The organism is Sphingomonas sp. jy18 (genome assembly GCF_056931895.1).
Window position 1 is genome coordinate 1 of record NZ_JBXPBT010000001.1, and the last position, 56,007, is coordinate 56,007.

The following is a 56,007-nucleotide window of genomic DNA, read 5'->3' on the forward strand; positions in this document are numbered from 1 at the left end:
CCAGGACAAGAACAGCCACGGCGAGACGGCAGGGTCCGCTGTGACGGGCCTGTGCGCCTGACCGGGCCGCTAAACCCGGTAGGCGCGTCGGGGCGTATAACCGATATGGTTCGTCTTGTCAAGATGGGCGTGCCGATTGAGGCTTGGTGCTGTGTCGCTTTATCTCACACAAAGGCACGAAGGCACGAAGCGGGGCTGTGCCGCGGAGCGGAGTTTCCGGTCGGCGGTGCGGCAGGGGCTGCGGTCGTTGGAAAGGCTGGCTTTGCCACGCTGCCGGATCTTTGTGCCTTTGTGCCTTTGTGCCTTTGTGTGAGATTTTCCGGTTCTCGCGGAGACGCGGAGACGCGGAGGGGGGAGCAAGAGTATTTCACGCAGAGGCGCAGAGGGCGCAGAGATTTGGGCTGGGCCGCGAAGCGGCTTGTTTTTGCCTTGTCGGATTGGACTGCGGGGTTGCGGGATTGGGGCGGCTTCGCCGCATGGCTTCTCTGCGATCTCTGCGGTTTTCTTCCTCTGCGCCTCTGCGTGAACCCTTTTGTGCCCCCACGCCTCCGCGTCTCCGCCTGAACCTCTCCCCTCAGCGCCTCTGCGTGAGATACTCCTGCTCATTCAATCAGGTGCGCGATCGCGGTTGGGAGGCTGTGTCAGGTTGTCGCCTGATCAAACACCGCCTCTGCCTCCCGCTTCAGCCACGCCATCGCCGCTGCCCAGGGGCCGTGGCCGTGGCTGATGCGGGCGACGCCGAGTTGGGCGAGGCGGCGATGGGTGGGGACGCCTTCGCCGATCAGGATGTTGACCGGCAGCGGCGAGGCTTCGCAGAGTTTGGCGATCAGCGCTTCGTCGCGGACGAAGGGGAAGAAGATGCCGCGCGCGCCGGCGTCAGCATAGGCGCGGGCGCGCTCAAGCGCGGCGTCGGCCAGCGCGGCGTCGTGCGTGTCAGGCGCGTTGACGATGAACAGGTCGCAGCGGGCGTTGACGAACAGCCCTGAGTCCGCAGCGGCGCGCAGGCGCTGCACCTGTTCGGCCACATCGACCATCTGGCGGGTGCCGGCGCGCTTGTCCTCCATGTTGATGCCGACGATGCCGGTCTGCGCGGCCGTCGCGACCGAGGCGGCAACCTCGGCCGGGGTGGCGCCATAGCCTGCCTCGAAGTCGAGCGTGACAGGCAGATCGACCGCGCCGACGATGCGCCGGGCATTGTCGAGCGCGAGCGCCATCGGCACGGTTTCCCCGTCCTTCAGGCCATTGGCTTCCGCCACGCCATAGCTGCCGGTGGCAATCGCCCTCGCGCCGGCGGCCGCCACCGCCCTGGCGCTGCCGGCATCCCAGATGTTGTAGAGCAGCAGCGGCTTGCCGGGCACGTGCAGGCTGGCGAAATGATCGACGGCGGTGGTCATAAATTGGCTTCCCTTTCCAGCAGCTTTGCCTTGCGCTCCAGCCCATAGGCATAGCCGCCGAGCGTGCCGTCGGTCCTTACCACACGATGGCAGGGGATGAGCACGGCGACATTGTTGGCGCCATTGGCCGAGCCGGCGGCGCGGACCGCGGCGGGCTTGCCGACGGCGGCGGCGATCTGTGCGTAGCTGCGGGTTTCGCCGGGCGGGATCTTCATCAGCTCCGCCCACACCGCCTGCTGGAAGGCGGTGCCGGCGACGTCGAGCGGGAGAGTGGCCATGCGGCCCGGCTGTTCGACCGCCTGCACCGCGCCCTCCACCAGCCCGGCCATCGCCGCGTCTGCGGGGAGCAGGGTGGCGTTGGGAAAGCGGCGGGCGAGGTCGGCCGCGTCTTCATCGAAGGACAGGCGGCAGATGCCTTTTTCCGTCGCCGCGACCAGCATCGCGCCCAGCGAGGTTTGGGTGACCGCCCAGCGGATGGTGACGCCCGCGCCGCCATTGCGCCAGGCGCTGGGGGTCATCCCCATGCGCCGCCCTGCTTCGGCATAGAAGCGGCTGGGGCCGGAATAGCCGGCGTCGTAGATGGCGTCGGTCACCCTGCCCTGCCCGCTCAGCGCCTCCCCGGCGCGTCTGGCCTTGAGCGCGCGGGCGTAACCGGCGGGGGTGGCGCCGGTGGCGCGCTTGAACAGGCGGTGGAAATGGTGCGGCGCGTAGCCGACAGCGGCGGCGAGCGCGTCGAGCGCGGGCGGTTGCTCAGCGGCGAGCAATGCCACGGCCTTGGCGACCGCGATCTCGTCCCGCGCGACATCGTCGGGCAGGCAGCGCTTGCAGGCGCGCAGGCCGGTGGCGGCGGCGGCCGGACCATCGGCAAAGAAGCGGACGTTGCTGCGGGCGGGATGGCGTGCGGCGCACGACGGGCGGCAATAGATGCCGGTCGTCAGCACGCCGGAGACGAAGCGACCGTCGAAGGCACGGTCCCGCCGCAACACGGCGGCCCAGGCGGTGTCGGCATCAACCGGCAGGGGGCCGGCCAGCGTCTGGGCGGGGGCGGCAACGGGGTGGCTCATCGCGTTCATGCCCGGTCTACCCGCGCGGCGAAACAGCCATGCGCGGCGTTGTGCGCATGGATATAGGCGATGGCGGCGTCCGCGAACAGAGCGCGGATGGCCGCATCCGCGTTGCCGGGCGCGGCGAGCGATGCGCCCTTGAGCCGCCCGTCGGCATCGAACCCGCGCAACGCGATCGGGCGATTGGCCAGCACTGGCGGCACCGCATCGACATAGGTTGCGGGGGCGACACCGGCGCGGACATAGATGGCGTAGGCACTGCGATAGGGCGTGGCGACATCGTGGCTGACATGGTGGAGCAGGATCAGCTCTTCGCCGGCTTCCGCATCGTCGAGGCTGATGCGGCAGGGAAAGCCGGGCTTGGTGGTGGCGGTGACGCGCTCTGCCCGCTGCGCGGCGAGCGCGGCATCGTCCATGGCGAACAGCGGGGCGAAGGGTTCGGGCGAGAGGCCGGTGATGCGGTAGGTCATGGCTGGGGTCCTTGCTTGGGTGTGCCAGACCGCAATAGGCGCAGGAGGCACCCCCTTGCGTCCCGCCGATTGCTTTCAAAGCTGGCGGAGCCACCACCTTGCCGGTAGGCAGACGCCAGAACCCGCAACAGGAGCCGCCGAGCCCGTGACCGCGCCGATTCGCCTTGCCGCCCTGACGCTGATTGCCGCGCTGTCGATCGGTGCGGCGCGTCCGGCGGTGCCGGTCGAGGCGGAACCCGAGACTATCGCTGCATCGCCCTCCACCGACGATGTCACCGCGACCGAGCGCAGCGTGGTGCGGGTGGTGACAGTGGCGACGGTGCTGGGGCAAGTGGTCGGCTTCGGCCATGGCAGCGGCTTTGCCATCGCCCCCAACCGCATCGTCACCAACGCGCATGTCGTGGCCGATGCAGAGGAATTTCCGGACAATGTCGTGATCGGCATCGTGCCCAGCGAAGGATCGCGCAGCTATGCCGGGCGGCTGCTGCGCATCGACCGGCGGCGCGACCTGGCGCTGATCGAGATTGTCGACGGGCGGGTGCCCGCCGCGAGCGTTTACACAGGGCCGGTGGCGCAGCGGGAGAATGTGTTCGCGCTGGGCTACCCCGGTAATGTCGATGTCGCGACGGCGCGCAGCATGGACGAATTCATCCGGCCGCGCACGCCGCTCGCCTCGGACGGCATCATCTCCGCGCGCGATTCCATCGGCGGGGTCGATGCGCTGGTGCATGACGCCGACATCGCGCGCGGCAACAGCGGCGGGCCGCTGGTCGACGGGTGCGGGCGGGTGATCGGCGTCAACGCCTTCATCAGCCGCGCCGACGAGGGCGATTCACCCTTCTCCTTCGCGGTATCGGTGCGCGAACTCGCCCAGTTCCTGCAGGATGCGGGGCAGCGCTTTACCGGCGTCGCCAACGAGTGCCTGACGCTGGCCGAGGCCGCCGCCCGCGACGGGGCGATGGATGTCGAGGCACGGCGCGCCGCCGCCATCACCGCCGAGCGCGATGCGGCGCGGCGCGAGGCGCGGGCGCAGGAGCTGGAACGGCTGCGCGACAATGCCCAGAGCCGGCGCGAGACCTATATCGCGCTTGCCATCGTGCTGTTCGGCGCGGCGGTGCTCGCGGGTGCGGCGTCCTTCATGTACGCGGGCCAAACGAAGCCGCGCGAGCAGCGCGCCGCGATACTGGCGGGCGGGCTGCTGGCGCTGGCCGCGCTGATCGTGTTCCTGCTGCGCCCCAGCCCCGCCGACGTGCGCCTGCCGCCGCTGGAGGACGAGCGACCCCTACCCGCCGCCGAGCCGGTGGCGCTGACCGGCAATCTGCTGTGCACCGTCGACCGCAACCGGGGGCGGATCACCGTTTCCGCAGGCGACGATGTGGCGCTGAGCATCGATGGCGACGGCTGCGTCAACGGGCGCACCCAATATGTGCGCGGGCCGGACGGGCTGTGGTCCCGCACGCTGGTGCCCGAACAGGATGCGACGATCAGCCGCGTGACCTATGACGAGGCGAGCGGCACCTATGTGGTGCGCCGCTACCTGATGTCGCTGGCGGGGATGGAGGCTGCGCGCCGCCAGCGCGGCCCGGCCGAGGCGCGCGGCTGTACCGCCGACCCCGAGCGGCTGGCCGAGCTGCTGGCCCGCGAGGGCGCCATCGCCGCGATCCTGCCGCCGCGACCGAACGAGGAGCTGATCAGCCAGTGCCGGGCGGTGCCGGCCGCGGCACCTGCCGCAGCGCCGTGATGCTGACGCTGCAGCAGATCAACGACGAGGTGCAGCGGCTGCGGACATTGCTGCATGGCGAGCCGGTGGAATGGATGGACTTCGGCGTCGATCATGATTTCGGTTGCTGCCATGTGCGCATCGATGACCGCTATCACTGGATCGGTATGGAGCGAGGGCAGGAAACGGCGCATCAGGTGACCGACGATGCCGACGAACTGCTCTACTGGATCGTCTCCGCCAACGCCGCCGGCTCGGCGAGCCAATGGGAAATGGAGCATCGCCACCCGACCGACGATTTCCGCCGCCGCTATTTCGCCCGCACGGTGGCGCTGCTCGCGCGGGTCAAGCCGGAATGGGCGCAGCGGCAACAGGCGGAATGGGATGCCGTGCTGAGGCGACATCCGTTTGTCGATGGCGGGACGAGCGCAACGTGAGGCGGGGAGGCTTTGAGCGGGTCAGGGTCGAACGGTAGGCCGCTATTGGCGATCGCTGGACGGGAGGCGGGACGGCAGGAATTGGGTGGAAAGCAGGCGTCACGACATCTAATGCAAGGCCGCTTTGATAGTGGAGATGCGCTGGTGAAAATGGGCAATCATCGGTTGAAGTGCTGCCTGCTGATAATGTTCTTGGCGGCATTGCCGTCATGTGTATCAGTCGGTGACAGCGGAGCGACGGCTGGAATAGCATTTTTCACCGACACGGCGCACAATCAGATCGTAATTCGACGAGATGAAATATCAGTCTCTGGACGTGTTTATGCCCTGACAGACTGCTCGCGTGATGGAGTTTTCTGTTTGAGCGGTATTTTTCGAATCGAGATGTCCAATGACTGTCGCGCACTTTATCCACAAGACGCAACTATGCGTGAACCAATATTGGTGGCAAGTAACTACCATCAGAGAGTCTATTGGCTATACTATGCAGATTCACCACAATTCATTGTCGAATACAAAGTACCGGAAGGGGTAACCGCCCTATTTTTTGCAGAAAGTCCATCAACTTTCCGAGACTTTGCTGCCGACGGGAATGGCAACATTGGCCGGTTAACTCAGTATCGTTTTGCTGCGCAAAACCCTAGCTTCGGCTGCTCATAGAACGTGACAACCCGCTGTCCGCAATTGGGTCGTTAGCAGACCGGCAGCTTTTGCGTTCGCCCCGACTTCCGCCAACAGCCGAAATATACTCGACTTCTGCCCTGCTCAACCGTCGCCCCGTGCTCGACACGGGGCTTGGCTCATCCACGCGCGTCCTTGCACAAGGGGCAGCCGAGCCCCGGATCAAGTCCGGGGCGACGGGTGGGCGAGACGTCGACCATTGGGTTGTTGGCGGACAGGCTGCATCCGGCTCTTGCCCCGTTCCCCGCCAATGGGTGGAATAGGGTGGATTGCTGGCATTTTGCCATCGTCGCGCGAGCGGACTCGCGACAGAGGGCAATGGCCGCCAATCGCGGTCGAACCTGATATTGTGCAATATAGGGCGGCGCGGGAGCGGCAGCGATGACCGCTCGCCATCAATTGGGACAAGCGCCACGGATGCGCGCAAATTCCGCATCGCTCATCGTATCATATCGCCGCATTGCCGCTCCCGCGTGAAAGGCGATGCCAATATCGACGTCGGGCGCGTTGGCCCGGAATATCTCGTTTCGTATGCCCGGCGCTGAGCAGAAATCCTCCTGCGCCAGCGGAACATTGATCGGAGCAATGTTGCGCGATGCCCCTGCTTGCGAAGCATAGCCAGCAAGAAACGCAATTTCATCGCGCACAGGGATACTGTAATTCTCGTTTGCGATATTGCGGGGCAGACCTGAGTTGGCGGCTACAATTGCCCTCACTGCTTCCTGCGCAACGCGAACAAGTGCCTCATAGGTTGGTTGATAAGTGCTTGGTCTGCCAGTGATCATCGAAATCGTTTCAGCATTGTATCGGTCATTCGCCGCAGTGATGGCCGTTGATGCCACCGCGAAGTTAAATGCTTCCGGTGCAGTGGTGCGCACCGTTGTTTGCCCGCTTGCGGATATGACAGGCAAATCTACTGCAACATTCGAGTTAACTGTAGCAGCGCCGCTGGACCTGTCATTTTCACCAGCGATACCACCATTTAGCAGCGCTAAGGCATATAATCCTGGCTGACCGCGTCGTGCTGCATCAAATGCCAGAGCTTGCATGAATTTTGCTTCCGCATCAGCTCCATACTCACGCACGAAGGACTGCGGAATCAAGGATTCATAACCATTAAGTTTTGACGCCATTGTTCCCAACAGTCCGCGAAGGTCTACTATATTTAAACTCTTTATGTCTGTTTCGCGGAAGCTGTTGTAATTCGGATGACTCTGCAAAATCCCTGCCCGAAAATCACTGTCTGCGACTGAAGGCGCTGGTGCTGCTGGTGTTTGCGCCAACAACGCGTTGCCATGCTTGACCGGCACCATAGCCAGCACCCCAGCAACCGCCGATATCAACAAAACATGACGCAAGCGTCCCAATGGCAGACCCTTCGCAACGGCGTCTCAACTCACTCAGCCGGTCTGCAGGAGCTAAACTCCCGCCTCTGGCCTGTCCAGACCGGCGAGGCCTTACATCGGCTTATTCCTCTACCGATCAGGTCGGAACAAGCTGAGCGGCCCCCGTCAAGCAAGGAAAGGCGGATAAGCCGAACGACCGCCTCGGAGTCGTTAGCAGACCGGCAGCTTTTTGCGTTCGTCCCGACTTCCACCAACAGCCGAAATATACTCGACTTCTGCCCTGCTCAACCGTCGCCCCGTGCTCGACACGGGGCTTGGCTTTTCCACGCGCGTCCTTGCACAAGGGGTAGCCGAGCCCCGGATCAAGTCCGGGGCGACGGGTGGGGGAGACGCCAGCCATTGGGTCGTTGGCGGACCGGTTGCATCCGGCTCTTGTTCCGATCGCCGCCAATGGTTGGAATGGGGCGGATTGCTGGCATTTTGCCATCGTCGCGCGAGCGGACTCGCGACAGAGGGCAATGGCCGCCAATCGCGGTCGAACCCGATACTGTGCAATACAGGGCGGCGCGGGAGCGGCAGCGATGACCGCGCGCCATCAATTGGGGCAAGCGCCACGGATGCGCGCAAACTCCGCATCGCTCATCGTATCATATCGCCGCATTGCCGCTCCCGCGTGAAAGGCGGTGCCAATATCGACATCGGGCGCGTTGGCCCGATACACATCGTTTCGTATGCCCGGCGCTGAGCAGAAATCCTCCTGCGCCAGCGGAACATTGATCGGAGCAATATTGCGCGAGGCGCCCGCTTGCGAGGCATAACCAGCAAGGAAGGCAACCTCATCGCGCACGCGCAGGCTGTAATTCTCATTGGCAACACTGCGCGGCAAGCCGGGGTTGGCCGCCACAATTGCTCTGACTGCTTCAGGCGGAACGCGAACACCCGCCTCAATGTTGGGTTGATAGGTGCTTGGTCTGCCAGTGATCATCGAAATCGTTTCAGCATTGTAGCGGTCATTCGCCGCAGCGATGGCCGTTGAGGCAACCGCAAAGTTGAAGGCTTCCGGGGCGGTAGTGCGCACCGTTGTTTGGCCGGTTGCTGATGTGAGTGGTAAGTTAACAGCAACATTTGAATTAACGGCGTCCCTTGACAATTCGTCTAGTCCACCATTTAGTAAAGCACGTGCGTAGATTGCAGGTTCACCTCGGCGTGCTGCATCAAACGCCAAAGCTTGCATGAATTTTGCTGTCGCGTCCCCCCCAAACTCGCGCACGAAAGACTGTGGAATCAAGGATTCGTAGCCATTAAGCTTCGCGGCAATAGTTCCAAGCAAGCCGCGCAACTCCACATCACTCAAACTAGCAATATCCGTTTCACGAAAGCTGTTATAATTGGGGTGGTTCTGAAAAACTACCGCACGAAATGCGCTGTCTGCTACTGATGGTGCTGGTGCTGCTGGTGTGCGCTCACCTTGCGCCAACAACGCATTGCCATGCTTGACCGGCACCATAGCCAGCACCCCAGCAACCGCCGATATCAACAAAACATGACGCAAGCGTCCCAATGGCAGACCCTTCGCAACGGCGTCTCAACTCACTCAGCCGGTCTGCAGGAGCTAAACTCCCGCCTCTGGCCTGTCCAGACCGGCGAGGCCTTACATCGGCTTATTCCTCTACCGATCAGGTCGGAACAAGCTGAGCGGCCCCCGTCAAGCAAGGAAAGGCGGATAAGCCGAACGACCGCCTCGGGGTCGTTAGCACACCGGCAGCTTTCTGCGTTCGCCTCGACTTCCGCCAACAGCCGACATGTACTCGACGTCTGCCCTGCTCACCCGTCGCCCCGTGCTCGACACGGGGCTTGGCTCATCCTCGCGGGCCCTTGCACAAGGGGCAGCCGAGCCCCGGATCGGGTCCGGGGCGACGGGTGCGCGGAGACGTCGGGCGTGGCGGGGTGTCGGGGCCGTGGGGTGCCGCTAGCTGCGGGTCCGTGGGTGCAGATCAGCCTCCTGTGCCGGGCCCATCGCGTGCATGTCTGTCCATCCAGTCGAGCACCTTCGCCTGGACATCCGATCGCCACACTATCTCGTGGCCGCCGTCGGGGATGGCGAGGAAGACAGCATCGGGCCGTGCCTCGGCCAGACGTCTGCCGAAGCGGATGGGGATGGTTTCATCGGTGACGCCGTGCACGATCAGGATCGGCGCGGCGACGCGGCCGATCTTGGCGCGATTGTCGTAGCGATCGGACAGCAGCCAGTCGGCGGGCACCCATGGCAGGCGCTCTTGAACCAGCGGCACCAGCCCCGCGTGCGGCGCGACAAGCACCAGCGCGCGCGGGCGCTGTTCGATCGCCATCTGCACGGCGACGCCCGATCCGATGGAATAGCCGACGATGATGCTGTCCCGTGCAGCGATGCCATTGGCCGCCATCCAGCCGAGGGCGGCGCGACCGGCGGCGTAGAAGGCCTGCTCCGAGGGCGCGCCGGGGGCGCCGGCATAGCCGGGATATTCCGGCAGGACGGCGCCATAGCCCGCCGCCACCCAGGGCGCGACCGCCTGCGCGCTGCCTTCCACACTGTCGCCATTGCCGTGGAAAAACAGCAGGGTGGGCATATCGCCGCGGGCTGCGAGGACCGCGAGGCGGATCGGCAGACCATCGGCGGTGCGCGTTTCGACGAGGCTATAGTCGGGGCCGATGCCGCCCCAGTCGTGGGTCCCGCGCCAGGAGCCGGGGTAGATCAGCCGTTGCTGCTGGCTGTAGAGCGCCGCCAGCAGCGCCGCATAAAGGCCGGCGGCGATCAGCGCGTAGAGCAGCAGTCGGCGACGCCAGCCGGTCACCTCAACCCCCGCACGCCTTGAACAGCGCCAGTGTCCGTTCCCGCGCCAGCTCGCTCGATTCCTCGTGATAATCCTTGCGCCGGTCGCTGTTGAAGCCGTGGTTGGCGTCATAGACATAGATTTGCGCCAGCGGGTGCGCTTTGGCGATCAAGGCTTCGACGCCCTCCATCGGGATGCCGGCATCGAAGCGGCCGAAATGGGCGATGGTCGGGCATTTGGGGGCGAGGTCGATGAAGGTGGTCGGCACCAGACTGCCATAATAGGCCGAGGATGCGGCGAGATCGTCGCTGCGGCCGGCCATCGCCCACGCCACCGAGCCGCCGTAGCAATAGCCGGTGATGAACACCGGGCCCTTGCCCTTGAGCGCGTCGATGCAGGTCTGCGCGTCGGACAAGCTTCGCTCGAACGGATGGAGCTGGCGGGCGAGTTCGACCGCGCGGTTGAAATCGGGGCCGGTATACTCCGCCTCGAAGCCGGGATGTTCGCGATCGAACAGCGCGGGGGCGAGCACTTCATAGCCATCGGCGGCATATTCATCGCACAGCTCGCGGATGTGGTCGGTGACGCCGAAAATCTCCTGGATCAGCACCAGCCCGCCGCGCCGATCGCCCGCAGGCTGCGCGTGATAGACGGCGACATCGGCGCCGTCGGCCATGGTCATGCGGATCATTTCACCCATCGTCATCTCCCTGCCCCCAACAGTCTCTCGCTGCCGCAGCACTGCCCTGCTCCTGACTATAGTGCAAAGCAAAGGGCAAGCCCTTGGCAGGCTCTGCGCAATCGGGTTCGGGATTGCCGTGCGCTACCTTGCATTGCAGCATTCGCGATGCTAGGCGCGCCCCCGAGATCGCCCCCGACGGCGTTTTTCCGTGAATCGGAACGCGACTCACCTGCTTCCACCGGAAGCGGGGACAAGTCCCACACAGGACACAGGCAAGGGAAGATTAGGCGCGTGGAGCATTCCGGCGGCATGCAGGCAAGTTTGGCAGGGCGCTATGCGCGTGCGCTGTTCGATCTGGCGCAGGAGCAGGGCAGCCTGGCTGCGGTCGAATCGTCGATGGCCGCGCTGGGCCAGGCGCTGACCAGCTCCGACGAGCTGAAGGCGCTGGTTGCGAGCCCGGTGGTCAGCCGCGCCGATGCCGGCCGCGCGATTGCCGCGGTGGCAGCCTCAATGAAGCTCGACCCGCTGACCGGCAATTTCCTGGGCGTGCTCGCCAAGAACCGCCGCCTTGCCAAGCTGGGCGACGTGGTGCGCGCCTTTGCAGGCATGACCGCATCGCACCGTGGCGAGGCGACCGCCGACGTCACCTCCGCGCACCCGCTGTCGTCCGATCAGGTTTCCGCGCTCAAGGCCAAGCTGAAGAGCCGCCTGGGCCGCGACGTCTCCGTCAATCTCACCGTGGATCCCGCCATTCTTGGCGGCCTCATCGTCAAGGTCGGCTCCCGGCTTGTCGATTCGTCGATCCGCACCCGTCTGAACACCCTCGCAAACGCGATGAAAGGCTGAACATGGAAATCCGCGCCGCAGAAATCTCCAAGGTCATCAAGGACCAGATCGCCAGCTTTGGCGACGATGCGACGGTGTCCGAAATCGGCCAGGTGTTGTCCGTCGGTGACGGTATCGCCCGCGTCCACGGCCTCGACAATGTCCAGGCCGGTGAAATGGTCGAGTTCGCCAATGGCGTGAAGGGCATGGCGCTCAACCTCGAAGCCGACAATGTCGGTATCGTTATCTTCGGCTCCGACGCCGAAATCCGCGAAGGCGACACCGTGCGCCGCACCGAGACCATCGTCGACGTGCCGGTCGGCAAGGGCCTGCTCGGCCGCGTGGTCGACGCGCTCGGCAACCCGATCGACGGCAAGGGCCCGATCGTCGCCGAAAAGCGCAGCCGCGTCGAAGTGAAGGCGCCGGGCATCATCCCGCGCAAGTCGGTGCACGAGCCGGTGCAGACCGGCCTCAAGGCACTGGACGCGCTGGTGCCCGTCGGCCGCGGCCAGCGCGAGCTGATCATCGGCGACCGCCAGACCGGCAAGACCGCCGTCGCCATCGACACCTTCATCAACCAGAAGACGGTGAATGCGGGCGACGATGAGTCGAAGAAGCTCTATTGCATCTATGTCGCCGTCGGCCAGAAGCGCTCGACCGTTGCCCAGATCGTCCGCGCGCTCGAAGAAAATGGCGCGATGGAATATTCGATCGTGGTCGCCGCGACCGCATCCGAGCCGGCGCCGCTGCAGTATCTGGCGCCCTACACCGGCGTCGCCATGGGCGAATATTTCCGTGACAACGGCATGCACGCCGTCATCGTCTATGACGATCTGTCCAAGCAGGCCGTCGCCTATCGCCAGATGTCGCTGCTGCTGCGCCGTCCGCCGGGCCGCGAAGCCTATCCGGGCGACGTCTTCTATCTGCACAGCCGCCTGCTGGAGCGTGCGGCGAAGATGAACGACGACCATGGCGCCGGATCGCTGACCGCGCTGCCGATCATCGAAACCCAGGCGGGCGACGTGTCGGCCTACATCCCGACCAACGTGATTTCGATCACCGACGGCCAGATCTTCCTCGAAACCAACCTGTTCTATCAGGGCATCCGCCCCGCCATCAACGTCGGCCTGTCGGTGAGCCGCGTCGGCTCCGCCGCGCAGACCAAGGCGATGAAGAAGGTGTCGGGCTCGATCAAGCTCGAGCTCGCCCAGTATCGCGAGATGGAAGCCTTTGCGCAGTTCGGTTCGGACCTCGATGCATCGACCCAGAAGCTGCTCAACCGCGGTGCGCGCCTGACCCAGCTGCTGAAGCAGCCGCAGTTCAAGCCGATGCCGTTCGAAGAGCAGACCGCGTCGATCTATGCCGGCACCAACGGCTTCCTCGACGCCGTCGCGGTGACCGACGTGTCGCGCTACGAAGAAGCCATGCTGGGCTATCTGCGCAGCGAGCATGCCGACATCCTGGCCGACATCCGCGACAGCCGCGATTTCAGCGATGCGACCAAGGCCAAGCTGAAGGATGCGCTGACGGTGTTCGCGGGGCAGTTCGCGTAAATCCTGACATCGCGCCCTCCGCGCAAAGGCGGGGGCCCGGCCCCGAAGATGGCGGTCGGGGCGAGGTCAGGAGTTGGGTTCCCGCCTTCGCGGGAATGACGAAGGGTAAAACGGAGCCGAAATGGCAACGCTGAAGGAACTCAAGGGCCGCATCTCCTCGGTCAAATCGACCCAGAAGATCACCAAGGCCAAGAAGATGGTCGCATCGGCCAAGCTGCGCCGTGCGCAGGCGGCGGCCGAAGCGGGCCGCCCCTATGCACAGCGGCTGGAAGCGGTGGTGGCCAGCCTGGCATCGAAGGTCGGCCAGTCGGACAGCGCGCCCAAGCTGTTGTCGGGCACCGGCAAGGATCAGGTGCATCTGCTGCTGGTGCTCAATTCCGACCGCGGTCTGGCTGGCGCGTTCAACTCGAACATCGTCAAGGCCGCGCGCGACAAGGCGCAGGAGCTGATCGGCCAGGGCAAGACGGTCAAGTTCATGCTGGTCGGCCGCAAGGGCCGCCCGGTGATCAACCGCCTGTTCCCCAAGATGGTGGTCGCCCAGTATGACACCACCGGTTTCCGCGACCTCAGCTTTGCCAATGCGCAGGAGATCAGCGAACAGCTGATGGCGATGTACCAGGCGGGCGAATTCGACGTCGCGCACCTGTTCTTCTCCAAGTTCCGCTCGGCGCTGTTGCAGGAAGCCACCGGCCAGCAGATCATCCCGGTCGCGCCGTCGGCCACGGCGGCCGCTGCCGGCGATGCGGCAGTCGAATATGAGCCCGACGAGGAAGCGATCCTCGCCGACCTGCTGCCGCGCAATGTGACGGTGCAGATCTTCAAGGGCCTGCTGGAAAATGCCGCCTCCGAACAGGGTGCGTCGATGACCGCGATGGACAATGCCACGCGCAACGCCGGCGACCTGATCAACAAGCTGACCATCCAGTATAATCGCAGCCGCCAGGCCGCGATTACCAAGGAACTGATCGAAATCATTTCGGGCGCGGAAGCGCTCTAACCCTGAACACGAAGCGCAAGGACAAACAGATGGCCACCGCAGCCCCCGAAACCAAGAAGCCCCGCGCCAAGAAGGCTGATGCCGTTCCGGCGAGCACTGGCACCAACAATGTCGGCCGCATCAGCCAGGTGATCGGCGCCGTCGTCGACGTCGCCTTCGACCAGCAGGTGCCCGCCATTCTTTCGGCGCTGGAAACCGACAATAACGGCAACCGCCTCGTGCTCGAAGTCGCCCAGCATCTGGGTGAGAATGTCGTGCGCACCATCGCCATGGACTCGACCGACGGCCTGACCCGCGGCCAGGAAGTGACCGACACCGGCAGCCAGATCCGCGTGCCCGTCGGCCCGCAGACGCTGGGGCGCATCCTCAACGTCGTCGGCGAGCCGATCGACGACCAGGGCCCGGTCAACGCCACCGCCACCGCGCCGATCCACGCCGATGCGCCGCTGTTCGTCGACCAGTCGACCGAAACCGAAATTCTCGTCACCGGCATCAAGGTGATCGACCTGCTCGCGCCTTACGCCAAGGGCGGCAAGATCGGCCTGTTCGGCGGCGCGGGCGTCGGCAAGACCGTGCTCATCCAGGAACTGATCAACAACATCGCCAAGGGCCATGGCGGCACCTCGGTGTTCGCCGGCGTGGGTGAGCGCACCCGCGAGGGCAACGACCTCTATCACGAATTCCTCGACGCCGGCGTTATCGCCAAGGACGCCGACGGCAACCCGACGCCCGAGGGCAGCAAGGTGGCGCTGGTGTTCGGCCAGATGAACGAGCCGCCGGGCGCGCGTGCCCGCGTCGCCCTTTCGGGCCTGACCATCGCGGAATATTTCCGCGACGTTGAAGGCCAGGACGTGCTGTTCTTCGTCGACAACATCTTCCGCTTCACGCAGGCCGGTTCGGAAGTGTCGGCGCTGCTCGGCCGCATTCCGTCGGCGGTGGGCTATCAGCCGACCCTGTCGACCGACATGGGCGCGCTGCAGGAGCGCATCACCTCGACCAACAAGGGCTCGATCACCTCGGTGCAGGCGATTTACGTGCCTGCGGACGACTTGACCGACCCGGCGCCGGCCACCTCCTTCGCCCACTTGGACGCGACGACCGTGCTTAACCGCGCGATTTCCGAACTCGGCATCTATCCGGCGGTGGACCCGCTCGATTCGACCAGCCGCGTGCTGACCGCCGCCGTCGTCGGCCAGGAGCATTACGAGACCGCCCGCCGCGTTCAGGAAACGCTGCAGAAGTACAAGTCGCTGCAGGACATCATCGCCATTCTCGGCATGGACGAGCTCAGCGAAGAAGATAAGCTGACCGTCGCCCGCGCGCGCAAGATCCAGCGCTTCCTCAGCCAGCCGTTCCACGTCGCCGAGGTGTTCACCAACATCCCGGGCAAGTTGGTCGCCGTCGAAGACACGGTGAAGAGCTTCAAGGCGGTGGTCGATGGTGAATATGACCATCTGCCGGAAGCTGCCTTCTACATGGTCGGCGGCATCGACGAGGCGGTCGAGAAGGCCAAGAAGCTGGCTGCCGAGGCGTAAGGAATGGATGCCCAGTACGAACGCGAAGCGTCTAACCGCTCAAAGGCGCTAATCGGTCTCTTCTTACTGGTATCACTTAGCGTTGCGATATTCTCGGAAATGTCGTTCGGCATATGGTGGCTTATCATCATTCCGGTTGGCGTTTTCGCGGTTTCGATTGTCGGAGGGCTATGGCTGGCTTTGTATGCGCTCGCCTTTAAGCGTTCGGGGCTGCAAAGTTTGAACAGTGTGCCGGTTATGGTTGGGCAACTAGCTATAGGGACCGCCGGTACATATTACGCGCTCAAAGCAATTCATGGCTGGATAAACTGATGCTCCACTTCGAACTCGTCACCCCGACCGCTCTCGTCCGTTCCGAGGATGTGTACATGGTCTCCGTGCCCGGCACCGAGGGCGATTTCGGCGTGCTCGAAGGGCATGCGCCGTTCATGTCGACGGTCAAGGCGGGCGAGCTGGCCATCTATCGCAGCGCGGGGGCGGAACCCGAGCGGCTGCAGATCGAGGGCGGCTTTGCCGAGGTCAACGACAAGGGCCTGACCATCCTCGCCGAAAAGGTCGGGTAAAAACGGCACATCCAAGTCGAGCCACTGCCATGGTCAAGCCCGCGAAAGCGGGCGGCGAGGGGCGGCTGGCATCGCGCTGCGACCCTCCTGGATTGCCGCCTTCGCGTTAATGACGAGGGTGACCGGCTGGATTGCGCATCCGGGCCCACCAAACCGGCTGTTAACCATGGTGCGTTAGCGCCGCAGCGTGACTGCTGCTCCTGCACCCCGCGCCACCATCCCCGGCATTGCGCCGCTGTTGCTGATCCATGCCTGGCTGGCGGTCGATCAGCTGCTGTTGTGGCGCTTTCTGGGTTTCGGTGGCTGGCCGGCCCTGCTGATCGGTGCGGCGGTGCTGGGTGCGATCGGCTGGATGCTGCTGCGCTGCGGCGCTGCCCTGCCCCGCATCCCGCTGGGCCGGGTGGCGATGCTGTTCGCGCTGGCGCTGCTGCTGTGCGCGCTCGGCGGTCAGGGCAAGCTGTTCTACGCCAATATCGACTGGCAGGTGCGCGATGCGGTGCTGCGCGATCTGGCGGTCAATCCCTGGCCCTTTGCCTATGCCGCGCCGTCCGGCGCGCTGGAGGTGCTGCGCGCGCCCGTCGGCATGTTCCTGATCCCGGCGCAACTGTGGAAGCTGGGCGGTCCGTGGGCCGGGCAGCTGGGCCTGCTGGTGCAGAATGCCGCGCTGCTGACCGCAGTGCTGAGCCTGGGTTCGCTGCTGTTCGCAACAGGCCGGGCGCGGGGCATCGCGCTGGCGGTGGTGACGCTGTTCAGCGGGCTCGACATCGTCGGCCAGGCGCTGTTCCATGCGCCAATCGAGGACCATCTCGAGTTCACCTTCGACTGGCTGCAATATTCTTCCCACATCACCCAGATTTTCTGGGTGCCGCAGCACGCGCTTGCCGGGTGGAGCGCGGCGGCGATGCTGCTGCTGTGGCGCAGCGGGCGGCTGGAGCTGCGCGCGATGCTGGCGATATTGCCGCTGACCGCGCTTTGGTCCCCCCTCGCCCTGCTCGGCGCGATGCCGTTTCTGGCGCTGGCCGGGATCGAGACGCTGATCGCGCGGCGGCTGACCCTGGGCGACATCGGCTGGCCGGCGCTGGCATCGCTGACCGCCCTGCCCGGCCTTGCCTATATGGCGTCGGCGGGGGACGGGGTCGGCGTGCGTCTGCGGCTGGTTCCGCTCGATGGCTGGGGGATCATCGTCGGCATCGAGCTGCTGGTGTGGTCGGTCCCGCTGCTGCTCGCCGCGCATCGCTCCGGTTACGGGCGGGCGCTGCTGCTGCTGGCGAGCGCCATCCTGCCGCTGCTGCCGTTCGTGCAGGTCGGCACCTCGCTCGATTTCCTGATGCGCGCGTCGATCGTGCCGCTGGCTCTGACCGCAGCCTATGCCGCCGAGGCGCTGGCGAACCGCGAGAACGGAGCGGCGTTGCGACTGTGGCTGGGTGCCGTGCTGGCCGTGGGCAGCGTCACCGGCGCAGCGGAAATCCGCCGGGCGCTGGTCGAACCGGCGAGCCCGATGGTCGAATGCAGCCTCTATGGCGCCTGGCGGCCCAATTTCTGGCGGACGCCGATGACCAGCTATGTAGCACCGGTCGAGCGACTGCCGGCGTGGCTGCGCGGGGCGGAGCCGGTGCCGGTCCCGGTCGATGACCCGGCGCTGTGCTGGCATGGCCGGTGGATGCGGCCGACGGGGGTCTAGAGGTTGTCCTGTTTTGTTTGAACCGTAGTGCTGAGCTTGTCGAAGCACGCCTCGCCGATAAACGCCCTTCGACAAGCTCAGGGCTATGGTTCCGATTCAACCCGACCAGGACAGGCTCTAGCGGATCTGCCGCGCCGGGAGCGGGGTGGTGGCGGCGCCCTTGGGCGCGGTGAACCACAGCAGCAGGCCGGCGGCGACGATGCAGGCGGTGCCGGCCATGCCGACCGCGTCGGGCCAGTCCCCGAAGGCAAGGATGCCGATGGCGAGCGCGACGATGATCTGCACATAGCTGGCCGGCGCGATGGTCGCGGCAGAGGCGCGGGTGGTGGCGAGATAGACGAGGAAATGCGCGCTGCTGGCCGACACGGCAACGAGGGCGCAGCGCGCGACCACGCTCCAGTCCGGCACTGGCACTGCCAGCGCGGGGGCGCCGCTGAGCGCCCCGGCCACGGCCGCTGCGATGCAGACCGGCGCCGACCAGGCTGCGGCCCAGAATTGCGCGGCGAGCGGCGAGACATGGGTGGCGCTGGCACGGTTGAGCATCACGAAGCTGGCCATGGCGAAGGCCGCTGCCAGCGGCATCAGCGCGGCCCAGCCCAGCAAGGCGACGTTGGGCCGCAGCACCGCGATGACACCGATGCTGGCGAGCAGGATCGCCAGCCAGCTCCAGCCCCGCACTTTTTCCCCCAGGAACAGTGCGGAGAGCATGGCGATGATCGCGGGCGAGGCAAAGCTGATCGCGGTCGCTTCCGCCAGCGGCATGATGTGGATCGACAGGAAGAACAACAGCGATGCGACCGCCAGCGCGATCCCCCGCGCGGCCTGCAGCCGCATCGACGGCACCGCGAAACCGCCGCGCCCCTGCCGCCACAGGACGAGGGCGCCAAGGCCCAGTGCGCCGAGCGAGAAGCGCAGCGCACCGACCGCGGTGCCCGGCCAGTCGCCGGCCATGGTCTTGATCACCGCATCGCCGCACGACAGCACGACAAAGCCGCACACCGCCAGCAGCAGTCCGCTGCGCTGCGAGGGTTGGACGGTCATCGGCAAGGGTCCTGCGCCAGAGGCATGGGGGTGTCGGAAGGACGCCGCATCCGGCTCCACCGCCCTGCCCCATGCGCGGCCATTAAAATCTTGTCAAAACTTTCACCTTATTCCTCCACCCATCACCAAGGGCGTTTGCCATGTCTGGCGGATGCTGCGGATCATTCGGATAGGAGACGAGCCAGCAATGAGCGCATTCGGACGCAAGCCCGGAACGCAGGCAGCACGTCCAGCGTTCGGCGTCGCCAAGCCCATGCAGGGCTATTCGCCCCCTGCTCCGCGCGAAGAGCAGGGCGGCAGCCAGTTCCCGCCGATCGACCCGGCGGCGCTGCCGCAGGTGCCGGCCACCGCCGCACCAAGCGGCAATGAGAGCGACGATGCCATCCAGCGCCTGAATTCGCGCATGACCGCCGAGCATGTCGACGACCGGCCGCAGGGGTTCGAGCAATCCGTCCACAAGATCAAGGAACAGGTGCTGCCGCGCCTGCTGGAACGCGTCGACCCCGAGGCCGCCGCGACGCTGTCCAAGGACGAGCTGACCGAAGAATTCCGGCCAATCATCCTCGAGGTGCTCGCCGAGCTCAAGATCACGCTCAACCGGCGCGAGCAGTTCGCGCTGGAAAAGGTGCTGGTCGACGAGCTGCTCGGCTTTGGCCCGCTTGAGGAGCTGCTCAACGATTCCGACGTGTCGGACATCATGATCAACGGCCCCGACCAGACCTATATCGAAAAGAAGGGCAAGCTGACGCTGTCCGGCGTGGTGTTCCGCGACGAGGAGCATCTGTTCCAGATTGCCCAGCGCATCGTCAACCAGGTCGGCCGCCGTGTCGACCAGACCACGCCGCTGGCCGACGCCCGTCTGAAGGACGGCAGCCGCGTCAACGTGATCGTGCCGCCGCTGTCCTTGCGCGGCACCGCCATCTCCATCCGTAAATTCTCGGCCAAGCCGATCACGCTCGACATGCTGCGCGACTGGAACGCGATGTCGAACAAGATGTGCACCGCGCTGAAGATCGCGGGCGCGTGCCGGTTCAACATCGTCATCTCCGGCGGTACCGGTTCCGGTAAAACCACGATGCTCAATGCCCTGTCGAAGATGATCGACCCGACCGAGCGCGTGCTGACCATCGAGGACGCGGCCGAACTCAGGCTGCAGCAGCCGCACTGGCTGCCGCTCGAAACCCGCCCGCCGAACCTGGAAGGGCAAGGCGCGATCACCATCGGCGATCTCGTCAAGAACGCGCTGCGCATGCGCCCGGACCGCATCATCCTGGGCGAAATTCGTGGCGCGGAATGTTTCGACCTGCTCGCCGCGATGAACACCGGTCACGATGGATCGATGTGTACGCTCCACGCCAACAGTCCGCGCGAATGCCTGGGCCGTATGGAAAACATGATCCTGATGGGCGACATCAAGATCCCCAAGGAAGCGATCTCGCGCCAGATTGCCGACTCGGTCGATCTTATCGTCCAGATCAAGCGTCTGCGCGACGGCTCCCGCCGCGTCACCTCGATCACCGAGGTGATCGGGATGGAAGGCGATGTCATCGTCACCCAGGAATTGTTCAAGTTCGAATATCTGGACGAGGACAAGGACGGCAAGATCATCGGCGAATATCGCGCGCTGGGGCTGCGCCCCTACACGCTGGAAAAGGCGCGCCAGTTCGGCTTCGATCAGGCGATGCTGGAGGCGTGCCTCTAAGTCCGCGCGTGGCTGCGCCGGTATTGCATCGGCGCGATGCCGACTGCCCTTGCAAAGGCCGCAGAAAATTGCGCGTGGCGCACGAACCCGCACAGCCGGGCGATCTCGGCGATTGGCAGTTGTGTCTCGGCCAGCAGTGTCCGGGCACGGGCGATGCGCCGATCGCAGACATAGCGGTAAGGCGTCGCCCCGACTTCGCGCCGGAACATGCGGATGAAATGATAGGGTGAAAGATCGACCAGCCGCGCCAGCTCATCGAGCGTGACCGGCTGATCGAGATGCGCCTCGATATAGTCGAGGGTGCGCCGAAGCCGTGCCGGGGCGAGCCAGATGCGATCGGGCAGCTCCGTTTCCTGCGCGCGGGCGAGGCGGGCAAGCTCGACCGCAATCGCGCGCGACAGACCTTCGATCATCAGCGACGCGGCAAAGCCGGGCGCGGCGATCTCCCGCTCCATCATCCGGATAAGCTGGGTCAGCCGGCCCTGTTCCTGGAACAGCAACGGCGGAAAGCCGGACATCCCCTCCCGCCGCAAGAGTCGCTCAAGATAGCCCTTGGGAAACATCAGGCTGACCGAGCGCGCGGAAGTGCCGCAGGTCACGCTGGTGTCGGCCTCCGCCGGCACGAAGGTGGTGCGCAGCAGCCGGTTGGGGGCGATTTCGAACCGCGACCCCGCGACATGGCCGAATGCTTGCGTGCCCGCCCCGCGCGAGAGGAACAGCAAGTCGTGCACCGAACCGCTACGATCCATGGTGTTCATCTCACCCGCGCCATAGCTGACGGTATCGTACATCAATATGCCGCTGTGGCTGTCGTGATGGGCGATAACCTCCGGGCGCAGCCGATAGGTAATGGCATCGACCGCCCGGTAACCGGTCTCCGTATGGAAGCCTTGTTCGTCGGATGCCGCCATGGCCCTTCCCCACCGCGGACCCGCCCGCGCCTCTCTCCCGCAGCCATTGTTCCTTTCGGCAGCGCGCTGTTCTTCCACATTTGCGACGACCGCTGTGGCCGATGCCGCCGCTGTCCGTGCTTCCCTTGCCCCGCTTTTCCCGCTATGCGGCCCCACCAAAGAAAAGCGCGGCGGACATCGCCTGCGCCTGTTGCAGATTTGAAGAGGCCGAATGGCGAAGGAAGAATTGCTCGAAATGCGTGGCCAGGTGGCGGAATTGCTGCCCAACGCCATGTTCCGCGTGCGGCTGGAAAACGGCCACGAGGTGCTGGGCCACACCGCCGGCAAAATGCGCAAGAACCGCATCCGCGTGCTGGTGGGGGACGAGGTTCTGGTCGAGCTGACCCCCTATGACCTGACCAAGGGCCGGATTACCTACCGCTTCAAGTGACGGTCCGGCAGGCCGTCATGCCGTCTCTTGTCCTTGCCTCCACCTCCCCCCGCCGCCGCGACCTGCTGGCGCAACTGGGGGTAGAGCCTGCACGCATAGCCGCCCCCGACATCGATGAAAGCCCGCTGAAGGGCGAGCTGCCGCGTGCCTATGCGCTGCGCATGGCAGAGGAAAAGGCGCGGGCCGTGCCGCTCAAGGCCGGAGAGCTGGCGCTGTCTGGCGATACGGTGGTGGCGGCCGGGCGCCGGATCCTGCCGCGCGCGGCGGACCCGGCCGAGGTGGCCGACTGCCTGCGGCTGTTGTCCGGCCGGCGCCACAAGGTGCTGACCGCCATCGCCACCATCGATGCCGCGGGGACGGTGCGAACGCGCCTGTGCGAGAGCATTGTCGCCTTTGCGCCGCTGAGCGCCGAGAGCATCGCCGCCTATGCGCAAGGGGGCGAAGGCGTGGGCAAGGCCGGGGGTTATGCCATCCAGGGGCGCGCGGGCGCGTTCGTGCGCTGGATGAGCGGCAGCTATTCGGGGATCGTCGGCCTGCCCCTGTTCGAAACCCGGGCGCTGCTGGTGACCGCCGGCGTGATCAATGGCTGAATGGATTTACGAGGACGGCATCGGGGAGCGGCGCGCGGCGCTGATCGCCGGGGGCCGCATCGTCGAGGCGTGCATCGAGCGCGATGATGACGGGGTGCGTTGCGGCGCGGTGTTGCGCGGCCGGCTGATCTCCCGCGCCGAGCGCCTGGCGCGGCTGGAGAGCGGCGAGGAGGTCTATCTGGCCAGCGAGCCGCGCATCCCCGAAGGCGCCGCCTGCCTGCTGCGCATCACCCGCAGCGCCATCCCCGAGCGCGATCTGGTCAAACGACCGCGCGCGGACATCGTGCTGGATGCCGCCGGGCGGGCGGAGCTGCACGAGTCGTTGCTGTCGGACGGCGAGACCTTGCGCGCGGCGATCGCGCGCGACGGGCTGCCGGTCACCGTGCTGCGCCCGATCGATGCCGATGCGCTGGAGGAGGCCGGCTGGAGCGAGGCGCTCGACGCCGCGCGCAGCGGCATACTGCCCTTCGACGGCGGGGCATTGCGGCTGGCGCTGACCCCGGCGATGGCCGTGATCGATATCGACGGCAGTCTGCCCGAGGTCGATCTGGCGATGGCGGGTGCGCGCGCGGCGGCGACGGCGATCCGGCTGATGGGCATTGGCGGCACCATCGTCATCGACCTGCCGACGATTCGCCGGCGCGATTTGCGCAGCGCGATCGGGGAGGCGTTCGACGATGCGCTCGCCGATCCGCACGCCACCCGTTTGCCTGTCGATCCGCTGGGACTGCTGCACCTGTCGCGCCGGCGTAGCCGCCCCAGCCTGGCGGAACGGATGCACTTCGCGCCCGCAGAAAGCGCGGCGCTGGCTCTGTTGCGCCGCGCGGAGCGGGCAAAGGGCACCGGCCCGCTGGCCCTGGTGGCCTATCCGGCGGTGATCGCCTGGCTGGAAGCGCGGCCCGCCTTGCTCGACGCCCTTGCCCGCCGCACCGCCCGCCCGCCGCGCTTGCAGGCCGACGCCGGACGGCCCATGTGGCATGGCGATGTCTACTAAGCCCTATGCTGCGCGCCCCTGCCCTGCCTGCAAGCAGCCATCCGTGCAGCAATTCCGCCCTTTCTGCTCGCGCGGCTGTCGTGACCGCGACCTGATCGGCTGGTTCGACGAGACCTATCGCATTCCGGTGCGCCCCGGCGCCGAGGAGGGCGACGATGTGCCGGGATACGAGCCGAACGGCTGATGTCATTTTCCCGTCATTGGGGGCTGGACAGACGCGCCACGCCGCTCCTATAGGCGCTGCTCCATTGCCCCGGTGCGTTGTGCCGGGATGACGGGCCCGGGTAGCTCAGGGGTAGAGCAGCGGATTGAAAATCCGCGTGTCGGTGGTTCAAATCCGCCCCCGGGCACCATTTCCCCCCCACATCGGCAAAACAATTGTGCCCCGCCCGACGGGAACCGCGGCTGCCGTCATGCGCTTGGCCCTGTCGAGGAGACATTGCCATGCCGCTGCGCGCGATTGCCATCAACTGTTCGCTGAAAGCCGACGAAAGCGTTGCCAGTTCGACCGATGCGATGATCGACCTGGTCGGCAAGGCGCTGGCGCAGCACCGGGTGAAGCTGTCCGACACCATCCGCATCGCCGCGCATGACGTGAAACCTGGCGTGTTGTCCGACGAGGGCGAGGGCGACGCCTGGCCAGCACTGCGCGAGACGATCCTGGCGCACGACATACTGATCTTCGGCACGCCGATCTGGATGGGCCAGCCGAGCAGTGTCGCCAAGCGCGTGCTCGAGCGGATGGATGCCTTCCTCTCGGAAACCGACGACGCCGGGCGGATGCCAAGCTTCAACAAGGTCGCGATCGTCGCCATCGTCGGTAACGAGGATGGCGCCCATGCAAGTTCGGCCGCGATTTTCCAGGCGCTCAACGATGTCGGCTGGACCATTGCGCCGGGCGCTGCGGTCTATTGGGTCGGCGAGGCGATGGGCTCGACCGATTTCAAGGATCTGGACAAGGTGCCCGACAAGGTGCGCGACACCGCGGCGATGGCGGCAAGCAACGCCGCGCATCTCGCCACGTTGCTGCGTTCGGAGCCCTTTCCCGGTGTCGACGAGGGCTGACGTCTATCTCGCCGGAACCGAAGTCCACATCATTACCATCGTCACCCCGCACGTGATGCGGGGTTGGCTTTTTTGACAAGGGCACCAGACAAAGCCCTGCCCCGTGTCAAGCACGGGGCGACGCGAAGGGCGGACGCTAACACAGCAGACGTTGCTTCTACCCCGCTATAGCGACAGTCCGCCATCCACCACCAGCGTGTGGCCGGTGACATAGGAGGCGAGCGGCGAGGCGAGGAACAGCGCGGCACCGGCCATTTCGCCGGGGAGGCCGAGCCGGCCCTGCGGAATGCCAGCCAGCGCCCGGTCCAGCCGAGCCGGGGTTTGCGTGGTCACCTTGGTCAGCTTGGTATCGACCAGCCCCGGCGCGATGCCATTGACCCTGATCCCCTCCGGTGCCCACGCCTGACCCAGCGTCTTGGTAAGATTGACTGCCCCGGCCTTCGATGCGCCATAGGCGGGATTGCCGACATTGCCGTTGAACGCCGCGACCGAACTGACGATGATCAGGCTCCCTTGGGCGTCCGCGAGCGCGGATTTGAACTTGCGGGCGATGTGCATCAGGCTGTCGAGATTGACCGCCATCACCCGATCCCACCCCTCGCGCTCGAACTCGCCGCGACGGTAGACCACGGTGCCCTGGCACAGGATGAGGATGTCCAGGCCAGCGAAGGGAGCAGGGGCAGCGGCAATCGCATCCGGATCGGCGACATCGACGCAGCTGTAGCCCAGCCCGGCGAGATCGCAGCCTTCATCCGCATTGTAATCGGCAGCGCTGGCGCGCGTGCCCCAGACGTGGACGTCGGCGCCGCGTGCCCGAAACGCATGGGCCATGCCGTTGCCGATACCGCTCGACCCGCCGACCACCAGCACGCGCTTGCCCGAAAAATCGGTATCGCCTGTCATCGCTTCATCCCCCCTTTTTCCGAACTGGCCTGTGCGGTACATCATTGCACCGGTTTCGCCACGACTGCATCCGTTCATGCAGCGTTCGGGCCTTTTCTTCCACTTGTCGTGCTTCTACCAAGGAACAAGCTTCCGCTCTGCAGGATTACCCATGCGCCGTTCGATCACCGCCCTCTCGATTTCCGCGCTGCTGCTGGCATCCTGTGGCGGCGGGGGCGGCTCCTCGGGCGGCGGCACCGTCAGCCTGCCGCCGAGCCCGACGCCGACACCCACCCCAACGGCCAGTTGCGACATCGCCCAGCGCAAGAGCTTTGCCCTGTCGACGCTGCAGGAATGGTATCTGTTCCCGACCGACCTTGCCACCACCGCCAACCCGGCCAGCTTTTCGACCGTGCAGGACTATATCGACGCGCTGGTGGCGCCAGCGCGGGCACAGGGCAAGGACCGATTCTTCACCTACATCACCTCGATTGCCGAGGAGAACGCCTTCTTCGCCAGCGGCTCGAGCGCGGGCTTCGGCATCCGCCTGTCCTATGACGACACCAACCGCCGCCTGTTCGTGGTCGAGGCGTTCGAGGGGGCCCCGGCGCTGACCGCGGGGATCGACCGGGGCGACGAGATCACCGCCATCGGCACCAGTTCGGCATCGCTGCAGAGCGTATCCAGCCTTTTCGCCAGCGGCGGATCGAGCGCGGTCAGCTCTGCCCTGGGGCCGAGCACCGCAGGGACGGCGCGGACGCTGACCGTGACCGGACCGTCCGGCACGCGCACCATCACCGTCACCAAGGCCGATTTCAACCTGCCGGCGGTCTCCAGCCGCTATGGGGCGCGCATCATCGACGATGGCGGCAAAAAGGTGGGCTACCTCAATCTCAGGACGTTCATCTCGTCCGCCGACCAGCCACTGCGCGATGCCTTCCAAAGCTTCCGCGATGCGGGCGTGACCGAGCTGATCATCGATTTCCGCTACAATGGCGGCGGCCTCGTCTCCACGGCGGAGCTGATGGGCGACCTCCTCGGGCGCAACCGCTCAACCAGCGAGATATGGTCGCGCACCACCTTCCGTCCGGAAAAGGCGAGCAACAACGACACCTATTTCTTCAACCCCCGCCCGCAATCGGTGGGGCCGACAAAAATCGCCTTTATCGGCTTTGGCGGCACCGCATCGGCGAGCGAGCTGGTGATGAATTCCTCTATCCCCTATCTCGGCAGCAATGTCGCGCTGGTCGGCGGCAATTCCTTCGGCAAGCCGGTGGGGCAAATCGCCATCGACCGTGCAAGCTGCGACGACCGCATCCGCGTGGTCGCCTTCGCCACCGGCAATGCGCTGGGCCAGAGCGACTATTACAACGGCCTTGCGTCCAAGATGCCCAACACCTGCCGTGCGGCGGATGATTTCAGCTTCCCGCTGGGCGACCCGCGCGAGGCATCGATCCGCACCGCGCTCGACTTCCTCGCCGGGCGGCCGTGCAGCGCGATCGGTGCGGAAGCGCCGAAGGGCGTCGGCCAGCGGAGCTTGGCAGGCGAGCGCACGCTGCTGCAACCCGACGCGCCGGCACCGGCGCAACGCGAAGTGCCGGGCTTGTTCTGACGCATCCTCCCCCTTGGGGGAGGTGCCGCGAAGCGGACGAGGGGTGCGCGGCTGTTTTAGGTCCTCCCCGGCACGGGGAGGGGGACCATCCGCAGGATGGTGGAGGGGCCGGTGCAGGGTCATGCGAGGGCATGCAATAACCGCATGCCCCTCCACCAGCTTCGCTGGTCCCCCTCCCCGTTCCGGGGAGGACCTATTTCGTAGCCTCCACCCGCACCAGCAGCGCCTCGACCTGCACCTGCGTGCCGACCTCTGCATTAAGCTCTGCCACCACCCCGTCGAACGGCGCGGTCAGGCTGTGCTCCATCTTCATCGCTTCGAGGGTGAGGAGTTTTTGGCCCTTGGTGACAGTTTGGCCTGCGGCCACATCCACCGCGATAATGCGGCCGGGCATGGGGGAGAGGATGTCGCCGTCATGGGCTGAATGATGGCCGGTGGCACCAAATCTGCTTTGCAGAAAATAGGTCTGGCCACATTCGACTATCAGGTCACCGTCAGGGCATGGTCGAGTCAAGACATAGAACTGCTTCGCCCGAGCAACGTCCGAGGCCATTCCAACGACGGTTTCGCCGTCGGGAAGGCGGTATTGAACGGACTTTCTGGAAGCCCCGTTCAGCCGAAAGCCGGTCAAGTCGCGGGCGAGATACTCGGGAAACAAATCCACGCTACGCTCAAAGTCGAGTATTCTGGCACTAGCGGCAACATCAATGGCGGCGTTGCTCGGCCTGTTCGGCGCGAGCAAACCGTCCCCTTTGCGCGCAATCAAGCCGGTATCGAGGTCGCCGCTACGAAAATGTTCATCCTTGAGACAACGCCACAAGAAACCGGCGTTGGATTTTACGGGATAAACCAGCACGCCTTCCAGTTCACCGACCAGTGCATTTATGGCCGACGTTCGTGTGGCCCGGTGCACGATGATCTTGGCGATCATTGGGTCGTAGAAAGGCGATACGTCGCTGCCTTCTACAACGACCGTGTCAACCCGGGCACTTAATGTTGGAATGTAAAACTGCTCCAACCGCCCCACACTCGGCAGGAAACCCTTCGCCGGGTCCTCCGCATACAGCCGCGCTTCTATCGCCCAGCCATTGATGCTGAGCTCCTCCTGCTTCTTTGGCAACGGCTCCCCGCTCGCGACGCGCAATTGCCATTCGACCAGATCGACGCCGGTGATCTCCTCCGTCACCGGATGTTCGACCTGCAGCCGGGTGTTCATTTCCATGAACCAGATGCGGTCGGCGCGCAGGCCTTCGGAAGCATCGGCGATGAACTCGATCGTACCTGCGCCGACATAATCGACCGCCTTCGCCGCGCGCACCGCGGCGGCGCAAAGCTGTTCGCGCGTCGCCTCGTCCATGCCCGGTGCGGGGGCTTCCTCGATCACCTTCTGGTGGCGGCGTTGCAGCGAGCAGTCGCGTTCGAACAGGTGGACGATGTTGCCGTGGGTGTCGCCGAACACCTGCACCTCGATATGCCGAGGGCGCTGGATGTATTTCTCGATCAGCACATGCGCGTTGCCGAAGGAGGCGGTCGCCTCTCGCTGGCAGGAGGCGAGCGCGTCGGCGAAGTCTGCCGCATCGTCAACCTTGCGCATCCCCTTGCCGCCGCCGCCTGCGACCGCCTTGATCAGCACGGGATAGCCGATTTCGGCGGCGCGTTCGGCGAGGAAGGCGGGGTCCTGGTTCTCGCCCAGATAGCCGGGGGTGACGGGCACGCCTGCCTCCGCCATCAGCTTCTTGGCCGCATCCTTCAGGCCCATCGCGGTGATGCTGGCGGGGCGCGGGCCGACCCAGATCAGCCCGGCGTCGATGACGGCCTGCGCGAACTCGGCGTTCTCCGACAGGAAGCCATAGCCCGGATGGATCGCTTCCGCGCCCGTCGCCTTGGCGGCGGCGATGATCTTCTCGCCCACCAGATAGGATTCCCGCGCCGGGCTGGGGCCGATATGCACGGCCTCGTCGGCTTGGCGGACATGCAGCGCCTTGGCGTCAGCGTCAGAATAGACCGCGACGGTGCGGATACCCATGGCACGCGCGGTGCGGATGATCCGGCAGGCGATCTCGCCCCGGTTGGCGATGAGGAGGGATTGGATCATTTTTCCTTGATCTTTTCTATCAACGATTGCTCGATTTCCCTCATCTTTTTCAGAATTGCGCCAGCAGCATTCAGTGTCGCATCTCGAGGTTCGAAATGATGAAACTCTTGGGATTGACTTTGCAATATTTCGTCAAATTTGTGCTCATCCGCCAAATTGATCGCCTCATCAATTAAATCGCGCACTTCGTCATTCAATATGGCACTATGCTCCACCTTGAAGGCCCGTAATCGGGCTTCTGCCGTGCCCAATCGACCAGCGAAATCGACTATTGCGTCATATGAGTCCATATCAGGGAGATAAGTCGGCTTGAGCTTTTCATGCAGACTAATGAAATCATTGCACGCCATAATTTGCCGCTCAAACAGCATTTCTGCTCGGCGTAACGATAGCTTGTGGGTCTCAACCTCTTTGGCAAGATCGCCCTTCAACCGTTCCAGCTCCGTTGCCAGCTTACTTTTATGCTTTTCGAGTGATCGATCCGCCATGAATTTTGAGAGAAAACCGCTCAATGCAATCGTCACGACACTGCCTCCCCCGAGCCACAGGAGGATACTTGTTCCAAGTTCTATGATGTTTTTTGTCGGTTCGCTCATCGCCTACATCCGGAACACCCCAAAGCCCCGCTCCTCAACCGGCGCGCCCGCGCATGCCGCGAACGCCAGCCCCAGCACATCTCTTGTCTGCGCCGGATCGATAATCCCGTCATCCCACAGCCGCGCGGTGGCGTAGTATGGGTTGCCCTCATCCTCATATTTCTGGCGGACGGGAGCCTTGAAGGCTTCGGCCTCCTCCGGCGTCCAGTTCGCGGCATCGCGGTGGACCGTCGCCAGCACGCTTGCCGCCTGTTCGCCGCCCATCACGCTGATCCGCGCATTGGGCCAGGTGAAGAGGAAACGGGGGGAGTAGGCGCGGCCGCACATGCCGTAATTGCCGGCACCGAAGCTGCCGCCGATCAGCACCGTCACCTTGGGCACGGTCGCGGTGGCGACGGCGGTGACGAGTTTGGCGCCATGCTTGGCGATCCCTTCGGCCTCATATTTGCCGCCGACCATGAAGCCGCTGATGTTTTGCAGGAACAACAGCGGGATGCCGCGCTGCTGCGCGAGCTGGATGAAATGCGCGCCTTTCTGCGCGCTCTCGCTGAACAGCACGCCGTTGTTGGCGAGGATGGCGACGGGCATGCCCCAGATGTGGGCGAAGCCGCAGACGAGGGTGCTGCCGTAGAGCGCCTTGAATTCGTGGAATTCGCTGCCGTCCACCAGACGGGCGATGACTTCGTGGACGTCGTAGGGGGCGCGGACGTCTTGAGGGATAATGCCGTACAGTTCCTCGGCGTCATATTTGGGGGGGCGGGGCGGCAATAAATCGGGGACTGTCCCCGATTTATTGCCCAGGTGAGAGACAATATCCCGCACAATCGTCAGCGCATGTTCGTCATTCTCGGCGACATGATCGACCACGCCCGATTTGCGCCCGTGCAGGTCGCCGCCGCCCAGATCCTCGGCGCTGATTTCCTCACCCGTCGCGGCCTTGACCAGCGGCGGCCCGGCGAGGAAGATCGTGCCCTGGTTGCGGACGATCACTGTCTCGTCGGACATGGCGGGCACATAGGCACCGCCGGCGGTGCAACTGCCCATCACGCAGGCGATCTGCGGAATGCGGCGGGCCGACATATTGGCCTGGTTGAAGAAGATGCGGCCGAAATGATCGCGGTCGGGGAAGACCTCGGCCTGGTGCGGCAGGTTGGCGCCGCCGCTGTCGACGAGGTAGATGCACGGCAGATGGTTCTCCAGCGCGATCTCCTGCGCGCGCAGATGCTTCTTGACCGTCAGCGGATAGTAAGTGCCGCCCTTCACCGTCGCATCGTTGCAGACGATCATGCACTGGCGGCCCGAGACGCGGCCGATACCGCAGATCAGGCTCGCGCCATGCACATCGCCTTCATACATACCGTTGGCGGCGAGCTGGCCGATCTCGAGGAAGGGCGAGCCGGGGTCGAGCAGGCGTTCGACGCGGTCGCGAGGGAGCAATTTGCCGCGCGACACATGGCGCTCTCGCGACTTTTCATTGCCGCCGAGCGCAGCTTCCGCAACGCGCGCCCACAGCTCGTCCCGCAGCGCGCGGTTGTGCGCGGCGTTGGCGCGGAAAGCCTCGCTGTCCGGCACGATCGACGTGGAGAGGACAGGCGCGGTCACGACAGGTCCTCCCCGGAACGGGGAGGGGGACCATCCGCAGGATGGTGGAGGGGCTGCGCGATAGCCATTTGCTTTAACCTCTGCATCTTCTCCGCCCTCTCCCGGCACACCACAACGATGCGCGACACCGCAGCCGGAACATCTTCCAATAAGGCTTTTGCAGGGATCCGCATCGTCGCCACGTGCAACTCCCGCAAATAGGCCGTCCGCTGTTCGCCCCTGCGCGCCGCGACCGCACCGTCGTGCGCCATCCCGTCGACCTCGATAGCCAGACGAACGGCAGCGCAATAGAAGTCGAGGACATATCGCCCTGCGGGATGCTGTCGGCGGAATTTGAACCCTCCGGGCCGCTGGCGCAATTCCTTCCACAGCAAGGTCTCGGGCAGGTTCATCTCGCTCCGCAGTTTGCGGGCGCGCTTTACGGTGGCACGGCTACCAGTGAGCGCAGGGCCGTAAGCCCCTCCACCATGCTGCGCATGGTCCCCCTCCCCGTACCGGGGAGGACCTTGCTGCGCCATGCCTATCCCCCTTCTGCTTTCTCCATCTCTGCGATCGCGGCTTCCGCAACCGCTATTTTCTCTTTGTTCTTCGGGCTCAGCCAATATTGCCAAACACCATAGATGTTGATGGCCAGCAAGATGCCATTCTGCACCGCCAGCGGCATGGTGCCTGCCTGCAGACCCGCGATAATCCAGGCAATCGATGCGGTGACGAACAGCAGGAAGCCGAGCCCCGTCACGCGTCGGCCGAAGTCCCCGGCGATCATGAAGGCGGCGACGATGCCGGAGATCGCGGCATACCATTCGAGCGGTCCGTTCATCGGCAATCCTTTGGCTAGTGCCCCCGACAGGCACCAACCCCTTCCCGGCCCGATGGTTCACCCGCCCATCCCCTTATCGTTTCCGCACGAATTCCGCGCGCAGCACCAGCCCCTTGATGCCGGGATATTTGCAGTCGATCTCCTGCGCGTCGCCGGTCAGGCGGATCGACTTGATCAGCGTGCCCTGCTTCAGCGTCTGGCCCGCGCCCTTGACCTCCAGATCCTTGATCAGCGTGACCGCGTCGCCATCGGCGAGCAGATTGCCGACCGCGTCGCGCACCTCCACTTGGTCGGCCGCTGCCTGGCGGGCCGCAAGTTCGGATGCGGGCAGCCAATCGCCGCTCGCTTCGTCATAGACATAGTCTTCATCGCTGCTCATGGTGTGGGCGCCGTGCGCCCGCAGGCGACTTCCAGCTTGAGCCCGTCGGGATCGGCAAAGAACACCGCATAATAGTCCGGGCCATATTGGGGATAGTGCGCCGGCGCATCGAGCACCTCGGCCCCGATCGACAACAGCAGCGCGTGCAGTCCATCGACGTCGGCCGGATCGTCAGCGGCCCAAGCCAGGTGGTGCAGACCGGGGGAAAAGCGATCGGGCACGCGCGCCGCATTGTCTCCGCTGGCCTGAATGATGCCGACGGAATGGAACGGCCCGTCCCCCTGCCAATCCCAATCGGTCCCGTCCGGATACTCCTGCGATCTGGCATAGCCGAGGTAGCCGAGCACCTGGTCGTAGAAGACCCGCGCGACCTCGAGATTGCCGACCGACAGGTCGATGTGGTGGACGAGCCCGCGCATGGTCACCCTGCTCCGCCGATGATCTCGCGCCCCATCAGCATCCGCCGGATTTCGTTGGTGCCGGCGCCGATATCGAGCAGCTTGGCATCGCGGTAGTAACGCTCGACCGGCCAGTCTTTCGTATAGCCGGCACCGCCCAGCGCCTGCACCGCCTCATTGGCGACCTTCACGGCATTCTCGCTCGCCAGCAGGATGGCGCCGGCCGCGTCGTGGCGGGTCGTCTGTCCCGCATCGCACGCCCGCGCCACCGCATAGACATAGGCCCGCGCCGAGTTGAGCGCGACGACCATGTCCGCCACCTTGGCCTGCATCAGCTGGAAGCTGCCGATCGGTTTGCCGAACTGCTTGCGCTCACGAATATAGGGCAGCACCACGTCGAGGCAGGCCTGCATCACGCCGAGCTGCAGCCCCGCCAGCACCACGCGCTCGTAATCGAGGCCGCTCATCAGCACGCCGACACCGCCGTGCAGCGGGCCCATGATATTTTCTTCCGGCACCTCGCAGTCGTTGAACACCAGCTCGGCCGTCGGCGATCCGCGCATGCCCATCTTGTCGATCTTCTGCCCGATGCTGAAGCCCGGCATGTCCTTTTCGATGAGGAAGGCGGTGATGCCGCGCGAGCCCGCTTCAGGCGCGGTCTTGGCATAGACCACCAGCGTGTCGGCATAGGGCGCGTTGGTAATCCAGAATTTGGTGCCGTTGAGCACATAGCCGCCCTGCACCGCATCGGCCTTGAGCTTCATCGATACGACATCGCTGCCCGCCCCCGCTTCGGACATGGCGAGGCTGCCGACATGCTCGCCGGAGACCAGCTTGGGCAGATATTTCGCCTTCTGCGTGTCATTGCCCCAGCGGCGCACCTGGTTGACGCACAGGTTGGAGTGGGCGCCATAGCTGAGGCCGATCGACGCGGAGGCGCGGCTGACTTCCTCGACCGCGACGACATGCTCGAGATAGCCGAGGCCGAGCCCGCCCCATTCCTCCTCAACCGTGATGCCATGCAGGCCCAGCGCCCCCATCGCCGGCCACAGCTCGTCGCGCGGGAACCAATCCTCGGCATCGACGCGCGCGGCGAGCGGGGCAATCCTGTCGGTGGCGAACCGCTGCGTCACATCGCGGATCATGTCCGCGGATTCACCCAGCGCGAAATCGAGCATCATCACTGTCTCTCCTTGGCGGGCAGCGATAGCGCAGGCGGCGGAGAGCCGGAAGGGGTGCGCAACAAAATTACGCGGCGTCAGACCCTCCCCGTTCCGGGGAGGGGGACCATCCGCAGGATGGTGGAAGGGCAGGTGCCGCGTTCCGTAACCTCGCACAACAACCGCGTGCCCCTCCACCACTTCGTGGTTCCCCTCCCCGGAACGAGGCAGACCTAAGCCAGTGGCACATCCATGATCGGGTAGCTTGCCCAGTCCCGCCAGTCGAAATGCCACCATTCATTGTCGAGCGGCAGGAAGCCTTCGCGCGCCATCCAGCCTTCCAGCCGGGCGCTGTTGGCCAACGCCTCGCCGCTGGCGCGGACGTTGCTGCGATAGGCGGCGGGGGTGAAATCGTCATAGGGGCTGGGCATCTCCACCGCCGTGCCGCCGCGATGCAGCGTCAGATCGATGGCACAGCCGCGATTGTGGCGGGATCCGCGCGCGGGGTTGGCCACGAACTCGCGCTGCGCCGTCGGGGTTTCGTCCCACATCATCCTGGTGATGCGCCACGGGCGATAGGCATCGTGGATCAGCAAGCCGTAGCCCTCGCGCTCGGCGCGGTCCTGCACCCGCTTGAGCGCCTCTGCTGCCGGGCGCTGGGCGAGCGCACGGGCCACCGGATAGAGCACGCGGCCCATGAAATTGTTGGCGGTGGCATAGCGGATATCGAAGCGCAGCCGCGGATCGAAGCGGGTGAGATCGACCAGATCGGGCGTGGCGGTAGCGGCGGGATCGACCGGCATCGCAACCGGGGACGCGGCCGGCGCGGCGGGTGGCGATGCGGGCATGCGCGCCGCGCAACCGGCGATCAGCAGACCGCCGCTGCCAAGGAGGATGCTGCGGCGGGTCGGTACCGTCATCGTCATAGCCCCTTGATCGCGAGCGCGGCGGCGAACAGCGTGCCGATGGTGCCGAGGATGGTGATCACCGGCCACGGCACCCAGCCGACCGCTTCGATATTGCGGCGCCGCAGCCGCCGCCGTTCGGCAAGGACCGATACGGCGGTTACCACTGCCGCCCCTGCCGCCACCATGCTCATGCCTGCTTGCACTCGTTCCGCCCGTGACTAGAAGGCAAGGCGGTTTCCCCCCGAGCCGATGGAGAGAAAGATATGGCCAAGCGCCTGACAATCGCAACCGCAATCGCCGCCTTGACCCTGACCAGCGCCGCGTCGGCCGACCACCATGGTGGCCGCCATGCCCAGCATGCCGAGCATGATGCCGCCACCCATGCCGCCCATGCTGCCATCGCTGCGGCGGTCGCATCGCCGACCCGCACCGAGGCCAATCGCGCCCGCGACGTCTGGCGTCACCCGGTCGAAACGCTGACATTCTTCCGCATTGCGCCCAATGAGACCATCGTCGAGCTGTTCCCCGGCGGCGGCTGGTACACCGAAATCCTCGCGCCGCTCGCCGCCAACGGCGGTGGCCGCTACATCGCGGCCGGCAATATGGAGCGCGGTCTGAATGCGGTGCGCACCCGCCAGACCGAAAATCCGGCGCTTTATGGCGCGGCCCAGCTTGCCGCCTTCCCCGCGACCGATGCCGGGCCGAACATTCCCGATGGCAGCGTCGACGTGGTGCTGACCTTCCGCAACGTCCACAACCTGCGCTTCGCCGGGCTCGACCAGACCGCCGCCGCCTTCCGCCAGATGTTCGCGATGCTAAGGCCCGGCGGACGTCTGGGCGTGGTCGAGCACCGCTTGCCCGAAACGATGGATTCCGCGCTCGAGGAATCGAGCGGCTACATGAAGCGCAGCTCGGTGGTGGCCTTTGCCGAGGCCGCCGGTTTCCGGCTGGTGGCGGAGAGCGACATCAACGCCAATCCGCGCGACACGCATGACCATCCGCGCGGCGTGTGGACGCTGCCGCCGGTGCTGCGCGGGGCGGCCGACGATGCCGAACGCGCCCGCTGGACCGCGATCGGCGAAAGCGATCGCATGACCCTGCTGTTCGTCAAGCCGGAATGACCAGCGCCTGCGGGTCTAGCGAAGCAAGCCAGGGTAGCGCGCAGCCGCTCCGGATTGCTTCGCTGCGCCCGCGATGACGGCAGAGCCGACCAACCCGCACCGCCCGGTCGCCGGCATCCTGCTGCGGCTGGGGGCGGCCGCGGTGCTCGCGCTGATGTTCGCGCTGGTCAAGCTGACCGCGACGCGCGGCGTGCATATCGTCGAATCGGTCTTCTACCGGCAGGCCTTCGCCCTGCCCTTCGTCGCCGGCTGGGCGATGGTCGGGCCGGGGCTGGCGTCGCTGCGCACCGAGCGGCTGGGCACCCACGCCAGCCGGACGCTGATGGGACTGGGCGCGATGACGCTCAATTTCCTGGGCTACACCATGCTGCCGCTGGCCGAGGCGACGGTGATCGGTTTTGCCGTGCCGATCTTCGCGACCCTGCTGGCAGCCCTGATGCTGGGCGAAGCGGTCGGGCGCTATCGCATCGCTGCCATCCTGTTCGGCTTTGTCGGCATCCTGATCGTGCTGCGGCCGGACAGCGCCGCGGCACATAGCATGGGCGCGGCCGTGGCGCTGGCCGGCGCGGTGGCGACGGCGAGCGTGACCATCGTCATCCGCCGGCTTGGCGCGACCGAGCCCGCAACCACGACGGTATTCTGGTTCACGGCGCTGTCGCTGGTGCCCCTCTCCATCCTGATGCTGTTCTTCGCCCGCGTCCATGACCCGCTGACCTGGTGGCTCTTGGTCGGCATCGGCGTGACCGGCGGCATCGCTCAATTGCTGCTGACCGGCGCGTTGCGGCTCGCGCCCGTCGCCGTGGTGCTGCCGATGGATTATACCGGCCTGATCTGGGCAAGCCTGATCGGCTGGCTGCTGTTCGCGACCGTGCCGGTGCCCGCGACGCTGATCGGCGCGCCGATCATCATCGCCAGCGGCCTTGCCATCCTGTGGCGCGAACACCGGCTGGGGAAGGCCGCCGCCGAATAGGCGAAAGCAGAGCCACCCCCTTGCGCAGCGGGGCGGTGCGCGGCAAGGCGGGCGCGCGCCGGCGCAGGCTCGATGTCCGGCGACACTGAACAGAAAGGTCCGCCCGATGTCTCGCTCCCCTGCCCTGTCCGGTTCGCTGGTCACGCTGTTCGGCGGCGGCGGCTTTCTGGGTCGGGCGATGGCGCAGCAGCTGATGCTCGCCGGCGCGCGCGTGCGCATCGTGCAGCGTCACCCGGCGCGCGCCTATGCGATCAAGGCGCTGGGCAATCTCGGCCAGGTCCAGTTCGTCGCCGCCGATGCCGCGGACGCGGAGGCCGCCCGGCGCGCCGCGGTTGGCAGCGATGCGGTGGTCAATCTGATCGGCATCCTCAAGGGCGATTTCGAGCGGGCGCATGTGACGACGGCCGCCAGTGTCGCTGCCGCTGCCCGCGCGGCCGGTGCGGCGATGGTCCAGATTTCCGCGATCGGTGCCGATGCCGCCAGCCCCTCCGGCTATGGCCGCAGCAAGGCGGGTGGCGAGGCGGCCGTGCGCGCGGCGGTGCCCGATGCCATCATCCTGCGCCCCTCGATCGTGTTCGGGCGCGACGACCAGTTCATCAACCGCTTTGCCGGGCTGCTGGCGATGGCCCCGCTGATGCCGGTGGTGGCGCCGGCGACCCGTTTCCAGCCGGTGTTCGTCGGCGATGTCGCCAATGCGCTGGTCGCGGCCCTTGCCGACCGCGCAACCCATGCCGGGCGCACCTTCGAGCTCGGCGGGCCGCAGATCCTGTCGATGCGCCAGCTGCTCGAATGGATTGCCGCCCGCATCGGACGCGACCCGCTGCTGGTCGACCTGCCCGATGCGGTGGCAGGGGCGATGGCCAGGGCCACCGGCTGGTTGCCGGGCGCGCCGATCACCAGCGACCAGTGGGCGATGCTGCAGGCCGACAATGTCGTTGCCGATGGCGCGGCGACGCTGGCCGACCTCGGCCTCGCTGCGACCCCGCTCGATGCCGTGGCCGAAGGCTGGCTCGACATCTATCGCCGCCATGGCCGTTTCACGGGCAAAGCCGCCGCCGCCTGACCCTGCGTTCCGTCGGACGGACCGGTGACACATATGACCAGCGACATCATCACGGCGATCATCCTCGGCATCGTCGAGGGGCTCACCGAATTCCTGCCGGTGTCCTCAACCGGCCACCTGATCCTCGGCGGAGAGCTGCTGGGCTTCACCGGCGAAGGATCGGTGGCGTTCAAGATCGCCATCCAGCTCGGCGCCATCCTGGCGGTGCTGGTGGCGTATTGGCGGCGGTTCTGGGGTGTCGGCATGGGGCTGCTCAAGTGGGAGAGCGATGCGGTCGCCTTCACCCGCAACATACTGATCGGCTTTTTCCCGGCGATGCTGATCGGAGCGCTGGCCTATGACGCAATCCGGGCGGTGCTGCAGACACCCGAAGTGGTGGCCGTCGCCCTCATCGTCGGCGGGGTGCTGATCCTGCTGCTCGAACGGATGGTGCGGACCGTATCGGTGACCAGCGTCGAGGGTATGCCGCTGCGTACCGCGGTGACCATCGGCTTTGTCCAGTGCATCGCGATGATCCCGGGCGTCAGCCGCTCGGGCGCGACGATCCTCGGCGCGCTGGCGATGGGCGTCGAGCGCAAGACGGCGGCGGAGTTCAGCTTCTTTCTGGCGGTGCCGACGATGGCCGGCGCGACCGTCTATGCCCTTTATCGCGACCGCGCGCTGCTGAGCGCCGACGATCTGGGGATGATCGGCATCGGCTTCGGCGTCGCCTTCATCGTTGCGCTGGCGGTGGTCAAGGCGTTCGTCGCCATCGTCGCGCGCTACGGCTTCGCGCCCTTCGCCTGGTACCGGATCGTCATCGGCAGCATCGCACTGGCCTGGCTGATCGCGAGATAGGGCAATATAGCGTATTATTGTCGGGCACTGTCTGCCGATTTTGTGCAGGAACTGGCCGCAAGGCCGCAATTTAATACGTAATATTGCCCTTTATGTCAGCCTCATGCTGACATGGGTTAGGCCGCCATGGCATAGGCAGTCCTCGGATTTAGCGAGGGGATAGAGCGGCGATGGCCGATTCCGACATGCTGCAATTTGTCGACCGCGCGCAGGCGTTTCCCGTCAAGCGTCTGCCGGAGGACCGCGCGCGCGACTTTGCCGAGATCGCCGCCCGCTATGCGCCCGAGGATGCGGCAGCGCAGGCGGCGCGCTGTTCGCAATGCGGCGTGCCCTATTGTTCGGTACACTGCCCGCTGCACAACCACATCCCCGACTGGCTCCGGCTGGCTGCGGAAGGGCGGCTGCAGGAAGCCTATGCGCTGTCCAACGAGACGTCGACCATGCCCGAGATCTGCGGCCGCATCTGCCCGCAGGACCGGTTGTGCGAGGGCAATTGCGTCATCGAATTTTCCGGCCACGGCGCGGTCACCATCGGCAGCGTCGAGAAATACATCACCGACACCGCGTGGGAAGAAGGCTGGGTGGAGCCGCTGGTGCCGGGCAAGACGACGGGCAAGTCGATCGGCATCATCGGCGCCGGTCCGGCCGGGCTGACCGCGGCGGAATATCTCAGGGTCTCCGGCCATGCGGTGACCGTCTACGACCGGCATGACCGCGCGGGCGGGCTGCTGACCTATGGCATCCCCGGCTTCAAGCTGGAGAAACCAGTGGTGATGCGCCGCATCGACCGGCTGCTGGCCGGCGGCATCGTCATCGAAACCGGGTTCGAGGTCGGGCGCGATGCCAGCCTGGCGGATCTGCAGACGCGCCACGATGCGCTGCTGGTCGCCACCGGGGTGTACAAGGCACGCGCACTGTCCGCGCCCGGCGACCAGTTGAGCGGCGTGGTCGAAGCGCTCGATTATCTCATCGCTTCCAACCGCACCGGCTTCGGCGACCATGTGCCGGCATTCGAGGACGGCAGCCTCAATGCCGCCGGCAAGCATGTCGTCGTCATCGGCGGCGGCGATACCGCGATGGACTGCGTCCGCACGGCGGTGCGCCAGGGCGCGGCCTCGGTCCGGTGCCTGTACCGTCGCGACCGCGCCAACATGCCGGGCAGCCAGCGCGAAGTGGCCAATGCGGAGGAAGAGGGCGTCGTCTTCGAATGGCTGTCCGCCCCCGAGGCGTTTCTTGGCGACGGCAGCAAGGTGACCGGCGTCAAGCTGCGCGGCATGCGGCTGGGCATGGCCGATGCCAGCGGCCGCCGCGCGCCCGAACCCGATCCGGCCAGCGAACGCGACCTGCCCGCCGACCTCGTCATCAAGGCGCTGGGCTTCGACGCCGAGGATCTGCCCCGCCTGTTCGGCTCGCCCGACCTCGGCGTCACGCGTTGGGGCACGCTGCGCGTCGATCATGCGATGATGACCAGCCTCGATGGCGTGTTCGCGGCGGGCGACATCGTGCGCGGCGCCAGCCTGGTGGTGTGGGGCATCCGCGACGGGCGCGATGTGGCGGCGCACATGGAACGGTGGCTGGCGGCAGGAGCAGCAGAGAGGATGGCGGCGTGATGCGAGCTTCGATTCTCATCGCTGCTGTATGCGGACTTAGCATCGCCACCCATGGCATCGCCCAACCCACGGCGTTGCCACCCGCCGTGCCGATCGAAACCGCTATCCCGACTTACGAACCCACAAGCGTCACTTTGGCCAAAGCAGAACAGCTGCTAACCCTCGTTGGCGCTCGCGCTCTGTTCGATGTAGCGATTGCACAATCGAGCCAAGCAGCGCGGCAAGGTATGATCGAGCAATACGGCGCCGATGACGCAGGGCGCGCCGAGCTTCAGCGGCTTGACAGCCAATATCCGGGTGGAAGCGACGCATTCTTCGACCGCTTTGCGTCGGTGCTGTCCGAAAAACTTGCTGCGGCCTACCCAGAGTTTCTCGAACGCAATAAGGCGATGCATGCGCGCTATGTGTCTGAAGCCGATCTGGATTTTCTTATCGCGGCCAATGTTCGGTTTAACAGCGTCGAGCTAAGCGACGAAGAAAGGGCGCGTGAGGTAGCGACATTTCGTGCCAGCCCGACTGTGACACGCTTTCTCGCTGCCGTCCCCGTCATAAGGCAGGAAATGGGAGAGTTTGGTCGAACGATCGGGGAGCGCTTGAGTGGGGAAACCTATGACCAGATCGCGCAAGAGCATCCCTCCATTTTTGGAGCACAGTAGTGATCCAAACTAAACTGCTTGCAGCGCTTCTTGCGGTGTCCGCTCCGGGCTTTGCACAAGGCCCCGGGTCGCCTGCCGCGGATCAAATGACTGCCGCACCCTCTCATTCGGCAGAGCCCGTCTCGGCCGCGCCGCTCCCCGCCCCTGACCCTGCCAGGCTCGCCGCAGCCGAGCGGGTGGTCGATCGCGTCTGGCCGGTGGGCACATTCCGGCGGATGATGGAATCGACCTTTGCCGGCACGATGCCAGCCGTTGCGGGCCAGGAGATGGCCACGACCGCTTGGGCCGCGGATGACGACAGCAAGGAGGCGCGTCGGGCCCGGCATGAGGCGCGCACCGGTCGGCGGATCGGCGGGGGCACGCCCGAACCGGAGCCGGAAGATGCAATGGCATCCTTCAACGCGGCGATTCTGCCTGCCGTCGAACGGCTGGAACCGCCGATGCGTGCGGCGATCGCCCGCATCTATGCCCGGCGCTACGACCTGACCCAGCTCGGCGAGCTCGAAGCCTTTTTCTCGACGCCGACCGGCGCCGCCTATGCGGCCGATTCGCTGACGCTGATGAGCGACCCCGAAATGGTCGCGGCGATGCAGGCGGCGACGATGGAGATGATGAGCGCGCTGTTCGGCGTCCCCAGCCAGGGGTCGGAAGGTGCCGCTGCAGACGCTGCTGCGGCGGCGATGGACGCCGCCTCGACCGAGGCAGGACCGGCCAGCGTCAATGCCGGCGTGAAGGTGGAGTGAGCGCGATGCACCGTCAGACTTTCGTCACCGCAGCGCGCCGCTGGCGTCTCCCGATCATCGCGGCACTCGCAGCTTGTGCCGGGCTCAGCCCGCTCCAGGCCCAGGAGGGCTCGCCGGCCACAGCGTCAGTCGACGCCACCGCCGCGTCGTCGCCAGACCCTGCCCGCCTGGAAGCGGCGCGACGGCTGGTTGCGCTGAGCTTTCCCGATGGCGAGGCGGGCGAGCTGATTGCCGACCTCGCTGGCGAGGCATTCGACAACCAGATCAAGGCGATGCTCGACAGCGACGAGATGAAGGACGCGGCGCGTGAAGCACCGCAATTGCGGCGCAGGCTCGACCGATTTGCTGCCGACGCACGCGCAATGATGACGCAGGAACTGGTTGCCGCGACGCCACGGCTGCTGGAGGTGACGGCCGAAATCTACGCGCTGCGCTTCACCGTCGCGGAAATGGCGGAGATCGAGCAATTCCTGCAGACGCCGACCGGGCGCCGTTACGCGCGGCTCAGCCTCGAGATGATCAACGATCCGCGGTTCGCCGCCTGGCAAGCCGATCTCGACGAACGTCTGCAGCGCCGCATGCAGCCGCTGCTGGAGCGGTTCATGACCGACATCGTGGCGCTCGCCCCCAAGACAACCAACTGACACCCATATGCCGGACTGCACCGCCATGACCCAATATCCCACCCCCGAACACGCCCGCCTTGCGGCAGAGGGCATGTATCGTCCCGAATATGAGGGCGATGCCTGCGGCGTCGGCCTCGTCGCCGCGACCGATGGCAGGCCGCAACGCCGCGTCGTCGCGGCCGCGGTCGATGCGCTGAAGGCGGTCTGGCATCGCGGCGCGGTCGATGCCGATGGCAAGACCGGCGACGGGGCGGGCATCCATGTCGACCTGCCGGTGCGCTTCTTCGACGATGCGATTGCCAATTCCGGGCACAAGGTGCGCCCCAACCGGCTGGCGGTGGGCATGGTGTTCCTGCCGCGCACCGACCTTGGCGCGCAGGAAACCTGCCGCACCATCGTCGAAAGCGCGATCATCGATGCGGGCTATACCATTTATGGCTGGCGGCAGGTGCCGGTCGACGTCTCCTGCATCGGCGACAAGGCGCAGCGGACGCGCCCCGAGATCGAGCAGATCATGATCGCCGGGCCGATGCCCGACGAACAATCCGCCAGCGAGTTCGAAAAGACGCTCTATCTGGTGCGCCGCCGCATCGAAAAGGCGGTGGTCGCGGCGCAGATCGCCGATTTCTACATCTGCAGCCTGTCGTGCCGGTCGATCGTCTACAAAGGCCTGTTCCTCGCCGAGAGCCTGTCGGTCTTCTACCCCGACCTGACCAGCGAGCTGTTCGAGAGCCGGGTGGCGATTTTCCACCAGCGCTATTCGACCAACACCTTCCCGCAATGGTGGCTGGCGCAGCCGTTCCGCTGCCTCGCGCACAATGGCGAGATCAACACCATCCGCGGCAACAAGAACTGGATGAAGAGCCACGAGATCAAGATGGCCAGCCTCGCCTTCGGCGAGCAGTGCGAGGAGATCAAGCCGGTGATCCCGGCGGGCGCTTCCGATACCGCCGCGCTCGACGCGGTGTTCGAGACGATCGTGCGCTCGGGCCGCGAGGCGCCGACCGCCAAGCTGATGCTGGTGCCCGAAGCGTGGGGCGGCGACCCCGAGGTATCGCCCGACCACCTTGCCATGTACCAATATTTCGCCAGCGTCATGGAGCCGTGGGACGGCCCGGCCGCGCTCGCCATGACCGATGGCCGCTGGGCGGTCGCGGGGATGGACCGCAACGCGCTGCGCCCGCTGCGCTACACCATCACCGATGACGGCCTGGTGGTGGTCGGATCGGAAAGCGGCATGGTGCTGCTGCCCGAACAGCATATCACCAGGAAGGGCCGGCTGGGGCCGGGGCAGATGCTGGCCGTCGATCTCGACGAAGGACGGCTCTATTTCGACCATGAGATCAAGGATCGCATCGCCGGCGAACAGCCCTATGCGAAGCTGGTCGCCGGTTTCCGCGGCATCGACGATCTGCCGGCGGTGCCCGAGGATCTGTCGCTCTATCTTGCGGGCGAACGGCTGGTGCGCCACCAGGTCGCGGCCGGCCAGACGCTCGAGGACATCGAGCTGATCCTCAGCCCGATGCTGGCCGGCGCCAAGGAAGCGGTCGGATCGATGGGCGATGACACCCCGCTCGCGGTCATTTCCGACAAGCCCCGGCTGCTGCACCAGTTCTTCCGCCAGAATTTCAGCCAGGTCACCAACCCGCCGATCGACAGCTTGCGCGAACGGCATGTGATGAGCCTGAAGACGCGCTTCTCCAACCTCGCCAACATCCTCGACACCACCGGACAGAATAGCGCGGTGCTGGTGATCGATTCGCCGGTGCTGGCCAATGCCGACTGGCACCGGCTGAAGGCGGCGTTCGGCGCATCGGTGGCGGAAATCGACTGCACTTTCCCGGTCGGCTCCGGCGCCGCCGGCCTGCGCGAGGCGATCGTGCGCGTGCGTGCCGATGCCGAGGCGGCGGTGCGCGCCGGGCGGTCCGAACTGTTCCTGTCCGACGAAGGCGTTTCGGCCGAGCGGGTCGGCATCTCGATGGTGCTGGCCGCCGCAGCGGTGCATACCCACCTCGTCCGCCAGGGGTTGCGCAGTTACGCCTCGATCAACGTGCGCTCGTCGGAATGCCTCGATACCCATGGCTTTGCGGTGCTGATCGGAGTCGGCGCGACCACCGTCAACGCCTGGCTGACCGAGGCGACGATTGCCGACCGCCACGCGCGCGGCCTGCTCGGCGACATCGCGCTGGGCAAGGCCATCGCCAACTATCGCAAGGCGATCGACGACGGGCTGCTCAAGATCATGTCGAAGATGGGGATCGCCGTGATCTCCAGCTATCGCGGCGGCTATAATTTCGAGGCGGTCGGCCTCAGCCGCAGCCTGGTCAACGATCTGTTCCCCGGCATGCCGGCCAAAATCTCCGGCGAAGGCTATACCTCGCTCTACATCAACGCCTCCGAACGGCACGAGGCGGCGTTCGAGCCGGCGGCGATCCGCCTGCCGGTGGGCGGCTTCTATCGCCAGCGCAACGGCGGGGAAACGCACGCGTGGAGCGCGCAGCTGATGCATCTGCTGCAGACCGCGGTCGCCACCGACAGCTATTCGACCTACCTCAACTTCGCGCGCGGCGTGCGCGATCTGCCGCCGGTCTATCTGCGCGATCTGCTCGAGTTCAACGAGGTGAGGAAACCGGTACCGCTCGACGAGGTCGAGGCGATCACCGAAATCCGCAAGCGCTTCATCACGCCGGGGATGAGCCTGGGCGCGCTATCCCCGGAGGCGCATGAGACGCTGGCCATCGCCATGAACCGCATCGGCGCCAAGGCGGTGTCGGGCGAAGGCGGCGAGGACCGGGCGCGCTACACGCCCTATGCCAATGGCGACAACGCCAATTCGGTGATCAAGCAGGTCGCCTCCGGCCGGTTCGGCGTCACCGCCGAATATCTGGGCGCGTGCGAGGAGATAGAGATCAAGGTCGCGCAAGGGGCCAAGCCCGGCGAAGGCGGCCAGCTGCCCGGGTTCAAGGTCAGCGAGATGATCGCACGGTTGCGCCACTCGACCCCGGGGGTGACGCTGATCTCCCCGCCGCCGCACCATGACATCTATTCGATCGAGGATCTGGCGCAGCTGATCTACGATCTGAAGCAGATCAACCCGCGCGCGCGCGTCTGCGTCAAGCTGGTCAGCTCGGCCGGCATCGGCACGGTGGCGGCGGGCGTGGCCAAGGCGCATGCCGATGCGATCCTGGTCTCCGGCCACGTCGGCGGCACCGGCGCGAGCCCCCAGACCAGCATCAAATATGCCGGCACGCCGTGGGAAATGGGCCTCAGCGAGGTCAATCAGGTGCTCACGCTCAACGGCCTGCGGCACCGGGTCAAGCTGCGCACCGATGGCGGACTCAAGACCGGGCGGGACATCGTCATCGCCGCGATCCTGGGTGCGGAGGAATATGGCATCGGCACGCTCAGCCTGGTGGCGATGGGCTGCATCATGGTGCGGCAGTGCCATTCCAACACCTGCCCGGTCGGCGTGTGCACGCAGGACGAGAAGCTGCGCGCGCGGTTCGGCGGCAGCCCGGAGAAGGTGATCAACCTGATGACCTTCATCGCCGAGGAGGTGCGCGAAATCCTTGCCAAGCTGGGCTTCCGCAGCCTCGACGAGATCATCGGGCGCACCGAATTGCTGCGCCAGGTCAGCCGCGGCGCCGAACATCTCGACGATCTCGACCTCAACCCGATCCTCGCCAAGGTCGACGCGCCCGACACCGCGCGCCGCTTCCACATCCCGACGCATCGCAACGAGGTGCCGGACAGCCTCGACGCGCAGATCCTGCACGATGCCAAGCCGGTGTTCGACCGCGGCGAGAAGATGCAGCTCACCTATACGGTGCGCAACACGCACCGTGCCGTCGGCACCCGCCTGTCGGCCGAAGTGACCGCTAAGTTCGGCATGTCGACGCTCAACGACGGGCATGTCCATGTCCGCCTGCGCGGGAGTGCGGGGCAGTCGCTCGGCGCTTTCCTGTGCAAGGGCATCACCCTCGAAGTGTTCGGCGACGCCAATGACTATGTCGGCAAGGGCCTGTCGGGCGGGCGCATCATCGTCCGGCCGATGGTCAAATCCCCGCTGTTCAGCCGCGACAACAGCATCATCGGCAACACCGTGCTCTATGGCGCGACATCGGGCGCGCTGTTCGCTGCGGGACAGGCGGGCGAGCGCTTCGCGGTGCGCAATTCGGGCGCGACCGTGGTGGTCGAAGGCTGCGGCGCCAATGGCTGCGAATATATGACCGGCGGCACGGCCGTGATCCTGGGGCCGGTCGGTTCCAACTTCGGCGCGGGCATGACCGGCGGCATGGCCTTCATCCTCGATGTCGACGGCCGCTTCGAGCGTCGCGCCAATCCCGAGAGCATCGTCTGGCAGCGGCTGGCGAGCAGCCATTGGGAAAGCCGGCTCTATGCGCTGGTGGAAGAGCATGCCCGCGTCACCGATTCCGGCTGGGCCAAGGAAGTGCTGAGCGACTGGGACCGCTGGCGGCACCGTTTCTGGCAGGTGTGCCCGAAAGAGATGCTGAGCCGGCTTGCCCATCCGCTGAGCGATGCGGTGACGCTGGAGGCGGCGGAGTAGCCGCGAAGGGAAACGGACGGGGTCGTGGCTGCGACGCGGCCCCGTTCATCGCGGTGCAAGCCTGGGGCCGCTAGACTGGCCGTCATGCGCACTGTCCTCGCCATCGCGGCTTTCGCCCTCGTCTCGCTCACCGCCCCGGCATCGGCGCAAAGCGACGCCGCCGATGCCCTCGAGCAGCTCGATGACCCGGTCGCCGTGGAAGCAATGGCCGACGACATCGAACATGTCACCGATGCGGTGCTGGGCATGCCGATCGGCCCGCTGGTCGAGGCGCTGCGCCGCATCGATCCCGGGATGGTGCCCGATCTTCCCGACGATGCCACCGTCGGCGAGGCGGCAGCCGCCGACCCCGACCTTGCCGAGCGCGTCGGCGAAGAGGCGCGGGTCACCGGCCTCGTCGCCGGGCAGAGCGCGCGCGATCTCGCCGCAGCGCTGCCCGTGCTGCAGGCCATGGCCAGCGACCTTGCTGCGCAATGGCGGCAGCGAATTTCGGATGCCCGGCGTAACCAACGCTGACTTTACCGCGAATGGAGCAATGTGCCCCCCGCAAAGGGGCTCCCTCACCGACTACCTTCGGGTCGCAACTCGGTAGGGGCCGCCCGGTACAACCCTCCACGTGCCGGGCGGCATCGGCACAGCCGGCGAAAAGTCAGACGATGCTTTGCCTGCACGGCGGGCACGCGCTAAGCAGCCCTGATGTGGCAGCTCTATCAATTTTCCCTATGTCCCTTTTCCCGCAAGGTGCGGCTGATGCTCGCCGAAAAGGGTGTCGCCTATGAATTGCGCACCGAGCATCCATGGGAAGCCCGCCCCGGCTTTCGGGACATCAACCTCGCCGGGCGCACGCCCGCCATGCAGGATATCGAACGCGACATAACCCTGTCCGATTCGGTGGCGATTTGTGAATATTTCGAGGAAACCGAGGCGCGCGCCGCCCTGTTTGCCGGCAGCGCCATCCAGCGCGCCGAGGTCCGCCGGCTGATCGCCTGGTTCGACAGCAAATTCTACGCCGAGGTCGGCGCGCCGCTGTTGCAGGAAAAGATGATCAAGCGGCTGTTCTACCGGCAGCCACCCGATGCCACCGTGCTGCGCAATGCCATGCGCGCCGCGACCGGGCATTTGGAGATGATCGGCAGCCTGCTCGACCATCACCGCTGGTTGACCGGCACGACCATGACCATGGCCGATCTGGCAGCCGCCGCGCACATTTCTGTGGTCGATTATCTGGGCGGCATCGACTGGGCCGGGCATGACCTGGCGCATGACTGGTATGCCGTGCTGAAGAGCCGGCCCAGCTTCCGCCCGCTGCTCGACGAGCGGATGGGCGCGCTGATGCCGCCGCCGCACTATGCCGACGTCAATTTCTGAACAACCAATCCGATGCGGCGGCGTTAACGTCCCGGCATTACGCTTTGGCAAGCATTGGCTGGCCATGGGCCTGACCCTATCCCCGACTGGAGCAGCATGGGCATGAAAAAGGTTCGCAAGGCAGTCTTCCCCGTCGCGGGTCTTGGCACCCGCTTCCTTCCCGCCACCAAGGCCATCCCAAAGGAAATGCTGCCGATCGTCGACCGGCCGCTGATCCAATATGCCGTCGACGAAGCGCGCGAGGCGGGCATCGAGCAGATGATCTTCGTCACCGGGCGTGGCAAGAGCGCGATCGAGGACCATTTCGACATCGCCTATGAGCTCGAACGGACCATGGCCGACCGCGGCAAGGACCTGTCGGTGCTCGGCCCTACCCGGCTGACCCCGGGCAATTGCACCTATGTCCGCCAGCAGGAACCGCTCGGGCTCGGCCATGCCATCTGGTGCGCGCGCGACATCGTCGGCGACGAGCCCTTCGCCATCTTCCTGCCCGACGAATTCATGCATGGCTCGCCCGGCTGCATGAAGCAGATGGTCGACGCCTATGAGCGGGTCGGCGGCAACCTCATCTCGGTGCTCGAAGTGCCGCACGAGCAGGTGTCGAGCTATGGCGTGATCGACCCCGGCGCCCGCGAGGGCGCGATCACCGAGGTGCGTGGGCTGGTGGAGAAGCCCAAGGTCGAGGAGGCACCATCCAATCTGATCGTCTCCGGCCGCTACATCCTGCAGCCCGAAGTGATGCGCATCCTCGAAGCGCAGGAAAAGGGCGCGGGCGGCGAAATCCAGCTCACCGACGCGATGGCGCGGATGATCGGCACGCAGCCATTCAACGCCGTCACCTTCGACGGCCGCCGCTTCGATTGCGGCGCGCATCTGGGCTATGTCGAGGCCAATCTGGCGATCGCGCTGGAGCGGCCCGACCTCGCCGCGCCGCTGCGCGAGAAAATGCGGGCGATGCTGGCCGGTTGAGGCGACGCCCAGCGAGAAGGGCGGCATGCTTCGGCGATGATCGGTCGAAGCCATCTATAGCCTGCGAGCCTGTCGGTGCCGAAGGCGATGCGAAACATCAACGGCGCTGCACGGGCGAGACGGACTTCGACAAGCGCGACACGAGCATGTATCGTCCAGCCATGTCCCAAGGTCTGAGGAGAAGGCCGATGCTGCGCTTGCTGACCCTGGCCACTGCGGCCCTGCTGCTGACAGGCTGTATCGCCCGCACGGCAGTCGACGTGGTGACCGCGCCGGTGCGCGCCGGCGCGCAGGTGGCCGATTGGGCCACCACCAGCCAGGACGAGGCCGACAGGGCGCGTGGACGGCAGCTCCGCGAGCGCGAGGAAATGCTCGGCCGGCTCGAACGCCGCCGCGCCAATGCCGCGGAAGATTGCGCCGATGGCGACCGCGAGGCCTGTGCCGACGCGGTGCGCTACGCCGACCAGATCGCCGACCTGCAGGCCGCACCACGCTAGGCCCTACCGTCGTTGCGAGCGCAGCGCAGCAATAACGGTGAGGGTACGGCACCCTGCGGCCTAGAGGCTGTCCTGTTTTGTTTGAACCGTAGTGCCGAGCCTGTCGAAGCACGCCTTGCCGATAAACGCCCTTCGACAAGCTCAGGGATACGGTTCCGATTCCACCCAACCAGGACAGGCTCTAAGCAGCGGCGCGGCGTAGTCGGTCGTTGATCGCCGCGCCCAGCCCCGCCTGCGGGATCTGCGAGACGGCGATGCGCGGGCAGGCGCTGGCGGCGCCGGCATGCAGCGCATCGAACAGGCGCGCCGCGGCTTCGACCAGATCGCCGCCGGCGCTCAATTGATAATCGGCCGCGCCCGGCCCGAAGCCGATGTGAAAGGCATCGCCCGGCGGATGCGCACTATCGAGCAGCACCGGCTTGCCCGGCGCATAATGGCTGGCAAGCTGGCCGGGCGCGGAAATGGTGCCGCTATGATCGTCTTCGACCGGCAATCGGCACGCGGCGGTCAGCATCTCGGCGGTGACCGGGCCGGGACGCAGCAGCACCAGCCGCCCGGCAAAGGGGCGGACGATGGTCGATTCCAGCCCCGCGCTGCAGGCGCCGGCGTCGATCACCAGCGGTACGCGCCCGTCGAGGCTGGCCAGCACATGCGCCGCCGTGGTCGGGCTGACGCCGCCGCTGGCGTTGGCGGACGGCGCGGCAATCGGCCGCCCGCTCGCCGCGATCAGCGCCTGCATCGCCGGATGCGCCGGGCAGCGCAGCGCAATCGTGTCGAGCCCGGCGGTGGCGATGCTGGCGACCGGGCAGTCGGCGGTGCGCGGCACGACGATGGTCAGCGGTCCGGGCCAGAAGGCGTCGGCCAGCGCCGCCGCCTGCGCATCGAACCGCCCCAGTCGCTCCGCCATCGCCCGGTCGGCGACATGCACGATCAGCGGATTGAAGGACGGACGGCCCTTGGCGGCATAGATGCCGGCCACGGCCGCGCCATCGGTCGCATCGGCGGCGAGCCCGTAGACAGTCTCGGTCGGCACCGCGACGCAGCCGCCGCGCGCAACAATGTCCGCGGCCGCCGCAATCGCTGCCTCGCCGAACGGCAGGACATGCGTTTGATTGCTGTTTTCACTGACCGTGGGGGTGGAGCCATTCATGGGCTGTGGCTATATGCCCGACCAGCCGCATAAGGAAGCGCGCCGGCCAGCGCCGCGCGTGCAAGGGAGCAACCGAACCGATGACCTATCGCCCGCCCGTCACCGAACAGCGCTTCGTTCTCGACCATGTGGTGCGCATCGGCGAACTTGCCGAACATGAACGGTTCGCGGCGGCGACGCCGGACATGGTCGATGCGATCATCGATGGCATCGGCACGTTTGCCGAAGGCGAATATGCGCCGCTCAACCGCTATGGCGACACGCACAATCCGGTGTGGAGCCCGAGCGGGGTGACCATGCCCAAGGGCTTCAGGGAAGCCTATAAGGCGTTCGTCGACGGCGGCTGGGGCAGCATCGACGGGCCGGAGGAATTCGGCGGCCAGGGCCTGCCGTTCAGCCTCGCCAGCCTGGTGATCGAATCGCTGGGCACCGCCAACATGGGGCTGACGCTGATCAACATCCTCACCCCCGGCGCGATCCACGCGCTGATGGCCTATGGCAGCGAGGCGCAGAAGGCCACCTGGCTGCCCAAGCTGGTCTCGGGCGAGTGGAACGGCACCATGAACCTGACCGAGCCGGGCGCAGGCAGCGATGTCGGCGCGCTGCGCTCCACCGCGGAACCGGTGGGCGACGGCAGCTACCGGATCAAGGGCCAGAAAATCTACATCACCTTCGGCGAGCATGACCTCACCGACAATATCGTCCATCTGGTGCTGGCTCGCACACCCGGTGCGCCCGAAGGAACCAAGGGCATATCGCTGTTTCTGGTTCCGAAGAAGCGGCTCGATGCCGAGGGGCGGCCGACCATCGACAATGGCGTGCGCTGCCGCAGCATCGAACACAAGCTCGGCCTTCACAATTCGCCGACCTGCGTAATGGCCTATGGCGAAGACGGGGTCGACTCGATCGGCGAGCTGATCGGCGCCGAATATGGCGGCATGCGCGCGATGTTCGTGATGATGAACAATGCCCGGCTGATGGTCGGCAACCAGGGCATCCAGATCGGCGAGCGCGCGACCCAGCAGGCACTGGCCTATGCGCGCGACCGCGTGCAATCCGCCCGCGCCAGCGCGCCGGGCGCGGGGCCGGTGGCGATCATCGAGCATCCCGATGTGCGCCGCATGCTGCTGCGCATGAAGGCGCTGACCGAGGGCGCGCGCGCGCTGGTCTATTATGCCGCAGGCCAGCTCGACCGCGGCGAACTGGGCGACAGCGAGGCTGCGATGCGCGCCGAAGTGCTGATCCCGCTCGCCAAGAGCTGGCCGACCGATGTCGGCTGCGAGGTCGCCAGCATCGGCATCCAGGTGCACGGCGGCATGGGTTTTGTCGAGGAAACCGGCGCGGCCCAGCATTATCGCGATGCGCGGATCGCGCCGATCTATGAAGGCACCAACGGCATTCAGGCCGCCGACCTGGTCGGTCGCAAGCTCAGCATGGGCAATGGCGAACCGCTGTCGCAGCTGATCGCCGACGTCCGCGCCGGGGCCGAGGGCGAGGCAGGCCTCGCCGCGCTCGCCGACGCCTGCGACGAGGTGACCGCATGGATGCGCGCCGCCTCCATCGATGACCGGCTGGCCGGCAGCGCCGATTATCTGGCCATGACTGCCGTCGCCGTCGCCGGCTGGCAGATGGCGGTGCAGGGCCGCGCTGCCGCCGCCGCACTGGCCGACGGCACGGGCGATCCCGCCTTCCTCAAGGCCAAACAGGCGAGCGTACGCTTCTTCCTCGACCGCGTGGTGCCGGAAGCTTTGGGCCGCAAGGCCGGTGCGATGGCAGGTGCCTCGGGCCTCTACGCCATCGACGCCGCGATGCTCGCGGCCTGACGGTCCGGCCTCAGTCGTGGTCCTGCCGGCTACGGCGCGGCCCGACCGAGGTGCTGATCCGGGCGCAGACCACATCCAGCGTCTCGATCGCTGCCGCGTTGGCAGTGGCATCGAGTTCCGGCCCGGTCATGCGCACCGCGCGGGCACCGTCGAGCCACCACCGACGGCTGATGGCGCCATCCGCGTCGAGGAGATCGATGGTGATCGTCAGGGTCGCTTCGGGATCGGCGCAGCATTCTTCGAACCAGCGCCACAAGGTCAGCTCGCCACCAAACACGCCGCGGCTCAACTGCACGCGTCCCGATGGCGGGTCGGCAATCGCCTCCAGTCCGCTCACACGCACCAGCCCGAGGGCGTCGTCGCCCAGATTGACGCGGAAACGAAACGCCGGCGACGGCCATGGTCCATCGTCGCCGCTGGATGTGCTCAAGGCGTCTCTACCGACATCGTTTCATAGGCCAGTTCCAGCGACTCGATCGCAACCTCATTGCTGTCGGACTTGAGGTCCGGCCCCGTCAGCTTGGTCGGCCAGGCGTTGCGAAGTGTCCACACCATGCGGGGGGCACCGGTCTCATCGAGCAGGTTGATGACGACGGTGCGCCGCTTGATCGTGTTCAGGCGGATCTCGGAATACCATGCCCAAAAATTGCCATCCTTGGCGAAGACGCCCTTGCGCAACACCACATTGCCGATCCGGCCCAGCCCCGGCATCTTGATGGGATAGAAGACAGGGCTGTCGCCGTGCCGATATTCGATCACCTGCGTCTCCGTCTCCAGCCCGGATACCTCCTGGAAGCCAAGCGTCTCGTCGCCGAGATTCACGGAGAAATAGAATTTGGGCAGCGGCCAGATGGCACCTTGCGCGCTTCCATCGTCGGGCATGGTCTTCGTCCCCCCGCATCATGATGGCTGGCGCGCCGATTGCATCGACTCGGACCAGCCCGTTTCTGCCATGCCGAGCTTGGCATGCCGCCCGCGCTGCGTCGAGATGCGCGCAGCCGGGGGCCTTAGGCCTTCGCTGCCGCCCGCGCCCGCCGTTCGCGGACGATCAGCCATAGCAGCAATCCTACCGGACCGACCATGAAGGTCAGGAACAGGAAGGGGAACTGGACGATGCGGTTGAACCCCTTGGAATCGGCATCGCGCGCGATCCACAGGCCGGTGAACAGGTCGAACGCGAGATAATGCGTCCAGCCGACCACCGCGCCGCCGGGCGAGTCGAACAGCGCCATCACTCCGGCCAGCGTGAACAGGTTGGGCGTGGTGCCACCCGCTGCCCCGCCCCCGTCGATACCGCCCGAGACCAGGCCGATGATCAGCACTGCGTAGATCAGGCACAGCAACCCGACGCCGAGATACATTACCGCGGATAGAGCCAGCGGCTTGCGCGGCGCGAACCATAGCAGCAGCCAGGCGAGCAAAGCCCAGCCGTTGACCGCCGAAAAAAGGGTGTCCCAAGGCATCGATCATGTCCTGTCAGCGTTGAATCCGGTCGCGCCGACATCAGCGCCAGCGCCTGCCCTGTCAATCTTTGCCGCTGCTCAGAACCGGAAGCCGGCGGTGCCGCCGATCACGCGCGGTTCGCTGGGCTGCGCCAGGATCAGGCCGCTGTTGCCCGCCTGGATGGTGACATTCTGGATATAGTCGGCGGCAAACAGGTTTCGTGCGAACAGGTGCAGCTCCAGCCCGCTGCCGAAACTTATGCCGACCCGGGCGTTGGTCACCGAATAGCCATCGATGTAGGTGAAGCGCGACAGGCTGGGGTCGCCATTATACCTGCTGCGGAAGCTGGTATCGGCATGCAGCAGCAGGCGGTTGCCGCCGCCCAGCGGGTGCGCATAATCGCAGCCCAGCGTCGCCGCCCAGCGCGGCAGGCCGGCGAGCCGCTGGCCGCTGAGGTCGCAGGCCTGCGTCGCCCCGGTCTGTCGTTCGAGCGGACAGGGGCCGGCCGGATAGTCGCTGTAGCGACCGTCGGCATAGGCCAGCGACCCGCGCAGCGAGAGACCGGCGGCAGCGTCTATCACCGCGTCCGCCTCCACGCCTCGCACCCGCACTGCCGGGATGTTGGAGAGATAGCCGCGCAGCGCGACCGTCTGGCTGCTGTCGACGATCGTCGCCTGAAAGTCGCGGACGCGGGTGTGATAGGCAGCGATGTCGAGCGAGAGGCGACCTTCGAACAGTCGTGCCTTGAGGCCGGCTTCGACCGTCCGGTTGCGCTCCGGACGAATGACGGCGGTTGCCAGCGCCGGCTGGTTCTGTGCATCGAGCGGCAGCCCGGAGACGTTGATCCCGCCCGATTTGAACCCGCGCGCATAGCTGGCGTAGAGCAGCAGCGCCTCATTTGCCTGCCAGTCGAGCACCGCCCGGCCCGATACATTGTCTTCGCGGCTCGCCGCCGCATAGCTTTGCGGGCGCAGCACGGAAAGCTGGGCATTGCGCAGGGCCGTGCTGGTCGTCGCTAGCCCACCCGAAACCGTGGTCGCATAGTCCGCGCTCTTGTCCTCATAGGTATAGCGCAAGCCGCCGGTCAGCGTCAGCCGGTCGGCCAGGCGCCAGCCAAGTTCGGCGAAGGCGGCATAGCTGTCCGTATCGAACCGGGTGCGCCCGTCGAGCGCATAGCCATCGAGCAGGTTGGACGGAACCGGTGTCGCTGCGGCCCCGGTGGTAGGGCCGATCAGCCAGTAGGCGGCGAGCGGGCCGTAAATGCTGATCGGGCGCCCGGTGATGACCTGGCGGAAATAATAGAGACCGGCGACATAGCTGAGCGGACCTTCGCCGTTCGACGCGACACGCACTTCCTGGCTATATTGATTCTGTCGACTGGGGATACGCTGCACCCGCTGGATGGCGAGGCCGGTGTAATCGCGGTCGTTCGCCGCATCCCAGTTCCAGAAGCGCCAGGCGCTGATCGAGGTCAGCGTCACCGGGCCGACATCCCAATCGGCGATGGCAGAGAGGCCGCCTTCGTTGGTATCGACCGCCAGCGGCGCATCGATATCGGTGACGCGGTCATAGACGTCGGTGCTCGGCGGGGCGTAATTCTGCCCTGCCGCCAGCGCCGGAT

56 protein-coding genes and 1 tRNA gene (1 of these 57 only partly in view) are annotated in these 56,007 nt (G+C 65.9%); 32 read left to right on the top strand and 25 right to left on the bottom strand.

Annotated elements, in window-relative coordinates; genetic code table 11:
* Positions 1-641: 641 nt before the first annotated feature.
* Genes AC0QC4_RS00005 through AC0QC4_RS00015 form a run of 3 tightly spaced genes read right to left on the bottom strand, consistent with a single transcriptional unit; the run spans position 642 to position 2,928 of the window.
* A complete protein-coding gene (locus AC0QC4_RS00005; RefSeq protein ID WP_483657492.1) occupies positions 642-1,394 on the bottom strand; it encodes an isocitrate lyase/PEP mutase family protein in 753 nt (250 codons plus the stop codon).
* On the bottom strand, positions 1,391-2,467 hold the full coding sequence (gene ada / locus AC0QC4_RS00010) for a bifunctional DNA-binding transcriptional regulator/O6-methylguanine-DNA methyltransferase Ada (protein ID WP_483657493.1): 1,077 nt from the start codon (positions 2,465-2,467) through the stop codon (positions 1,391-1,393). Before ada ends, AC0QC4_RS00005 begins: the two co-directional genes overlap by 4 nt.
* Complete coding sequence (locus tag AC0QC4_RS00015; protein ID WP_483657494.1) at positions 2,464-2,928, bottom strand: DUF1203 domain-containing protein; 465 nt, start codon at positions 2,926-2,928, stop codon at positions 2,464-2,466. Before AC0QC4_RS00015 ends, ada begins: the two co-directional genes overlap by 4 nt.
* A gap of 145 nt (positions 2,929-3,073) precedes the next feature.
* Here AC0QC4_RS00015 and AC0QC4_RS00020 point away from each other — a divergent pair, with 145 nt between their 5' ends.
* The 3 genes from AC0QC4_RS00020 to AC0QC4_RS00030 all read left to right on the top strand — a co-directional run bounded on the left by AC0QC4_RS00020 (position 3,074) and on the right by AC0QC4_RS00030 (position 5,745).
* Positions 3,074-4,669: a trypsin-like peptidase domain-containing protein gene (locus AC0QC4_RS00020; protein ID WP_483657495.1), complete on the top strand. Its 1,596-nt coding sequence runs from the start codon at positions 3,074-3,076 to the stop codon at positions 4,667-4,669.
* Entirely contained in the window at positions 4,627-5,085 is a 459-nt protein-coding gene (locus tag AC0QC4_RS00025; RefSeq protein WP_483657496.1) for an Imm63 family immunity protein, read from the top strand. The genes AC0QC4_RS00020 and AC0QC4_RS00025 overlap by 43 nt, the downstream gene beginning before the upstream one ends.
* A gap of 111 nt (positions 5,086-5,196) precedes the next feature.
* Positions 5,197-5,745, top strand: a complete 549-nt coding sequence (locus tag AC0QC4_RS00030; protein ID WP_483657497.1) for a hypothetical protein — start codon at positions 5,197-5,199, stop codon at positions 5,743-5,745.
* Between the two features lie 416 nt (positions 5,746-6,161).
* On the opposite strand, the gene AC0QC4_RS00035 is transcribed toward AC0QC4_RS00030, so the two are convergent.
* The 4 genes from AC0QC4_RS00035 to AC0QC4_RS00050 form a co-directional block, all read right to left on the bottom strand.
* Positions 6,162-7,133 carry a hypothetical protein gene (locus AC0QC4_RS00035; protein ID WP_483657498.1) on the bottom strand — a complete coding sequence of 324 codons (972 nt, stop codon included), beginning with the start codon at positions 7,131-7,133 and terminating at the stop codon, positions 6,162-6,164.
* Positions 7,134-7,707: 574 nt separating this feature from the next.
* Positions 7,708-8,673 carry a hypothetical protein gene (locus tag AC0QC4_RS00040; RefSeq protein ID WP_483657499.1) on the bottom strand — a complete coding sequence of 322 codons (966 nt, stop codon included), beginning with the start codon at positions 8,671-8,673 and terminating at the stop codon, positions 7,708-7,710.
* 433 nt (positions 8,674-9,106) lie between these two features.
* Complete coding sequence (locus AC0QC4_RS00045) at positions 9,107-9,943, bottom strand: alpha/beta hydrolase (RefSeq protein WP_483657500.1); 837 nt, start codon at positions 9,941-9,943, stop codon at positions 9,107-9,109.
* Between the two features lies 1 nt (position 9,944).
* A complete protein-coding gene (locus AC0QC4_RS00050; RefSeq protein ID WP_483657501.1) occupies positions 9,945-10,622 on the bottom strand; it encodes a dienelactone hydrolase family protein in 678 nt (225 codons plus the stop codon).
* A 273-nt stretch (positions 10,623-10,895) separates the two neighbouring features.
* Between AC0QC4_RS00050 and AC0QC4_RS00055 the strand changes: the two genes are divergently transcribed.
* From AC0QC4_RS00055 to AC0QC4_RS00085, 7 genes are all read left to right on the top strand, one after another.
* Entirely contained in the window at positions 10,896-11,450 is a 555-nt protein-coding gene (locus tag AC0QC4_RS00055) for a F0F1 ATP synthase subunit delta (RefSeq protein WP_483657502.1), read from the top strand.
* Positions 11,451-11,452: 2 nt separating this feature from the next.
* Positions 11,453-12,982 (top strand): F0F1 ATP synthase subunit alpha, encoded by a 1,530-nt coding sequence (gene atpA / locus AC0QC4_RS00060; RefSeq protein WP_483657503.1) that lies wholly within the window; start codon positions 11,453-11,455, stop codon positions 12,980-12,982.
* Between the two features lie 121 nt (positions 12,983-13,103).
* Positions 13,104-13,979 (top strand): F0F1 ATP synthase subunit gamma, encoded by an 876-nt coding sequence (locus AC0QC4_RS00065; RefSeq protein ID WP_483657504.1) that lies wholly within the window; start codon positions 13,104-13,106, stop codon positions 13,977-13,979.
* A 29-nt stretch (positions 13,980-14,008) separates the two neighbouring features.
* Positions 14,009-15,514 (top strand): F0F1 ATP synthase subunit beta, encoded by a 1,506-nt coding sequence (gene atpD / locus AC0QC4_RS00070; protein ID WP_483657505.1) that lies wholly within the window; start codon positions 14,009-14,011, stop codon positions 15,512-15,514.
* Positions 15,515-15,517: 3 nt separating this feature from the next.
* On the top strand, positions 15,518-15,826 hold the full coding sequence (locus tag AC0QC4_RS00075; RefSeq protein ID WP_483657506.1) for a hypothetical protein: 309 nt from the start codon (positions 15,518-15,520) through the stop codon (positions 15,824-15,826).
* Positions 15,823-16,077, top strand: coding sequence for an ATP synthase F1 subunit epsilon (locus AC0QC4_RS00080; protein ID WP_483658627.1), 255 nt, complete (start codon positions 15,823-15,825; stop codon positions 16,075-16,077). Before AC0QC4_RS00075 ends, AC0QC4_RS00080 begins: the two co-directional genes overlap by 4 nt.
* 187 nt (positions 16,078-16,264) lie before the next feature.
* Positions 16,265-17,758 (top strand): hypothetical protein, encoded by a 1,494-nt coding sequence (locus AC0QC4_RS00085; RefSeq protein WP_483657507.1) that lies wholly within the window; start codon positions 16,265-16,267, stop codon positions 17,756-17,758.
* 117 nt (positions 17,759-17,875) lie between these two features.
* Here AC0QC4_RS00085 and AC0QC4_RS00090 read toward each other — a convergent pair whose 3' ends face one another.
* A complete protein-coding gene (locus tag AC0QC4_RS00090; protein ID WP_483657508.1) occupies positions 17,876-18,799 on the bottom strand; it encodes a DMT family transporter in 924 nt (307 codons plus the stop codon).
* A 187-nt stretch (positions 18,800-18,986) separates the two neighbouring features.
* Between AC0QC4_RS00090 and AC0QC4_RS00095 the strand changes: the two genes are divergently transcribed.
* Entirely contained in the window at positions 18,987-20,501 is a 1,515-nt protein-coding gene (locus tag AC0QC4_RS00095; protein WP_483657509.1) for a TadA family conjugal transfer-associated ATPase, read from the top strand.
* Here AC0QC4_RS00095 and AC0QC4_RS00100 read toward each other — a convergent pair.
* Entirely contained in the window at positions 20,498-21,412 is a 915-nt protein-coding gene (locus AC0QC4_RS00100) for a helix-turn-helix domain-containing protein (protein WP_483657510.1), read from the bottom strand. The two genes, AC0QC4_RS00095 and AC0QC4_RS00100, sit on opposite strands and share 4 nt — an antisense overlap.
* Before the next feature lie 211 nt (positions 21,413-21,623).
* Between AC0QC4_RS00100 and infA the strand changes: the two genes are divergently transcribed.
* From infA to AC0QC4_RS00130, 6 genes are all read left to right on the top strand, one after another.
* Positions 21,624-21,842, top strand: a complete 219-nt coding sequence (infA, locus tag AC0QC4_RS00105; RefSeq protein ID WP_483657511.1) for a translation initiation factor IF-1 — start codon at positions 21,624-21,626, stop codon at positions 21,840-21,842.
* A gap of 17 nt (positions 21,843-21,859) precedes the next feature.
* Positions 21,860-22,432: a Maf family protein gene (locus tag AC0QC4_RS00110; protein WP_483657512.1), complete on the top strand. Its 573-nt coding sequence runs from the start codon at positions 21,860-21,862 to the stop codon at positions 22,430-22,432.
* Positions 22,425-23,426, top strand: coding sequence for a ribonuclease E/G (locus AC0QC4_RS00115; protein ID WP_483657513.1), 1,002 nt, complete (start codon positions 22,425-22,427; stop codon positions 23,424-23,426). The genes AC0QC4_RS00110 and AC0QC4_RS00115 overlap by 8 nt, the downstream gene beginning before the upstream one ends.
* A complete protein-coding gene (locus AC0QC4_RS00120; RefSeq protein WP_483657514.1) occupies positions 23,416-23,610 on the top strand; it encodes a DNA gyrase inhibitor YacG in 195 nt (64 codons plus the stop codon). The genes AC0QC4_RS00115 and AC0QC4_RS00120 overlap by 11 nt, the downstream gene beginning before the upstream one ends.
* 94 nt (positions 23,611-23,704) lie before the next feature.
* A tRNA-Phe gene (locus AC0QC4_RS00125) sits at positions 23,705-23,779 on the top strand.
* Between the two features lie 91 nt (positions 23,780-23,870).
* Entirely contained in the window at positions 23,871-24,491 is a 621-nt protein-coding gene (locus AC0QC4_RS00130; protein ID WP_483657515.1) for a flavodoxin family protein, read from the top strand.
* A gap of 165 nt (positions 24,492-24,656) precedes the next feature.
* Here AC0QC4_RS00130 and AC0QC4_RS00135 read toward each other — a convergent pair whose 3' ends face one another.
* Positions 24,657-25,394, bottom strand: a complete 738-nt coding sequence (locus AC0QC4_RS00135) for an SDR family NAD(P)-dependent oxidoreductase (protein ID WP_483657516.1) — start codon at positions 25,392-25,394, stop codon at positions 24,657-24,659.
* A gap of 151 nt (positions 25,395-25,545) precedes the next feature.
* Here AC0QC4_RS00135 and AC0QC4_RS00140 point away from each other — a divergent pair, with 151 nt between their 5' ends.
* Complete coding sequence (locus AC0QC4_RS00140; RefSeq protein WP_483657517.1) at positions 25,546-26,985, top strand: S41 family peptidase; 1,440 nt, start codon at positions 25,546-25,548, stop codon at positions 26,983-26,985.
* Positions 26,986-27,178: 193 nt separating this feature from the next.
* Here AC0QC4_RS00140 and AC0QC4_RS00145 read toward each other — a convergent pair whose 3' ends face one another.
* The 10 genes from AC0QC4_RS00145 to AC0QC4_RS00190 all read right to left on the bottom strand — a co-directional run bounded on the left by AC0QC4_RS00145 (position 27,179) and on the right by AC0QC4_RS00190 (position 35,134).
* Positions 27,179-29,080 (bottom strand): acetyl/propionyl/methylcrotonyl-CoA carboxylase subunit alpha, encoded by a 1,902-nt coding sequence (locus AC0QC4_RS00145; RefSeq protein ID WP_483657518.1) that lies wholly within the window; start codon positions 29,078-29,080, stop codon positions 27,179-27,181.
* The gene (locus AC0QC4_RS00150; RefSeq protein ID WP_483657519.1) at positions 29,077-29,676 is read right to left on the bottom strand and encodes a hypothetical protein; all 600 of its coding nucleotides are present in this window, start codon (positions 29,674-29,676) and stop codon (positions 29,077-29,079) included. The genes AC0QC4_RS00145 and AC0QC4_RS00150 overlap by 4 nt, the downstream gene beginning before the upstream one ends.
* A 3-nt stretch (positions 29,677-29,679) precedes the next feature.
* Complete coding sequence (locus AC0QC4_RS00155) at positions 29,680-31,278, bottom strand: carboxyl transferase domain-containing protein (RefSeq protein ID WP_483657520.1); 1,599 nt, start codon at positions 31,276-31,278, stop codon at positions 29,680-29,682.
* Positions 31,275-31,670, bottom strand: coding sequence for an endonuclease domain-containing protein (locus AC0QC4_RS00160; protein WP_483657521.1), 396 nt, complete (start codon positions 31,668-31,670; stop codon positions 31,275-31,277). The genes AC0QC4_RS00155 and AC0QC4_RS00160 overlap by 4 nt, the downstream gene beginning before the upstream one ends.
* A 128-nt stretch (positions 31,671-31,798) precedes the next feature.
* Positions 31,799-32,098 (bottom strand): hypothetical protein, encoded by a 300-nt coding sequence (locus tag AC0QC4_RS00165; RefSeq protein ID WP_483657522.1) that lies wholly within the window; start codon positions 32,096-32,098, stop codon positions 31,799-31,801.
* A gap of 73 nt (positions 32,099-32,171) precedes the next feature.
* Positions 32,172-32,477, bottom strand: a complete 306-nt coding sequence (locus tag AC0QC4_RS00170; RefSeq protein ID WP_483657523.1) for an alkylphosphonate utilization protein — start codon at positions 32,475-32,477, stop codon at positions 32,172-32,174.
* Positions 32,474-32,896, bottom strand: coding sequence for a VOC family protein (locus AC0QC4_RS00175; protein ID WP_483657524.1), 423 nt, complete (start codon positions 32,894-32,896; stop codon positions 32,474-32,476). Before AC0QC4_RS00175 ends, AC0QC4_RS00170 begins: the two co-directional genes overlap by 4 nt.
* Positions 32,897-32,898: 2 nt before the next feature.
* Complete coding sequence (locus tag AC0QC4_RS00180; protein WP_483657525.1) at positions 32,899-34,056, bottom strand: isovaleryl-CoA dehydrogenase; 1,158 nt, start codon at positions 34,054-34,056, stop codon at positions 32,899-32,901.
* Between the two features lie 212 nt (positions 34,057-34,268).
* Positions 34,269-34,955, bottom strand: coding sequence for a M15 family metallopeptidase (locus AC0QC4_RS00185; RefSeq protein WP_483657526.1), 687 nt, complete (start codon positions 34,953-34,955; stop codon positions 34,269-34,271).
* Positions 34,956-34,957: 2 nt separating this feature from the next.
* The gene (locus AC0QC4_RS00190; protein ID WP_483657527.1) at positions 34,958-35,134 is read right to left on the bottom strand and encodes a hypothetical protein; all 177 of its coding nucleotides are present in this window, start codon (positions 35,132-35,134) and stop codon (positions 34,958-34,960) included.
* A 72-nt stretch (positions 35,135-35,206) separates the two neighbouring features.
* Here AC0QC4_RS00190 and AC0QC4_RS00195 point away from each other — a divergent pair, with 72 nt between their 5' ends.
* The 13 genes from AC0QC4_RS00195 to AC0QC4_RS00255 all read left to right on the top strand — a co-directional run bounded on the left by AC0QC4_RS00195 (position 35,207) and on the right by AC0QC4_RS00255 (position 49,970).
* Positions 35,207-36,064, top strand: a complete 858-nt coding sequence (locus AC0QC4_RS00195; protein WP_483657528.1) for a class I SAM-dependent methyltransferase — start codon at positions 35,207-35,209, stop codon at positions 36,062-36,064.
* A gap of 73 nt (positions 36,065-36,137) precedes the next feature.
* Complete coding sequence (locus AC0QC4_RS00200) at positions 36,138-37,034, top strand: DMT family transporter (RefSeq protein ID WP_483657529.1); 897 nt, start codon at positions 36,138-36,140, stop codon at positions 37,032-37,034.
* 106 nt (positions 37,035-37,140) lie between these two features.
* Complete coding sequence (locus tag AC0QC4_RS00205; protein WP_483657530.1) at positions 37,141-38,097, top strand: sugar nucleotide-binding protein; 957 nt, start codon at positions 37,141-37,143, stop codon at positions 38,095-38,097.
* Between the two features lie 33 nt (positions 38,098-38,130).
* On the top strand, positions 38,131-38,934 hold the full coding sequence (locus AC0QC4_RS00210; protein WP_483657531.1) for an undecaprenyl-diphosphate phosphatase: 804 nt from the start codon (positions 38,131-38,133) through the stop codon (positions 38,932-38,934).
* Positions 38,935-39,104: 170 nt separating this feature from the next.
* Positions 39,105-40,544, top strand: a complete 1,440-nt coding sequence (locus tag AC0QC4_RS00215; RefSeq protein ID WP_483657532.1) for an NAD(P)-dependent oxidoreductase — start codon at positions 39,105-39,107, stop codon at positions 40,542-40,544.
* An 86-nt stretch (positions 40,545-40,630) separates the two neighbouring features.
* Entirely contained in the window at positions 40,631-41,200 is a 570-nt protein-coding gene (locus tag AC0QC4_RS00220) for a DUF2059 domain-containing protein (RefSeq protein WP_483657533.1), read from the top strand.
* 86 nt (positions 41,201-41,286) lie between these two features.
* Positions 41,287-41,943 (top strand): DUF2059 domain-containing protein, encoded by a 657-nt coding sequence (locus tag AC0QC4_RS00225; protein WP_483657534.1) that lies wholly within the window; start codon positions 41,287-41,289, stop codon positions 41,941-41,943.
* Between the two features lie 5 nt (positions 41,944-41,948).
* On the top strand, positions 41,949-42,587 hold the full coding sequence (locus tag AC0QC4_RS00230; protein WP_483657535.1) for a DUF2059 domain-containing protein: 639 nt from the start codon (positions 41,949-41,951) through the stop codon (positions 42,585-42,587).
* A 25-nt stretch (positions 42,588-42,612) separates the two neighbouring features.
* Positions 42,613-47,136 carry a glutamate synthase large subunit gene (gene gltB, locus AC0QC4_RS00235; protein WP_483657536.1) on the top strand — a complete coding sequence of 1,508 codons (4,524 nt, stop codon included), beginning with the start codon at positions 42,613-42,615 and terminating at the stop codon, positions 47,134-47,136.
* 84 nt (positions 47,137-47,220) lie between these two features.
* Positions 47,221-47,652: a hypothetical protein gene (locus AC0QC4_RS00240; RefSeq protein WP_483657537.1), complete on the top strand. Its 432-nt coding sequence runs from the start codon at positions 47,221-47,223 to the stop codon at positions 47,650-47,652.
* A gap of 180 nt (positions 47,653-47,832) precedes the next feature.
* Complete coding sequence (locus AC0QC4_RS00245; protein ID WP_483657538.1) at positions 47,833-48,504, top strand: glutathione S-transferase family protein; 672 nt, start codon at positions 47,833-47,835, stop codon at positions 48,502-48,504.
* Positions 48,505-48,600: 96 nt separating this feature from the next.
* Complete coding sequence (galU, locus tag AC0QC4_RS00250) at positions 48,601-49,473, top strand: UTP--glucose-1-phosphate uridylyltransferase GalU (RefSeq protein WP_483657539.1); 873 nt, start codon at positions 48,601-48,603, stop codon at positions 49,471-49,473.
* Positions 49,474-49,634: 161 nt separating this feature from the next.
* Positions 49,635-49,970 carry a hypothetical protein gene (locus AC0QC4_RS00255; protein WP_483657540.1) on the top strand — a complete coding sequence of 112 codons (336 nt, stop codon included), beginning with the start codon at positions 49,635-49,637 and terminating at the stop codon, positions 49,968-49,970.
* 181 nt (positions 49,971-50,151) lie between these two features.
* On the opposite strand, the gene AC0QC4_RS00260 is transcribed toward AC0QC4_RS00255, so the two are convergent.
* Positions 50,152-51,120 (bottom strand): L-threonylcarbamoyladenylate synthase, encoded by a 969-nt coding sequence (locus AC0QC4_RS00260; RefSeq protein ID WP_483657541.1) that lies wholly within the window; start codon positions 51,118-51,120, stop codon positions 50,152-50,154.
* Between the two features lie 80 nt (positions 51,121-51,200).
* On the opposite strand from AC0QC4_RS00260, the gene AC0QC4_RS00265 reads away from it, so the two are divergent.
* Entirely contained in the window at positions 51,201-52,943 is a 1,743-nt protein-coding gene (locus tag AC0QC4_RS00265) for an acyl-CoA dehydrogenase family protein (RefSeq protein WP_483657542.1), read from the top strand.
* 10 nt (positions 52,944-52,953) lie between these two features.
* Here AC0QC4_RS00265 and AC0QC4_RS00270 read toward each other — a convergent pair whose 3' ends face one another.
* The 4 genes from AC0QC4_RS00270 to AC0QC4_RS00285 all read right to left on the bottom strand — a co-directional run.
* The gene (locus tag AC0QC4_RS00270) at positions 52,954-53,373 is read right to left on the bottom strand and encodes a phage tail protein (protein WP_483657543.1); all 420 of its coding nucleotides are present in this window, start codon (positions 53,371-53,373) and stop codon (positions 52,954-52,956) included.
* On the bottom strand, positions 53,370-53,825 hold the full coding sequence (locus tag AC0QC4_RS00275; RefSeq protein WP_483657544.1) for a phage tail protein: 456 nt from the start codon (positions 53,823-53,825) through the stop codon (positions 53,370-53,372). The genes AC0QC4_RS00270 and AC0QC4_RS00275 overlap by 4 nt, the downstream gene beginning before the upstream one ends.
* A 125-nt stretch (positions 53,826-53,950) precedes the next feature.
* Positions 53,951-54,406 carry an abscisic acid-deficient protein Aba4 family protein gene (locus AC0QC4_RS00280; RefSeq protein ID WP_483657545.1) on the bottom strand — a complete coding sequence of 152 codons (456 nt, stop codon included), beginning with the start codon at positions 54,404-54,406 and terminating at the stop codon, positions 53,951-53,953.
* Between the two features lie 78 nt (positions 54,407-54,484).
* Positions 54,485-56,007, bottom strand: partial view of a TonB-dependent receptor gene (locus AC0QC4_RS00285; protein ID WP_483657546.1) — the 3' portion only. The gene runs 853 nt beyond the window's last position; the window shows 1,523 of its 2,376 coding nt (coding positions 854-2,376); its start codon lies off the right edge, out of view; the stop codon is at positions 54,485-54,487.

Excerpts from the sequence above, each read along its gene's own strand:
- AC0QC4_RS00005 (WP_483657492.1), bottom strand. The coding sequence starts at position 1,394 with ATGACCACCGCCGTCGATCATTTCGCCAGCCTGCACGTGCCCGGCAAG.
- ada (WP_483657493.1), bottom strand. The coding sequence starts at position 2,467 with ATGAACGCGATGAGCCACCCCGTTGCCGCCCCCGCCCAGACGCTGGCC.
- AC0QC4_RS00015 (WP_483657494.1), bottom strand. The coding sequence starts at position 2,928 with ATGACCTACCGCATCACCGGCCTCTCGCCCGAACCCTTCGCCCCGCTG.
- AC0QC4_RS00030 (WP_483657497.1), top strand. The coding sequence starts at position 5,197 with ATGCAAGGCCGCTTTGATAGTGGAGATGCGCTGGTGAAAATGGGCAAT.
- AC0QC4_RS00050 (WP_483657501.1), bottom strand. The coding sequence starts at position 10,622 with ATGGGTGAAATGATCCGCATGACCATGGCCGACGGCGCCGATGTCGCC.
- atpA (WP_483657503.1), top strand. The coding sequence starts at position 11,453 with ATGGAAATCCGCGCCGCAGAAATCTCCAAGGTCATCAAGGACCAGATC.
- AC0QC4_RS00065 (WP_483657504.1), top strand. The coding sequence starts at position 13,104 with ATGGCAACGCTGAAGGAACTCAAGGGCCGCATCTCCTCGGTCAAATCG.
- atpD (WP_483657505.1), top strand. The coding sequence starts at position 14,009 with ATGGCCACCGCAGCCCCCGAAACCAAGAAGCCCCGCGCCAAGAAGGCT.
- AC0QC4_RS00075 (WP_483657506.1), top strand. The coding sequence starts at position 15,518 with ATGGATGCCCAGTACGAACGCGAAGCGTCTAACCGCTCAAAGGCGCTA.
- AC0QC4_RS00090 (WP_483657508.1), bottom strand. The coding sequence starts at position 18,799 with ATGACCGTCCAACCCTCGCAGCGCAGCGGACTGCTGCTGGCGGTGTGC.
- AC0QC4_RS00095 (WP_483657509.1), top strand. The coding sequence starts at position 18,987 with ATGAGCGCATTCGGACGCAAGCCCGGAACGCAGGCAGCACGTCCAGCG.
- AC0QC4_RS00100 (WP_483657510.1), bottom strand. The coding sequence starts at position 21,412 with ATGGCGGCATCCGACGAACAAGGCTTCCATACGGAGACCGGTTACCGG.
- infA (WP_483657511.1), top strand. The coding sequence starts at position 21,624 with ATGGCGAAGGAAGAATTGCTCGAAATGCGTGGCCAGGTGGCGGAATTG.
- AC0QC4_RS00110 (WP_483657512.1), top strand. The coding sequence starts at position 21,860 with ATGCCGTCTCTTGTCCTTGCCTCCACCTCCCCCCGCCGCCGCGACCTG.
- AC0QC4_RS00115 (WP_483657513.1), top strand. The coding sequence starts at position 22,425 with ATGGCTGAATGGATTTACGAGGACGGCATCGGGGAGCGGCGCGCGGCG.
- AC0QC4_RS00120 (WP_483657514.1), top strand. The coding sequence starts at position 23,416 with ATGTCTACTAAGCCCTATGCTGCGCGCCCCTGCCCTGCCTGCAAGCAG.
- AC0QC4_RS00130 (WP_483657515.1), top strand. The coding sequence starts at position 23,871 with ATGCCGCTGCGCGCGATTGCCATCAACTGTTCGCTGAAAGCCGACGAA.
- AC0QC4_RS00135 (WP_483657516.1), bottom strand. The coding sequence starts at position 25,394 with ATGACAGGCGATACCGATTTTTCGGGCAAGCGCGTGCTGGTGGTCGGC.
- AC0QC4_RS00140 (WP_483657517.1), top strand. The coding sequence starts at position 25,546 with ATGCGCCGTTCGATCACCGCCCTCTCGATTTCCGCGCTGCTGCTGGCA.
- AC0QC4_RS00145 (WP_483657518.1), bottom strand. The coding sequence starts at position 29,080 with ATGATCCAATCCCTCCTCATCGCCAACCGGGGCGAGATCGCCTGCCGG.
- AC0QC4_RS00150 (WP_483657519.1), bottom strand. The coding sequence starts at position 29,676 with ATGAGCGAACCGACAAAAAACATCATAGAACTTGGAACAAGTATCCTC.
- AC0QC4_RS00160 (WP_483657521.1), bottom strand. The coding sequence starts at position 31,670 with ATGAACCTGCCCGAGACCTTGCTGTGGAAGGAATTGCGCCAGCGGCCC.
- AC0QC4_RS00165 (WP_483657522.1), bottom strand. The coding sequence starts at position 32,098 with ATGAACGGACCGCTCGAATGGTATGCCGCGATCTCCGGCATCGTCGCC.
- AC0QC4_RS00170 (WP_483657523.1), bottom strand. The coding sequence starts at position 32,477 with ATGAGCAGCGATGAAGACTATGTCTATGACGAAGCGAGCGGCGATTGG.
- AC0QC4_RS00175 (WP_483657524.1), bottom strand. The coding sequence starts at position 32,896 with ATGCGCGGGCTCGTCCACCACATCGACCTGTCGGTCGGCAATCTCGAG.
- AC0QC4_RS00180 (WP_483657525.1), bottom strand. The coding sequence starts at position 34,056 with ATGATGCTCGATTTCGCGCTGGGTGAATCCGCGGACATGATCCGCGAT.
- AC0QC4_RS00185 (WP_483657526.1), bottom strand. The coding sequence starts at position 34,955 with ATGACGGTACCGACCCGCCGCAGCATCCTCCTTGGCAGCGGCGGTCTG.
- AC0QC4_RS00190 (WP_483657527.1), bottom strand. The coding sequence starts at position 35,134 with ATGAGCATGGTGGCGGCAGGGGCGGCAGTGGTAACCGCCGTATCGGTC.
- AC0QC4_RS00195 (WP_483657528.1), top strand. The coding sequence starts at position 35,207 with ATGGCCAAGCGCCTGACAATCGCAACCGCAATCGCCGCCTTGACCCTG.
- AC0QC4_RS00200 (WP_483657529.1), top strand. The coding sequence starts at position 36,138 with ATGACGGCAGAGCCGACCAACCCGCACCGCCCGGTCGCCGGCATCCTG.
- AC0QC4_RS00205 (WP_483657530.1), top strand. The coding sequence starts at position 37,141 with ATGTCTCGCTCCCCTGCCCTGTCCGGTTCGCTGGTCACGCTGTTCGGC.
- AC0QC4_RS00210 (WP_483657531.1), top strand. The coding sequence starts at position 38,131 with ATGACCAGCGACATCATCACGGCGATCATCCTCGGCATCGTCGAGGGG.
- AC0QC4_RS00215 (WP_483657532.1), top strand. The coding sequence starts at position 39,105 with ATGGCCGATTCCGACATGCTGCAATTTGTCGACCGCGCGCAGGCGTTT.
- AC0QC4_RS00225 (WP_483657534.1), top strand. The coding sequence starts at position 41,287 with ATGACTGCCGCACCCTCTCATTCGGCAGAGCCCGTCTCGGCCGCGCCG.
- AC0QC4_RS00230 (WP_483657535.1), top strand. The coding sequence starts at position 41,949 with ATGCACCGTCAGACTTTCGTCACCGCAGCGCGCCGCTGGCGTCTCCCG.
- gltB (WP_483657536.1), top strand. The coding sequence starts at position 42,613 with ATGACCCAATATCCCACCCCCGAACACGCCCGCCTTGCGGCAGAGGGC.
- AC0QC4_RS00240 (WP_483657537.1), top strand. The coding sequence starts at position 47,221 with ATGCGCACTGTCCTCGCCATCGCGGCTTTCGCCCTCGTCTCGCTCACC.
- AC0QC4_RS00245 (WP_483657538.1), top strand. The coding sequence starts at position 47,833 with ATGTGGCAGCTCTATCAATTTTCCCTATGTCCCTTTTCCCGCAAGGTG.
- galU (WP_483657539.1), top strand. The coding sequence starts at position 48,601 with ATGGGCATGAAAAAGGTTCGCAAGGCAGTCTTCCCCGTCGCGGGTCTT.
- AC0QC4_RS00255 (WP_483657540.1), top strand. The coding sequence starts at position 49,635 with ATGTCCCAAGGTCTGAGGAGAAGGCCGATGCTGCGCTTGCTGACCCTG.
- AC0QC4_RS00260 (WP_483657541.1), bottom strand. The coding sequence starts at position 51,120 with ATGAATGGCTCCACCCCCACGGTCAGTGAAAACAGCAATCAAACGCAT.
- AC0QC4_RS00265 (WP_483657542.1), top strand. The coding sequence starts at position 51,201 with ATGACCTATCGCCCGCCCGTCACCGAACAGCGCTTCGTTCTCGACCAT.
- AC0QC4_RS00275 (WP_483657544.1), bottom strand. The coding sequence starts at position 53,825 with ATGCCCGACGATGGAAGCGCGCAAGGTGCCATCTGGCCGCTGCCCAAA.
- AC0QC4_RS00280 (WP_483657545.1), bottom strand. The coding sequence starts at position 54,406 with ATGCCTTGGGACACCCTTTTTTCGGCGGTCAACGGCTGGGCTTTGCTC.